Source organism: Mycolicibacterium nivoides (assembly GCF_003855255.1).
Taxonomy (GTDB): Bacteria; Actinomycetota; Actinomycetes; order Mycobacteriales; family Mycobacteriaceae; genus Mycobacterium; species Mycobacterium nivoides.
Genome location: NZ_CP034072.1, coordinates 5923285 through 5980955 on the forward strand (window position 1 = coordinate 5923285; position 57671 = coordinate 5980955).

The window sequence follows — 57671 nt, forward strand, 5'->3', positions numbered from 1 at the left end:
ACAGTCGACCCAGCCAAACTTGCAGGTCATACTGCGCGTCGACGGAAAGCAAGGCGCCGAGATTCGCGGTGCCGTCGGTGAACAGGAACACCCCGCCGAGAATGATGAATGCCGCCCCGGTGAGCAGTGAGGTGGTGTGCGTCTCCAGCGGGCCCAGACGTACCGGTCGCCCCCGCAGCCAGGTCCGCTTCGACAGGTTGAAGCGGTCCCACAACCAGGCGAGCAGGAACAACGGCGCGGCCATCCCGAGGGCGTAGACGGCCATCAGCAGTGCCCCGTAGGCCGGGTCGGCCCCCATCGCCGACATGGTCAGGACCGCGCCGAGCAGCGGACCCGCGCAGAAGCCGGCCAGTCCGTAGACAGCGCCCAACGCGAACACCGAGACGGTACCGGAGATGTTGATCCGCGCCGTCAGCCGTTGCATGAATGACAGGCCGAATCCCTTGCCCAACAACGTCATCAGACCGAAACCGATCAACACCAGCCCACCGATGGTGCTGACTTCACCGCGATAACGGGTGACGACGCTGCCCAGCAGGCCGACACCGGCACCCAACGGCACCAGCACCACACAGAGACCCGCCCAGAACGCGAACGTGCGTCGGATCAACAGGTGTGCCCGGTCGAAGGCGTAGGCGAAGAACGACGGCAGCAGCAGGGCCGAGCAGGGGCTGAGCAGGGAGGCCAACCCACCGAAGAAGGCTCCGAGCAGTCCGACGCCACTCACCGGCCGGCCAACGCGCCATCGATGGCGCGCACGAAGTCTTCGATGGGCTGGGCACCGAGCATCGGCACATCGTTGATCAGGAATGCCGGGGTGCTGGGGACGCCGATCCCCGTGCCCTGGGCCAGATCGGAGTTGATGGCGGCGTCGAAGGCGCTTCCGCGCATCCCAGCGGTGAACTTGTCGATATCGGGGACACCGGCCTGCCTGGCGAAGTCGATCAGGGCCTCATCTGTCAGGTCCGCCTTCGACCGCTCGGGCGCGGCCGCATAGACGGCGCTGTTGAACTCCCAGAACTTGCCCTGCTCGGCCGCCGCCCGTCCCGCACGTGCCGCCGACATCGACTGCGGGCCGAAGATCGGGAAGTCGCGCCACTCGATGCGGAGCCTGCCCGCGTCGACGTAGCGATTGACGAGTTCAGGCTCGATGTCGCGGCTGAACTTTGCGCAGAACGGGCATCGATAGTCGGAGAACACCACCAGTGCCACAGGCGCGTCGGGAGCGCCCAACGCGAGTGGGTCGCCCGCCTGGCGACGCTCCACCGGCGAGCGGCGCCCCTCGGCGCGGGCGCCGGCCGCTTCGGTATCGGACAGGGACGTCACCGACGGCCCGGCGGCGGGCGCGGCCGGGGCGTCATTGTCGGGACGCAACACCAGGTAGGCGATCAGGGCAGCCGCGATGACAACGAGTCCCCCGATGAAGATGAAGTCCCTGTTGACATTCTCTCGCCGTCCGTTCACTGCGCACCTCCATGCTAGCCTGACCTACGTAGCTACGCCGTAGCTACGTATCCCGTTCTAGCACACTGCGTCACCCGGACGCAGACACAGATTGGAGACGCCGCGATGTCGGTGGGTTCACCCCAGAAGCGGCCGGCACCAATCCTGTCCGCACTCGCACTGTTCCTCGTCGCCACCATCAGCGCGCTCTTCTGGCGCGCCGATGCTTCGTTCGCGTACGGCGCCACCTACACGCTGGCGACATCCAGCGAGAAGGCTCCCGTGAGTTTCACCACGACCTCGGGTGCCAAGCTCGTCGACGGTGGGACATACGGCGTCGGCACCGTCATCGTGGCCAAATTCGACGGACCGGTTGCCGACCGAGGGGCCGCGGAGAAGCAGCTGGCAGTCCAGACCGTGCCGCCCGTCGACGGTTCCTGGTACTGGATGAACGACCAGCGTGCCCACTGGCGGCCACAGAGCTACTACAGCCCGGGCACCGAGGTGTTCGTGACCGCGAACAGCCAAGGAGGAGATCGCGTTTCATTCCGTATCGGAGAGTCTCACGTATCCATCGCCGACGACGCCACCAAGCAGATCCGCGTATACCGCAACGACGAGCTGGTCCGCACGATTCCGACCTCCATGGGCATGGGAGGATCCGAAACCGTTGCGGGCAAGACAATTTCATTCTGGACCCAACCCGGCGTCTACACGGTGATGGACAAAGCCAACTCCGTGGTCATGGACTCCTCCACCTACGGGCTGCCTGTCGATTCACGACTGGGGTACAAGGTGACCGTCAACAACGCGGTACGACTCACCAACAGCGGGATCTACGTCCACCAACTCGACAGCACGGTCTGGGCGCAGGGCAAGAGCAACACGTCGCACGGATGCCTGAATGTCAACGCCGACAACGGGCGGTGGTTCTACGAATTCTCCCAGCCCGGAGATGTCTTCGAAGTGCGCAACACCGGCGGCGAACCCCTGCCCGTCTGGCAGAACGGCGACTGGGGTGTCCCGTGGGAGAAATGGCTCGGGGGCAGCGCTCTGCGGTGACGCGCAGGTGCGTCTATCCCGTCGGGGCCGCGGCCCACAATTGGATGCGGATGACAACGAACTCCGCGGGCTTCACCGGCGCGAACCCCACCATGACGGTGACGAGGCCCTGGTCGATGTCGTCCTGAGTCATGGTGGTCCGGTCGCACCGCACGAAGTAGGCATCTTTCGCCGTCTGCCCCTGAATAGCCCCTTGCTGGAACAGCACCCGCATGAACGCGCCGACACTCCGGCCAAGCCGGGTCCACAGTGGTTCCCCGTTGGGCTCGAACACCGCCCATTGCGTCCCGCGATACACGGACTCTTCGATGTAGAGCGCCAGCCGGCGCACCGAGACGTACTTGAATTCGTCGTGCAGGGCGTCGGTGCCCGCCAGCGTGCGGGCACCCCACACCACTGGGCCCCTGCCAGGGAACGTCCGCAAGCAGTTGACCCCCGACGCGTTGAGGGTGCCGTTCTGGCCGTCGGTGAGCACCACTGTCAACCCTGAGACCCCGGCCAGCCCCGCATTCGCGGGTGCCGTCCACACGCCACGGTCGGCATCGGTGCGGGCCATCACGCCGGCCACCGCGCCGCAGGCCGCGAAGTCGCCCACGGCCCCGTTGCGCAGCGGATCCGGCCGCCGAATCCGGGGAAAGTAGACCGCGCCGTTGCGGGCGGCGTCCCCCGTCAGACCGTGGTCGGCCGGCCAGCCTGTGACGGTGCTCGGCGTCACCGCCGCCGGCGGGTCGACGATCAGGAATGCGCGGCGTCGAGCGCAGTAGGCGAGCGCCGCCTTCCACACCGTCTGCGGTAGGTCGCCGTCCGGCACCGGCGGCGGTAGGCACAGCAGCGTGAACAGATCGGCCTTCGCCAGTGCGTAGATGCCCTTGTCGGCGTCCTCGAAGCCCGCGCCGACATAGTCGGTTTCCGTGAGAACGCCATCCTCGGTAACCAGGCGGAGGATGATCGCGGAGCCGCCGCCGTTGGCGAAGAAGTCCTGCACGGCGTATCCCAGACCACTGTCGGACGACAATCCCCCGAACATGCCCTCGAACTCGGGGTACGAGGTGACCCGTACCGGGTCTTCGACAGGGCCCTGAGCGCAGCTCCCCACGAAGGCGCAGATCGCGGTGGGCACGCCGGTGATGATGTGGCCCCCGACCTCCTCGATCTCGACGCCGGGAGGTTGCTCTGGGACTGGCATGACGACCCCTTTCGACCCCTCCGAACGCGATCATTCCACCTGTGACCTGCACCACTGCTTATCTCACCGCCCTACCGTGGCGTTTTGTGAGAAACGGCGATCGTTAACATCGAAGCGCTACTCATCCGAGGGGCCAGCCCACACGACCCACAGGACGCTTGATTTGAACTCGCCAGAACTCGCCCACTGGAATGCCCAAGAAGCACTCGCGGAGGCGATGATCCCGATCATCGGCACCCTGTACCGGGCGAAGGGCGTGACGGTCCTGCTGCACAGCCGGTCGCTGGTGAACAGGTCCGTCATCAAGATCCTGCGGACCCACCGGTTCGCGCGGCAGGTCGGCGGTGAGGAACTGTCGGTCGAGGAGACCTTCCCCTTCCTGCAGGCGCTGGCCGACCTGGACCTGGGCCCGTCGAAGATCGACCTCGGCCTGCTGATCATGGCGTACCGCGCCAGCGATGCGGGGCTGTCCGTACCCGAGTTCACCGCGCAGGTGCTCAGCGACGTGACCGGTGAGAACAAGAGCGAACCGCAGGGTCCTCGGGACGTGGTGCTCTATGGGTTCGGCCGGATCGGCCGGCTCGTCGCGCGCCTGCTCATCGAGAAGGCCGGGTCCGGCAACGGCCTGAACCTGCGCGCGGTGGTGATCCGCAGCAACGGGGAGGGCGACCTGGCCAAGCGGGCGTCGCTGCTGCGCCGCGACTCGGTGCACGGCCAGTTCGACGGCACGATCAAGGTCGACACCGAGACCAACAGCCTCATCGCCAACGGCAACGTCATCAAGTTCATCCACAGTGACGACCCGGCGAGCGTCGATTACACCGAATACGGCATCGACAACGCGATCCTGATCGACAACACCGGTAAATGGCGCGACCGCGAAGGCCTGTCCAAGCACCTGCGCCCCGGCATCGCGAAGGTCCTGCTGACCGCGCCGGGCAAGGGCGACGTGCCGAACATCGTGCACGGGGTCAACCACCGCACCCTCGATCTCGAGCAGCAGATCTTCTCGTGCGCGTCGTGCACGACCAACGCGATCGTCCCACCGCTGAAGGCGGTGGACGACGAGTACGGCATCGCGCGCTGTCACGTCGAGACCGTGCACTCGTTCACCAACGACCAGAACCTGCTGGACAACTACCACAACGCCGATCGCCGTGGCCGGTCCGCGCCGTTCAACCTGGTGCTCACCGAGACGGGGGCGGCCTCCGCGGTCGCCAAGGCAATGCCTGATCTGAAGGCCAAGATCAGCGGCAGCTCGATTCGCGTTCCCACGCCGGATGTTTCGGTGGCGATCCTCAACATGCAACTGCACCGCCCGACCACCAAGGAAGAGGTCCTGGAGTACCTGCGCCAGGCGTCGCTGTCGGGACCGTTGAGCCGCAACCTCGACTACACCGCCGCGACCGACGCCGTCTCCAGCGACTTCATCGGCTCACGCGCGGCGAGCATCATCGATGCCAACGCGACGATCGTCGACGAGGACAACGTCATCCTCTACGTCTGGTACGACAACGAATTCGGCTACTCATCTCAGGTCGTGCGCACAGTGCAGTACCTGTCGGGAATCGAATACCCGACGTATCCAGAGATGCGGGCCGGCGCGGATCAGACAGCCTTGGTGGCTCCGTAATAGGCGACGATATCTTGGGATCCCGGGGCTGCGCTGGTCAGCTTGGCGTATGACCGCAGAAAAGACTGGCCAACGCACCCATCGATCTTGATGTGTACGTCTTTGAGCGTGACCCGGGAATCCTTGCCTTTGAACTTCATCTCGGTGACCGAGACGTTGATGACCTCGCCAGGTTTGGGTCGCACTTCGACGTTGCCCTGGATCGGTGCGCTGATCCCGCCAAGGCCGGACCGGCTGACCGAGGAGGAAAGTCCGAGGCTCCCGGTCAAGCGAACCGAGCTCAGTGCGATCCCGCAGCCGATCTGGTAGCCCGCCTCGAGTGTGCCGCCGCGCAATGACGTACTGCCACTGCCGCTGACGCTGCCGGTGAAGGTTCCGCCCGCCAGGTACTCACGGGACGTGGTCGCGGTGGTGAGGGCAGGGATCGGCAATTGTGTTTCGTCCTTGGCAGCGAGCCTCAGAACCCAGCCGTCTGGCGTCGTGACCACGGCCGGTTCCGCGGAGGCGACGGTCCCGGTGTCCGGCGTCATTCCGGGTTCGCTTTCAACGGGCGGGACCGCATCTGGACCCGGCTCATGCGGCACGGCGGGTTCGGGACCGGCGATCGCGTGTGGTGCCGGCACCATCAGCGCGCCAACCGCCATCAGCGCAGCAAGAATCTTGGTCATGTGAATTGCAGATACCTCTCGGAACGTAAATGATTGAGCGCGTGTGAGTTTGGGATTCCGGATTCAGACGGCCTTGGTGACGCCCACGTAAGAGACGACATCCTGCGTGTCGGCGGTGGAGCTGGTAAACGTCGCGTAAGAGCGGATGAAAGACTGACCGACGCAGTTATCGATCTTGATCCGCAGGCCGGTGATCGTCACACGTGCCGAATCGCCCTCATATTGAATCTTCGTCACCGGGATGACGGATGCGCTGCCCGGCTTGAGAGTCGGGCGGATCTGCGCAAAGAGACCACCGCCGACGCTCGGCACACCAACAGAGCTCAGCGACGGCGTGATATTGCCGCCAAACCTCGCGTCGACGACATCAGCACTGATACCACAACCGATCTGGTATCCCGCCTCCAGCGTGCCGCCTGCCAGCGCGGCCCTACCGGATCCCCCCACCTCACCCAGAAACGTTCCGCCCACCAGGTATTCGCGCGAGGAGACGGCAGTGGTCAACGGCGCGACGTCGAGCTGCGTCTCGCCCACCGCCTTGACCGAGAGAATCCAGCCCTCAGGCGTTGGCAAGATCCCGGGCGCGGCCGACGGTACGTCGCCGTTGCCAACCCCTGGTCCGGTCGCGACATCGGGCGCCGGCGGAGCCGGAATCGGTTGGGCCCCAGACTGGATGGCGCCAGAAAGTGACGCAACACTGCCGAGCGAACATGCGGCAGCGAGTGTGACAAGAGTTTTCAGCATGGTGCGACGGAGCCTCTCAGTGTCCCGGGAATGGCCTTCCGGGGGAACCTAGCAGCGCGCGCAAAGCGATGTCATCACCCGTTGCCATACATCCCTAAACATTTGGGACACAGCGTTTCTCGAAGGTTAATGGCGGGAGAACTGCGCCCGCACATTAACCTTCGGTTACGTACTACGAGCTTCCCACCAACAGCGCCAGGTCATTTCAAACACACTCCACACGGCACACACAGATTTCGCCAATCAGCAGATGAATAAACACCTTGATGGAAAAGGGGTTTGACGGCCGGTCGATCTCAGCGAGCTCAACGCCCGGCGCGGATTGCGCATCAGGTAACGCAACAACTCGAACTCGGTCACCGTGAGATTGATCGGCTCACCAGCCCGGGTGACCTCACGGCTCGCACCGTCGAGCACCATGTCCCCGACCTCCAACGTTTCATCGGCCGGCGGCGTGGTGTGACTGGACCGGCGCAACAACCCACGCAGCCGGGCCACCAGCTCCTCAAGGCTGACGGTCAGTGAGCAGGGGCGACGTACACCGCAATGCGGCGGATGGCGGTACCCATGTGTACGGCGATGTGCTCGCGGGCCGACATCTCGGCATCGGCGCGGCTGACAACGGTGACGAACAGATCCAGATCGGGGACCCGAACCCGGTAACCGTGCCGCGTGGGGTGGATCTCGATGGCGAAACGGTGGTCCGGCAGCTCCTTCGGCCGGGGCCAGAAGAACCTCGCGCTCAAAGACTCCAGCAAACAGTCGATCTGATATTGCTCACGTCGCTTGAGCCTGATGGCCTCACGAAGACGAGGCATCCGGCGTCGGTTGCCATCGTCGGCCAGATGCCGGACGAGCAAGTCGCAGTCACGGGTCAGTTCATCTTCGACCACTGCCCGCTGCTCCTCCAGCATCCCGCGGTAGTACCGGGCCTGTTGCAGTTCCTGCTGGCGAGCCAGGCGAACGACGCCCACCTGCTCGGCAGCCTCGGCCCGGTCGCCGTCGGGTAGGGCGAGACGCTGGCCTGGGTCCTCCGGTGCGGGGTCCTCGGCACCACCCAACACTCGGATCAGTGCTCGTCCGGCACGATGCTTCGTCGGCAACTGCCCGTCGGCCGACTGCCGTTGTTGCGGGGCGCCGGAGGGAGCAGACATCGCCGTCACACCGTCATTCTGCGGACGATAAGGGCGTCCGCAGAAGACTTCATATCAACTTCATGCGTATCGGCGGACCGGCGACTCAGAACAAGGCGACGATTCGGTTGCTGTGAGGATCGACCCCGGCCGGTGAAGCTCTCAATGAGGAGCCGGGAACCACGGGGCTTGACGAGTTGCAGATCAAGCTTGTCTGTCGATCAAGGCCAAGAGCTTGAGCGGCGCGGCAGCGATGAGGACCGCGACGAGGGCCGAGAGTGTCAACCCCAAGAACGCCGCCGTGAGCGTTATATACATGGCAGTTTGCAGCCGCTCTAAAACACCACTCATGAAGCAACCTCTACAGACGAACTGACGCTCTTGCGGTGCGCTCCCGTCGCGCACAACGCAGACCTTAGGCCGCGCCCCGGCGGGGCCGGGGCTACGTTATGTAACGAACTCGGCGAAATCGTTGACACTCTGCCATCAGGTCACGCGAGCCGCTCAGCTGTCAGGGACGTGCTGATGCAGTTCTCCCAGATCGATCGGTCTTCCGAGGACGCGCTCAGCAGCCCGATGTCCCGACAGCAACGCCCCGTTCACCGTCGCCGGGTCGGTGCTCCAGGTTGCTTCCCCAGCAAGGTGCACCACCCCACCGACCGGAGTCGCCATCGCATCGTGATCCTCGTGGGAAGCTCCCACCGCCACATGGGAATACGAACCCAACGAATACGGATCTGCACCCCACCGGGTAACCCAATGGTTCACCGGGCCCGGAACGCTGTCGCCATAAATCTGTCTCAGGGAGGCCAACGTCGAGGCGACGACCTGCTCATCAGTCATCCCCTCGACCTCCCGGCCCCGCGGACCACCGGCGAACGCCAACAGCATCGGCTGTCCACTGCTGCCCGACACGTCGTACCACGAATGCCACACGTCCCCGGCTGCACCCTGCTGGCGGATCGCGTAAACATTGCCGGGCCAAAACCGTTGTGGGAACTGAAGAAAAACCTTGACGAACACACCCATCCCGAGCCGCTCGATCGGACCGGCAACCTCGGGCGGCAGTTCGGGAACGAACTGGATGGCCTCACTCTTGAGGACACCCAACGGCACGGTCACCACTACTTGGCGCGCTTCGAAGGAGGCTGTCGCGGTATCCACCCGCGCGCCCTCCGTCGACCAGGCCACCGACGTCACGACCTGGTTCAGCCGAATGTCCAGACCCCGAGCCAACGTCAGAACCAGCTGGTCATAGCCACCCGGGAAAACCACCTCGTCACCGAAGATCACATCTTCATCGAGGCCGTGTGCCGCGACCTCGCTGATATGCGCGCCGCACTGCTCCTCGGTGCGATGACGGTAGAACTCCCACACCCGCTGCATGCGCTCGGTATCCCAGTCCCGTGTCGCAAGGGCCTGCGCTGCGACCGCAGCATAGCTCTGCCCGTTGTCCGACGAGGCGATGACGCGCTCCAGTTCCTCGTCAACAACATGAACGTCATCAGCCCATCGTTGGGCGGCAACAGAATCCAGCAACTCAAACGACGGGCTGTAGTTCGCGATCGGACGACTGTCGGGTTGGAACGCACCCACCGTGAACTCCACAGTGTCGATGTCGAACGCCTCAACGAGGTCCGTCAACGGATTCCCGTCAACGCCATGAATCCAGGAGGCACCCAAATCCACGCAGAAGCCCGCCGACCGGTCAGTCCACAGCCGACCACCAACCCGGTCCCTCGCCTCAACAACGACCACTCGCTGCCCCGCCTGGCTCAACAAGTTCGCCGCGGTGACACCCGCGATTCCGGCACCCACAACCACCGTATCGAAGGCACTCATCGAATTTCCCTTTCAGCCGAGAGCACGGGGCTACCCCCGGCATTGAGTTCGGTCAGTGCGATATCCACAGCGTTGGCGAAGGCGTCCGCCTCGTCGACGGTGAGCGTGAGCGGTGGCTTCACTTTCAGCACGTTCTGCCGTTCGGAGGTTGCCTGCATGATGACGCCGAGATCAAGGAGTCGCTCACAGAGCCAGGCGGTTTCGGCTGTTGCCGGTTTCAGCGACTTGCGGTCGTGGACCAGCTCTATTCCCAGATACAGGCCCGCGCCATGAATCGCACCGATGATCGGGTGTTTCTCACTCAGTGTCGAGAGTCGCTGGTGCAGGTGAGCTCCCACCAGGGCCGCGTTGGCTTGCAGCCCTTCCTCCCTGATCACGTCCAGGACCACAGACCCGGCAACCGCCCCGGCGGGCGCGCCGGCAGCGGACGAAAAGAACGTCCCCTCCTCGCGCAGAGCGTCCACAATCGCACGACGGGTGATGACCGCGCCAATCGGATAGGCGTTGCCCGCCGCCTTGGCGACGGCAATGATGTCCGGCACGACTCCCTGCGTCTGGGAGCCCCAGAACGCGGTGCCCAGCCGCCCATACCCGACCTGTACCTCGTCGGCGATGGCGAGCCCGCCGTGTCGGCGCACGGCCGCATATGCTTCAGCGAGATACCCCTGTGGCGGGATCACCCCGCCCGCGTTGCCGAGCACGGGCTCGCAGATAAACGCCGCCGGGGCACGGTGTTCCGACACGAGCGCAGCGGTGAGGTCGGAAACTTGAGCCGCATACCGCGGTCCGGCGTCCGGCCCCCGGAAGGTGCCGCGGTAAGTGTTAGGGGCATCAACCAGATGCACCCACTCGGGCCGGGAGGACAGGGCGTTCGGGTTGTCGAACGCAGAGGTACTCACCGCGTCCGCCGCCATCGTCCATCCGTGGTAGCCCTCGCGGGTCGCGATCACATCGCGTCGACCGGTGGCCACCCGGGCGAGCCGAATCGCGAGATCGATCGCCTCAGAACCGCTGTTCACCGGGATCACGGTGTCCAGCGACGGATCCGGGCTGTAGGCGAGCAGTTTCTCGGTGAAGTCGGCATAGGCTCGATACAGGAATCGCGAGTTCGTGTTGAGCAGGTTCAGCTGTCGCCCCACCGCGTCAGCCAGCCGCGGATGCGAATGCCCGATCGCGGTCACGTTGTTGACCATGTCAAGGTATGCCCGACCCTGAGTATCAATCAGCCTTGTGCCCCAACCACGTTCAATCTGCGGCGGGTCGGCGTAGTAGCGCTCGGCGGCGCCGCCCATGGCGCGGTCACGAAGAGCGCGTACCGCGCGCAGTTCGGCAAGCGGGTCAGGCACCGACGGTACCCCGAGGATCTGCGACGGGTCCGCGGCACCGTCGGTCTCGTACTCGTCATCCGGACCGGCGAAAGCCGCGTCGCTGCAGGCATCGAGCACACGGCGGGTAACTACCAGTCTGCCAAGGCTTTCCGGGTCCGGAGCGACCTGACCGAGGTACCCACCTGCCTCTACGTCACCATTCAGGGCAGCAGGCGATAACCCTTCGAAGCGAAGGACCACGCCCCGGTCGGCCAGTTCGAGCCCCGCCCCATCCTGCACGACGGAACCTGAAAACGGCGACCGCACAACTGTTCCCGGTCGCGCCCAGAACTCAACACATCGCGAGCGGGTCGGCGCCTGCCGCCCCACGCCCAGCGATACCCGGGTGAGCCGGGCCTCGCCGAACCGCATCACCGCGACGGGGCCGTGTTCAAGCGCTTCGCGCGCAAGGTCACGCTCGGCGCCGGGCGCAATCCACCGACCGCGGTCGAGCGCTTCGCTGCGAATGCCGAGATCGATCACTCGCGCTTCGCCTCTCCCGGGCAGAATCTCGGAATAGCGAAGTCCAGCGAGATGGGCTCGCGCAGCGGCCAGACGCAGCTGCGAAGTAGCCTGAGCCGGTTCGCAATTCAGGGTCCGCTCGAACACCTGCCACTCATGCTCGAGCCGCTCCCGCGCGTACGCGTTGTCCGGGTCGATACGGAGCTGGCTCCACCCGCTGACCACCAAGACCGCGCCGCGGAGGACCATCAGGGGCCATAGAGCGGCGAGCTCCTCATCGGTCAGCTCAACCTCCGCGGCGAAACCTCGAACGGCTCGTCCGACCATGGTCATGCTGCCGGTACGCCCGAGAATGTCGGCCGCGAGCACCGCGAGTTCTGCGACGCGCCACGAGTACGACACGTCCCCGAGGTCGACGATCCACAGCTCGCCGTGCGCATCCATCAGCACGTTATCGGCGGTCAGGTCGCCGTGGACGATCTGCCGAGGCAGTGCCGGGCCCACGACCGCCAACTGCGCGGCCGCCTCCCGCGCTGCGACGAGACATCTCTCGCGAACATGCGCCGCCAGGTCGTCCTGCAGAGCCTCGACGACGTCGGGGGCTTGGCCGAGCTCCCATTGGATCTTTCGGTCTGCGGCCGGGTGCTCAAAGCCTGCCAGCGCCCGGGACGCGCGCCCGGCAAGAGCGCCCAGCTCCTGCGCCAGTACGCCGGTGAGCGGAGCGAGTTCGGCGACCGGGTGACCCGAAAGGAACTCGAAGGCGCAAGCCCGCGCGGTAGCCCCGTCAGGCGCGGCGATGGCGATCGACCGCTGCCCGCTGACCGTCGAAAGCGCCGCCGGCGTCGCGATGCCGGATGCGCGCAGGCGGTCCGAGACTCCGGCCTGCAATTCCACCACCTCAGGCGGAACCGACGGATGGTTCACCTTGAAGAGCAGGCCGGCACCAGATCCAGGGTCGACGCGAAAATTTCGGTCCTGCTGACTCCCGAGCTCCGAAATCCGACCTTCCACACCGAAGTGCTCGGCGACGAGCCGCGCAGCCTCCTCGGTTTCGATGGCCGGTCGGGCAAGGCGCCACCGCTGATCGGCGATGTTGTCCACTACGACCCCAATCAAGATTCACATCGTGATGAATTTCAGATAATTGGTCACGTTACATGACTAATCTATCTTAGTCGGTAACTATTGGTCACCAACAAGCTGCATTCAAGTCCCGATTCGAGAATCGATGATGCGGCCGAGCCAATGGGTGACGGTTCCGCCGCCGCTGCGCCTAGTCGCGCTTGGCCTGGAGAGAAGTTGATGGGGGCCACGCGCCCACTACGACGTTGGGTTCGCGCCTCCGCGCATCTCCACCGGGAAGCTAGCGGACGCCCCACTCGAACCGGTGGGTGCGAATTCCGTAGTAAGGGAACGTCTCAGCGCGAGCGACTCCCGGAATAGGGCGGATCTTCCGATTGATCACTTCGAGCATGGATGGTTGATCGGTCGCGATGACTTCGACCAGAAGGTCATAGCGTCCCGCCGCGAGGACTACGTAAATGACGTCGTCCACATCGTTGAGAGCCGCCGCAATGGCCTCGACATCACCATCAGCAACGATGCCCACCATCGCCATACTGCGATAACCGAGCCGGAGCGGATCGGTGACACCGACGATCTGCAGAATCCCACGGTCCTGCAGGCGCTTGAACCGCTTCCGCGCACCGCCCGCGGTGAGGCCGACCAGCTCACCCAACTCCGCGTAGCCGATGCGACCGTCCTTCTGTAGGGCGGTCAGCAAGATGCGATCGATATCGTCGAGGTCATCTTTAGCCTCAGAAGACGGTGAGGTCATACGCCTCTCCACGAGTGCGGAATATGGACTCTTTCGGTTCCATCAGTTACGCATCGTAACGGGTGTGCACGGCTGCCTCGGCGCCGAGGCAGGGCTTCGGCTCGTCGGTTTCGGCGTAATCGTCATGTCAGCTCAGCGGCATCGGCATGTCCGAGGTGATGCGGTCTCACTTAGCGTCCAATGCCATGTTCAACGACGGCAGCCACGGATTCTCGGCACAGGTTTCGACCAGCGGCTTCAACCGCCGGCGCTTCCTCGGCGGCGGTGCGGCCGCAGCCGCGGCAGCCGTAGTGGGTCCGGCACTGCTGGCAGCATGCGGGTCCAATGCGGCCCCAGGCTCCGCACCGGCCGCGGCGCCCGCAGATGACGGCGCCCCGGCTACCGGCATCCTGCGGGTATCCAACTGGCCGCTGTACATCGCCGACGGCTTCGTCGCCGAGTTTCAGAAGGCCTCGGGTCTGACGGTCGACTACCGCGAGGACTACAACGACGACGAGGAATGGTTCTCGAAAACCCGGGAACCGCTGTCTCGCCACCAGTCCATCGGCTGCGATTTGGTGATCCCCTCGGAAACCATCGCCGCACGCCTGCATCGGCTGGGATGGCTCAACGACATCCGGGAATCGCGCTGGCCCAACAAGAAGAACCTCCAACCCGGTCTGCTCAACGCGAACATCGACCCCGGCCGTAAGTTCACCGCACCGTACATGTCCGGCATGGTCGGAATCGCCTACAACCGGGCCGCGACCGGCCGGGATATCACCAAGATCGACGATCTGTGGGATCCGGCGTTCAAGGGCAAGGTCAGCATGCTGTCCGACGTTCAGGACAGTTTGGGCATGGTCATGTTGTCCCAGGGCAACTCTCCTGAGACTCCCACCAGTGAGACCGTTCAGAAGGCTGCCGATGTGGTCCGCGAGCAGCAGGAGGCAGGACAGATCCGGCGGTTCACCGGGAACGACTACGCCAGTGATCTTGCCGCGGGCAACATCGCTGTCGCACAGGCCTATTCCGGCGATATCGTGCAGCTGCAGAAAGACAACCCGGACTTGGAGTTCATCATCCCGGAGTCGGGTGGGACGCTGACGATGCAGAGCATGGTGATCCCGTATACCGCGGAGAACCAAAAGGCTGCCGAGGCGTGGATCGACTACGTGTACGACAGGCCTAACTACGCGAAACTGGTTGTGTTCACCCGCTATATCCCGGTACTCACGGATATGACCGACGACCTCAACAAACTCGACCCCAGCGCCGCCGCCAACCCGCTGATCAACCCGCCGCAATCGACGCTCGACCGCGTGAAGCAGTGGCCCGCGCTCAGCGACGAGCAGACCAAGGAGTTCGCGAGCACGTACGCGGCGATCACCGGGGGCTGAGATTCACGGGATGAAGATCGCCTGGATCTGCAGGCCGTGCACCGCGTCCGCGTGGGCAACGACCTCGTCGACGCTGCCCCGGTCATGGATGGCGCCGTACGTCAACCAGACGGGGACTTGCCCGGTGTCAGGCAGTCGCTGCGCCAACGCGTCGACGAGGGCGAGGGTGGCCGCCTTTGTCGAGAATCCCAAGACCAGGCATGCGGTGGCATGGATCTGTTCGAACGAGGGAAGACCGTTCACCAGATGGCCGTCTTCCAGATCCGACATTTCGACTCTGATCGGCACCAGGTGAGGCCGACCGCTCGGCGGGTCCGCGTGCAGCGGACGGCTGGGAATCAGGTCCTGCCGGTGTGAGCGGACTGCATCGAACAGATCCATCCGCGAGCCGATGTTCTTCAGCAGCAGCGGCGTGACGCTCAACCGCGGTTGTTCTGCCGGCGAGGCGACGTGCCGTCGGTGGTCACGCACGAGAGCTGCCGCCGAGGCGACCGGCACTTCGCCGATGTCGCTGTCCCGCAGGATGTCTGGCGCGCAGCGCTTCCGGTATTCCATCGGGGACCGGTGGAACCAATCCACAAACGTCCGGGTGAAGTACTTGACGTCGGAGAACCCGCAGGCCGCGGCGATGTCCAGCATGGTGTCATCGGTCGTCAGCAACAGCAACTCGGCTCGCGACACCCGCAGAAATCCGAGCAGATCACTGAAGCTGACCGCCGCGACATCCTTGACCAGATGCGACACATAGGATTTCGAGTAGTGCAGCGCCGCTGCTGTCAGTTCCAGGACATCGCGCCGATCCAGATGCTCGCGTACGAAACCGAGGATGGTGAGGAACTTTTCACGCTGTCCCGCCCGAGGAGCAGCCTCACGGTTGTAGTAGTTCTCCAATGAGTAGCCGGTGCACAACAGGCGCACCAATTCGTCGCCCACCGCACGGGCCCGCCCCGGGTCGATGTCCGCGGATTGCATTGCGCTGCCGACGAGGTCGAGCAGCATGCCCCGCATCAACGCCTCCTGATGGCAGTAGCGCGGAAGGTCGAACGACTCGCAGGCGAAGATGATCTGTTGGACAAATGGATCCACGGAATGGAACTGCGCGAGGTCGATGTGGACGAGTGCGGTGACATTGTCGGCCGATCCGCTGAGGAGATGCGGATCGCCCGCATTGATGACCGCAAAGTCGCCGGGTTCCAGTTCGAACGTCTCGCAGCTGACCTGGACGCGTAACCCGCCCCGCAGCGCATAGGCGATCTCGACGACACCGGGGTGTCTGTGCAGGCTGGTGCGCCGGATCGAATGCACGCCGGTGTGCACCGCTGTGCCCGCAGCGAAATTGACGACCGACTCGAACATCACCGTGCCGCCCGCGCGGGGCGCCTCCATTGCCCCGGCCAGGCGCCGGGCTTCTCCGATCGGGACGACCGGAGCGCCCAGCGTAACGCCCGGACAAGCCGCTACCAAACGAACTGACCGTTCTCCACCGTCAGCCTGCCGTCGCAGAAGGTCAGGTAGATGTTCGAGGCGTCGTAGATGACCATGGGGTCCTCAGTCGGGTCCCGCCGCAGCACCAGCAGGTCTGCGAGCTTGCCCGGTTCGAGGGTACCGAGCACGTGCGACATTCCAACGGCCTCCGAACCCGTCTGCGTTGCCGCGGTGATGGCCTCGCTGGTGGTCAGCCCGTGTTGGACCAGCGCACGGAATTCGAGCGCGCTGTATTCGCCGTACTTGGTAAGAGGCTCGTAGACGGTGTCGGAACCCAGCGCGATCTTGACTCCCGCGGCCTTAGCGGTCTGGAAACTCTCGACCGCGCGCTTGCTGTACTCCTCGCCGAACTCCTCGTCGTGGTGGTGGTAGTGGTCGCGGTAGAGAAACGCATCGGGACGAACCTTGGGTTGGGCGGCCTCGCCGACCGGGATGAAGTCCCGATACCAGTTGACGATCAGCTGCAGTGTGGGCACCAGAATCGTGCCCTGCCTCGCCATCTGGCGAGCGAGTTGTTCATCGATGTCCTCGCCGTGCTCGATGGTGTCGCAGCCGGCGTCGACCGCCATCTGGATCGCCTCGCGATTCTCGGCGTGACACAGCACGATCGTGCCCTTCTGCCGGTGTGCCTCCTCCACGGCAGCCCGCATCTCATCCAGGGAGTAGTGCACATCGGCATTGCGGTCGTGCGGCCAGTTGTCCCCACCACTCGCCCAGATCTTGATCGCATCAGCGCCTTCACGGAGCAGGAAGCGGACGGCCTTGACTATCTCGTCGTGGCCATCGGCCACCAGGCCCCACACGCCGTTCTCCCGTACATACTCGGGGGTGAACTGGAACAGGTCGGCGTGGCCACCGGTGCGGGTAAGGCCTGGGCCGCAAGCGATGACCTTGGGCCCGGGGATCTGCTGTTCGAAGAACAACCGCTTGAGGTACAGGCCGTTCCAGGAGATGTCGCGGACTGTTGTGAACCCGCGCTTGAGCAGTTGCTGTGCCTCATAAACCGAGCGCACCGCCCGCATCAACTTCGGCTCGGCGATCACCCCGAGTTCTTGATCGTCGATCTGCGCGCGGCCGCCGGACAGATGGACGTGAGCGTCGATGAGGCCCGGCATGACGTAGTGGCCGTCGAGGTCCAGTTCGGTGATCTCGTCGCAGCGCCGATACTGCGTCATCGCGACGATCGATTCGATCCGTCCACCCCGGACCACCACGGCTTGATCCGGGACAGGATCTCCGCCGCGGCCGTCGACCACTGTCACTGACAGCAGAGCGAAGTTTTTCTCGACATTCACGATGTAGTGGCCTCCTGTAGCGGTGTGCGGTTGTCTTCTGGGTCTTCACCGGTGGCGTCCTCCAGACGGAGCGCGACCGGAGGATTCCGAAACCCCTTGGTGGTGAAGCCGATATACACGACGCCCAGCGCTAGCCAGCTCAACCCGAGCAACTTGGCCGAGGAGTCGACGTTGAGCCAGAGCAGCAGGCTCACGACGACACCGATGCCCGGCAGGATCAGGAACCGCAGCAGGTCCGAACCATGCCGCCGTCGATTGCGGACGAAGTAGTGATTGATCACCGAGTAGTTGACGAGCACGAATCCGGTGAGGGCACCGAAGCTCATCAAAGATGCTGCACCAGTGAGGTTGTCTGCGTAGAACACGGCGCTCAGCGCTATCAGCGAGGTCAGCACGATGTTGTTCACGGGCGTACGGAAGCGCGGGTTGAGCGAGCCGAAGAAACGCCGCGGCAGCGCACCGTCACGGCCCATCCCGTAGAGGATGCGCGACGCAGCAGCCAATCCGGCCATGGCACAGATGAGGCTGGCGAGATTGTCGGTCACGAGGAAGACGGTGGACAACGCGTTTCCGCCGACCCTGGTCAGGAGTTCGAAGATCCCGGCGTCCGGGTTTGAGATCTCGGTATTGGCGCTCGGCCAGGCGATCTGGGTGAAGTACGAGATGATGGCGAACCCGATGCCCGCAGCGATCGGGACGATCATGATGGCTCTCGGCACCGTCTTGGCCGGCTCGACGGTCTCTTCTGCCATGGTGGACACGGCGTCGAATCCGAGGAACGACACCGCAAGGATGGATGCCGCCAGCAACACATTGCCGGAGTCGAAGGTTTGGGCGTTGAACAGCGCGGTGGGCGAGAACAACGTCCCGCTGCCGCCGCCGCGCGCCACGTAGAAGCCGATCAGGCCGATCAGCGCCACCGAGAACAGCACCTGGGCGGCGATGATCACGGTGTTGATCCGCCCGGTGACCTTGACCCCGACGATGTTCGTCCACGCTCCGAGCGTGGCGGCTGCGACAACCCAGACCGCGACCGGCACGGCGGGCACGAACTCGTTCAGATAGATGCCGACCAGCAGGTAGCAGACCATCGGCAGCAGCAGATAATCCACCAGCATGACCCAGCCGGTGAAGAACCCGAGCCACGGGTTGACCGCTTTCTGCACATAGGTGTACGCCGAGCCTGCCACCGGAAACGCCTTGACCATGTTGGCGTAGCTGTAGGCGGTGAAACACATGACGACAGTGGTGATCACGTACGCCAGCGCCATCATTCCACCAGTCAGGCTGGTGATGATGCCGTAGTAATTGAAGACGACCGTCGGTGCCAGATAGGCCAATCCGAAGACCACCAGATACCGCAGAGTGAGCACTCGCTTGAGCGTTACGTCGTGCCCCTGCTGGTCTTCGATCGCCATGTCACCTCCGCGTCGGCGTACCTGTTCCCCAAGTTCAGGCTGGAAATCTATGAGACGTCCCCACCGTCGGGACATGGCTACGACGCTGGATCGACATGACGATTGCGCTCGCTGCCCGTCGCGGGCGCGTCGCGTTCGGCATGCCAACGACGCCCCGGCGGTGGGCCGCCAGGGCGTCGTCGACCAGTTACCCAGTCCGGTTTACGGCTCCTGTTTCTCGGCCGCTTCGGCACCGACCCGTTCACCGACAGGCACGGTGATCCGGTCCCGGCACTTCGCATACACGGCGGCACCCAGGATGCCGAGGCTCACCAGTGAGATGACCATGCTCCAGTTGACGAACCACGGCTGCCCGGGCTGCGTGCGCGGCCACAGCACGTTGATGACCTCGAAGGCCAGCCAGGCCGCCGCCGCGTAGGTGACCGGTGCGCCCCAGCGGCCCAGGGTGAAGGCGCCGGGGACCCAGCGCCCGGCCAGCCGGGTAAGGGCGGCGGCGAAGACGGGCACCGCGAAGGCGATGTAGGGGCCCATCACCGAGAAATTGACCAGGACGTTGTACAGATCCGACCCGGCGAACAGCAGGAAGGCCCCGGCGACCACCGCCGTCAGGCCGATCGCACAGATCGGCATCCGCTCGGGGCCGGCGAGCTTCGACAGCACCGCGGCTCCCGGCAGCGCCCGGTCGCGGGCCATCCCGTAGACGGCACGGGAGACCGCCGACTGCACCGCCAGGCAGGCGGACATGAAGCCGATGACGAACATCAGCAGCAGCGGCTTGGCGATGGACGAACCGAGCTGCGCCGTCAGAGTCGCCGACACCGGGTCACCGCTCTGCTCCGTGAGCACCGCCGACATGTCCGGGATCGCGAGGATGACTGCGACCGCGGAGTACATCACGATGACGCCGACCAGCAGCAGCGCGAAGACAATCGCCTTCGGTACGTTGCGCTCCGGGTTCTCCACCTCCTCGGCGATCGACCCCGCGGACTCGAAGCCCAGGAACGCCCATCCCACGAAGGCGACCGCGACGAGCATCGTGCTCAACATGCTGCCGTGATCGCCCGGGAGGCCCTCGAAGAGAGTCGAGACCGGATTGACGCGGTGGAAGAGCAACAGCACGGTGCCCAGCACGACCGAGCCGACGATCTCGCAGATGATGCTCGCGACGATCATGACCTTGAGGACCTGGCGGCCGATCATGTTGGCTGCCGTGGTGAAGCCGATGACGCCGATCGCCACCGCGCTGAGCACCCACCGATCGGGCTCGCTGATGCCGAACACCTCGAGGATGAATCCCGCTGCGGCGTAAGCCATTGTGGACAAGGTCAGGGTCAGGCCCCAGATGTACGCCCACGCCGCCGTCCAGCCCCAGGTCGTACCTTTCGCGTGCCGTGCCCACTGGTAGACACTGCCCGCATAGGGGAACCGTGACGCCAACTCACCGAACACCAGCGCGACGAGCAACTGACCGCACAGCACGATCGGGAAGGCCCAGAAGAATCGGGGGCCGGCGGCGAACAGGCCGAGCGCGAAGATCGCGTACAGGGCCACGATCGGGGAGATGTCGGCGAACGCCAGTGACAGCGCAGCCCGGAAGCTGAAGCCGCGGTTGAGGACATCGTGTTCGCTCGCGCGGGACGGCGTCCCCGTACTGTCGGCAATACGCTCCGGGCTGCCAAGTACCACTGTTTCCTCCTTGAGGCTGAAGTGGACCAATCCTGACGAGGGTCAAGACTCCGCAACAGCCGCACTGAGGCACATCCTGAGTCGGTGATCTTGTGCGAATGTCTAACGTCGCGCGGGAGCTTGCACCCCAGCGCAGCATCGACGACGTGTCAGTACCGGTAGGGACACCACCGGCTCAGGCGGTTCGGACACCGGTACCGGCACCGACAGCGGGTCTGCCATCGGCACCGATGGCGGCAGTGGTTCGACCGATAGCGGCACCGATTCCGGAAGTGCCACCGCCTGCGACAACGCCACGCCTGCGCCCACGAAGCGGGACGGGCGCATGGCAAATCTGCACGGCACGAACAATGTGACCCACCGCTTCAAGCGTTGATCAACCCCCGGCGACAACGCATCGTTCCCCGGTGGGTTCCGGTCGACGGCTGTGGAACCCTTGGTCTGTGAACTCGGGGTTCTTGGCACAGATCCGGTGCGTCGTGTTCGACGTCGGCGAGACGTTGGTCGATGAAACTCCTATGTGGACTGCGCTGGCGCAGCGGTTGGGCCTGACGCCGTTCACCTTGTGCGGCGTGGTGGGGGCCTTGATCGCGACGGGCAAGGACCATAACGATCTGTGGGACGTGATTGGTGTCGATCGACCAGCAGCTGGTGTCGATGCCACTCAGATCGATTTGTATCCCGACGCATTGGAATGTGTCGCAGCTGCGCGTCGGGCGGGGTTGGCTGTCGGTGTCGCGGGCAACCAGCCTGCGGGGATCGAGCAAGTGCTGTCTGCCACCGGCCTCGAGGCTGACTTCGTTGCTTCGTCGGCCGCATGGGGCGTGGCCAAGCCAGATCCCGCGTTTTTCGTCCGTCTGATTTCCGAGACGAGCGTTCCCGCCGAGAGCATCCTGTACGTCGGGGATCGCCTCGATAATGACGTGCTGCCTGCCCGCGCGGCCGGTATGCGCACGGTGTTCGTCCGCCGCGGGCCGTGGGGCTATCTTCATGCTCTCAAAGATGAAGCGTCACTTGCTGATCTGCGCGTGGACTCGTTGCAGGAGTTATCCACGCTATTGGGCGCCGACCGCACGTGAGGACGCCAAGTCTGTCGCAGAGTCAGACACGTCGATGATGGCGCCGCTGAAGGTGAGACGGCTGACGAACGCGGCGCACAACCCCGCTGCGATATCGAGCTACGCGGAGCCGTTGAGGACTGACTCGATGAAATCGGCTTTAGCGTCTGAGTAGGCCTCGCGATCACCGGCGTATTCGGATGCGAGGGCCCGTTTGAGCGCGGCGTACTCCGCGACCAGGACTGGCTTTGCGCGCAACGTGTCCCGGAAGATGAGCTGCTGACGCCACCGCGGACTGTCGAGCGTCATGATGTGGAGGTGGGCAGTGCGCCTGCCCTCGGTGACTTTGACGAAGAATCGCCGCCAGGGGCGCTGATCTAGGTCCGAATCCACGTAGTGCCAGCCATGCGGTTGCAGAGCGGCGACGAGCGGCTGCGGATCAGCTAGATCAGTCACGGGCGCTTGCAAGTCGATGATTGGTTTGGCGGCAAGGCCGGGAATCGACGTGGAGCCGATGTGCTCGATGCGCTCGATCAGCCATGGTGCCAATAGCGCTTCCAGTTGGTCGCATTCTTGCTCTCCGCGCAGAGCCCACGCAGGATCGGCATCGGCGATATGGACGGGTTCGGCGGCCCAAGCCGGCAGGCCGTTCGCACTCACCGACAATTCCCTCTCCTTCAATCGACCGCACCGCTCGAAACCGGCACCGACTCCTCCCACCGCACCCACATTCGCAATGCTCACTCACTGTCTTCGCGGCTTCTTCGTGGTCTATTGATGCCACGATGAACAGCATGGATCGCGACCTGCTCGCCACCGATGTGAACCACGCCTGCCGCCTTCAGGGACAGTTTCAGCTTCGGTCAGGCCAACTCTCTCACGAGTACTTCGACAAGTACTTGTTCGAGTCAGACCCGCAATTACTCAGACGCGTGTGCGAAGAAATGGTTCCGCTCGTCCCCACTGACAGCGACCTGCTCGGCGGCCTGGAACTTGGTGGCGTCCCGCTGGCCACCGTCCTAAGCCAACTTACGGGGATACCAACACTATTCGTCCGCAAGACTGCCAAGACCTACGGCACCTGCAGGCTCGCCGAAGGCGCAGACATCACCGGAAAAACGGTCACGCTCATTGAGGACGTCATCACCACCGGCGGCGCTGTCCGGGACGCAGCTCAGGCCCTGCGCAGCGCGCATGGCAATGTCTCGACCGTCATCTGCGCGATCAACCGAAGTGCAGATCCCGCCAACGTTCTAAGCGACATCGCATTGACCGTTCGAGCTGTCTTGACGAAGGACGACCTCGACACCGCCCGACCAACCGCAATCGATTGACTCGACATCAACGCTGAGCCCGTCGGCCCCCAGCCGTGGCTGCGATGCCAAACGCGCACCGTCGCGGTGGAACGCGCCTCTACGAAGTAGCCGTCAGTCTTCTTCCGGAAGTGGCATGCATAGTGAACATAGGTCGAACTACCTGCTGGAGCACCGTCCGCATCGCAGCTGGAACTCACCAACCAAGCGGCAGCCGGCAGATCTTCGGCGGCTAAGACGCACCGCGCAGGCGCCGCTTCCACCCGCGGAGCGGGTGCGCAGGTGCCAGCCGGTGGCGATTGTCGCCACCGGCATGGCCGCTGAGCTCAGCATTTGGGCTGTCAGCCCGGCCTGCCAGTTCCCAGAGGCGGTAGCGCGGCGGTGAAGAAGTTGTGGCATGCCTCCACCGCGGGCTTCAGCTCGGGAATGCTGCTGGCGCTGACGTCGCCCCGCATTTTCGAAGTGTCGATCAGGGGGTCACGTGCGGCAGCCGGATCGGGGAAGTCCGGCACACCGTGCTCGCGCACGCATTGGGCGAATCTGAGTGCCGCGTCCTGCTGGGCAGGAGTGCGCCCGGTGTCGGCCAACCAGCCCGGCGGCTGCAGGTTCGCACATGTATCGACTGCGTTCTGCCACGTGGCCTTCGACACCGAGACTCCCCCGTAGGGAAACTCGCCGTCCGCGTTCGGGTTCGGAAAGTCCCCAACACCGTTGGCTCGCATGCACTCGGAATACTTCACCGCCTGCGCCTGGCTGGCGGGATCTGCGCCAGCCAGGGCAGCGAAGGCCAAACCGGCCGAGCCGATCACGGTCATCGCGAGAGTGGCCAGCTGTCGTCGGGTCTGTGCTGAATTGTTTTGTGTCATGGTTGCCCAGTCAAGGCCGCGCGGTGTTGTCAGCACGTATGCGATTCTCGATATGCCCACGATATGCAGCGGCTCGTAGCGTGAAGAGCATGCGAGTGTTGGTCGTCGAGGACGAGCCCTACATGGCCACGGCTATCCGCGACGGCCTGCGCCTGGAGGCGATCGCCGCCGACATTGCCGGCGACGGGGACACGGCGCTTGAGTTGTTGAGCATCAATGCCTACGACATCGCCGTCCTCGACCGCGACATTCCTGGTCCCTCAGGTGATGAAATTGCCGAACGCATCGTCGCCTCGGGCAGTGGCATGCCAATCCTGATGTTGACCGCTGCAGACCGGCTCGACGACAAGGCCTCGGGATTCGAACTCGGTGCCGACGATTATCTGACCAAGCCATTCGACCTGCGTGAGCTGGTGCTGCGACTCAGGGCGCTCGACCGCAGGCGCGCCCAGAACCGACCGCCGGTGCGGGAGATCGCGGGCGTGCGGCTGGATCCGTTCCGCCGTGAGGTCTACCGCGACGGCCGCTACGTCGCCCTCACCCGAAAACAGTTCGCGGTGCTCGAAGTCCTCGTCGCCGCCGAAGGTGGCGTTGTCAGCGCCGAAGAGCTTTTGGAGCGGGCGTGGGATGAGAACGCCGACCCGTTCACCAACGCCGTACGCATCACTGTCTCAGCATTGCGCAAACGCCTCGGCGAACCATCGATCATCACCACCGTGTCTGGTGTCGGCTACCGCATCGACACCGCAGCCAGCTCCGGACGTGAGGAACGAAACCATGGATAGATCCCCGGGATTGAGCCTTCGCCTCAAACTCACCCTCAGCTACGCCGGGTTCCTCATGATCGCCGGCGCCCTGCTGCTCGCCGCGGTGTGGTTGTTCCTCCTCCGCTACGTCCCAGACCGGATGATGATCATCCCGGGCAGCACCGATATCCCTTTCCCCAATAGCGTCTTTCCCATCCGGTCCAGACTCCTACATGTTTTCGCTCCGAGAGCCGCCGCCGTGATGGCGTTCCTGCTTGTGTTCGGTCTCGCCGGCGGATGGCTGCTGGCCGGCCGGATGCTCGCACCCTTGACGCGTATCACCGCCGCGACCCGCATGGCCTCGAAAGGATCGCTGTCGCACCGAATCCGGCTGCCGGGCCGGAAAGATGAGCTCCGCGAACTGGCCGACGCGTTCGACACCATGCTGGAACGGCTCGAAGCACACGTCGCCGAACAACAGAGATTCGCTGCCAACGCCTCCCACGAACTGCGCACGCCGCTGGCCATCACACAGACTCTCCTCGACGTGGCTCGCCAGGATCGCAGTACCGACACCGGTGAACTGATCGAACGCCTCCACGCCGTCAACACCCGAGCGATCGACCTCACCGAAGCACTGCTCCTACTCAGCCGTGCCGACCAAAAGTCCTTCACCCAGGAGCCTGTCGACCTGTCCCTCCTCGTCGAGGAAGCCACGGAAACCCTTCTGCCCCTGGCAGAAAGACATGGCGTAACCCTCGAAACCTCCGGCGACGTGAGGCCGACCACCGGGTCATCCGCACTTCTACTGCAGATGACGACGAACCTGGTGCACAACGCGATCGTCCACAACCTGCCGGAACACGGCACGGCATGGGTCACGAGCAAGGTCCGTGACGACAATGTGGTTCTCACTGTTGAGAACACTGGCGAAATGCTCACCCCGCAACTGGTCTCGACGCTTGTCGAGCCTTTTCAGCGCGGCAGTGAACGCATCCGCGCTCACCATGCGGGCGTCGGCCTCGGCCTGGCAATCGTCAACAGCATCGCCCGAGCACACGATGGAACCCTCACCCTCGCGCCCCGACCCACTGGCGGGCTTTGCGTCACCGTGCAACTCCCCGCGAAGTCAAAACAAGCGGTACTGATCAGTGCGCACCCGCGACTGGACTCGAACCAGCAACCTCCTGCTTCGTAAACAGGCGCTCTCTCCACTTGAGCTACGCGGGCATCGTGTGCCGCGCCCCTGGACGGACTCGAACCGCCAACCTTCGCCGTCGGAGGACGACGCTCTATCCGCTTGAGCTACAGGGGCATGGAATGGGTGGGGTGACGGGCGGGAATTGAACCCGCAACGACCAGGATCACAACCTGGTGCTCTACCGAATTGAGCTACCGCCACAGCGGAAGTGAAGGGATTCGAACCCCCAGCCGCGGGTCACCGCGGCGACGACTTAGCAAGTCGCTGCATTACCGTTCTGCCACACTTCCTGGGGCGGACGACTTCCATTGATCTTGTCGTCCGCCCCGCTGACTGAACTACCGCCGATCAGGCCATCTCCGGCACTCGGTAGCGATCCCGGTCGCGGGGTTCATAAGGCTCCCAGAGCAGCCGCATTCTGGCCTCTTCGGGTGTGCGGTTACCCTTGCGCCCGTTGCACGGTGCGCACGCGGCGACGAGATTCTGCCAAGTATTCTGGCCTCCACGTGACTCGGGCACCACGTGATCCAACGTGTCGCCGTACCCACCGCAGTAGGCGCAGGTATAGCCGTCACGTTCCAGTACCCCGACACGGGCTACCCGGCTACAGCCCCGGTACGGCACGTGGACGTACTCACGCAGCGCGACGGACACCGGCAGCTCGATAACCGTCGACGGGCTCTGTATGTGTACGGCCGGGCTGTGGCGCTCGATCACGTAGACCGAACCCCGCAGCAACAGCCGCACCGCCTCCTGCCAGGTCACCTGGGTCAGCACGCGGTAGTCGGCGTTGTACACCGTCACCGTGTGCTGACGGCTTGGGCATTGACGAAAGTGCCTCATTGCCGCGTGCCTCCTCTCTGGTTGTCGTCGCGGACTGGTCGTTGCGCGGCGTGGATTCGAACCACCGACGTCCGGGTCATCAGCCCGGTGGACTACCGAACTGTCCTACCGCGCAAGGTCTTCATTGCGTCATCTGGCACGGATGGAGGGACTCGAAACCGTTCTGCCAGTTTGGACGACTGACGTGCAATCCTGTTACACCTCAACCGCTTGAATATCGGTGCGCCGTGGGGGTTTCGATCCCCCGTCCCCAGATTAAGAGTCTGGTGCTATCCCAACTCAGCTAACGGCGCGCATGTGGCTCTTGAGTAGGCCGCCCGGGACTCGAACTCGGATTTCACGGGTAAAAAGCCCAGAGTGATAATCGATCTCACCAACGACGCGTTCAATGATGCTCACCGCTCACGGCACGGTACGAGTCCGTAATCCACAAGCCCGAGCATCGATGGTGCGCTCGGCAGGAGTTGAACCTGCATGCCCGCATCGGGCACCCGGGTCTGAGCCGGGGCGCGTCTTCCAGTTCCGCCACGAGCGCGGATGCCACATTGTTCAGTTTTCAAAGAGCCAGCGGTAAAAGATGTTTCACCTGTCACGCCGCTCCGCACACGGTCATTCGGGTGCGTTGCCATAAACAGCATGGGCTGCGGGCAACGCGATTGTCGAGAGGACTCTTCTTCGTAATCCGTTGCACACCAGCTAAATTAGGCGTGGCGGATTACAGCAACGTCAGGCGACGTTCCTGTCAGCGACAACAGCGAAGTTGAGAAGTTTGAGAGACTGTTCGTCGGTCTGGTGTTTCCGGCCGCGGCCCGCACCCATTGACAGGGCGGAAGGTCGTTGACGCATCGACCGGACGCACCTGAGATGCCCCAGGGCATCATGCTCGACCGACTGTCGGGTAAGGCCTCTGGCGTCGACGGTGCCCGCGCACCACAAACTCGCCGCGGATGCTTCATGCATCCCGGCGAGCGGCTCATAGCCGTGGCAGGACCTGGTCACGCCGTGACGATAACACCGCATTCCGCCAGTTCCCAGCGAATTTTCAAGGGGAGATCATCGCCATGTTCGAAGTACGCGCACGGGATGCGGTCTTCGCGCGCGGGCAGTTCGGTGGCGAAGAACACCGCTACATCGAGAGACCGAATGCGCCGCCTTCGACGAGGATGGTGGTCCCGATAGCGATGAGCGCGATCGGCAGGACGATGTGGCCCCAGCGCGAGAGTGCCTCGGCGATGATCGGGCGGGAGGCGAAGTATCGCCCGGCCGCGCACCACACCGCAACGCCGATGAGAAACACGACGACGTAGGCGGTGACAGTGGCGATGGATGCCGCAGCGAAGATCGGTACATAGACGCCGATGTTGTCTCCGCCGTTGGCGAAGGTTACGGCCGCAACCTCCCAGACCCGCGGGCCCGCGGGTGTCGACGCCAATTGGGCATCTGGTGTTTGGGTGTCGCGATTGCGGTGCCACGAAACCCATGCGGCACTGAGCCCCAACATGATTGGCAGCAGCCCGAAGTACGGAAGCACAACGGGGGGTAGCAGCGCGGCGCCGAGTAGGGCGCCGCTGATCGACACCGCCAGAATGGCGCCGAAGCCGAGGTACTGACCGACGATCACCCGCATCGCTGCCCCGCGATGGCCTGGCACCTGACCGAAGAAGACCGCAAGTACGACGATGTCATCGATGTTGGTCACAGCGAAGGCGCCGATCGCCTGGGCGATGGTAGCCAGGCTCATGTCGCGTTCCCAAGCTCGGCGCTCATCGGCGGGAACAATACGCGAATCCGCGTCCACCAGTGTCGTTTCCGGAACTGCGCCGGCAATGAGACGCCAGAATCCTGAACACAACTCCAGGTCAACGAGAATGGCAGCAACCTAACGGCAACCGGCAATTCTGCCTCTGGCCGGACCCGCTGAGCTGACCGCACACTCGTCGTATGACATTGCCGGAAGTTTCGCCATCCGAGAAGGAACAACCCCCCGCCGACACCGATTTGGTCACATTGCCGAGCACACCACTAGCACTGGCAGCGCTCGAATTGGTGCAAGGCGCAGAGTCGCCGGCGATCGCCAATCACAGCGTGCGGAGCTATTTGTTCGCTCGGCTGCTCGCCCCGCACATCGGGTTCGTACCTGGCCGAGATTTCGATGACGAGCTTCTCTATCTTGCGTGCGTCTTGCATGACGTCGGACTGTCACCGCTCGCCAAGAGAAACACTCGCTTCGAGGTCGACGGCGCGGACCGCGCGGCTGAATTTCTGAGCGGCCATGGTCTGGAGGCTCCCAAGGTCGATGCCGTCTGGGAAGCAATCGCACTACACAACACCGCGGTCATCCCCGAGCGGATGGGCGCCCTGACTTCGCTGACCTACCAAGGTGTCGCGATCGACTTCGGCGGTGTTCTTGGTCTGCCGGAGACACATCTGAAAGCGGTAACCGCACAAATCGGAGCCGTAATCCATTCCGCCTACCCTCGTTTCAACATGGCCACGTCAGTCATCGACGCAGTCGCCGACCACGCCGCAAGCGATCCGAACAACGCCCCCCGCTACAGCCCTCCGGGCGAGGTCCTGCGCGAGCGACGCGAATTCGGCGCCACCTATGGCGAGCAGCTCATCGCGGACGGTGGTTCGCGGTGGGGCAACTGAGACCGTGAGACGCCCATCGAAACAGAGACTCCGTGACGGCTGGCTTGCCGAAGTGGATACGAAATGACAACGAAAGGATGCACCCGCATGTCTAAGCCCGAGTTCTTCGACACCCCCGGATACGGAGAGATCTTTCGGACGCAATACAGCTACGGTCAGGCCGTTCGGATCGGCGATCGCGTGGAAATCTCCGGTCAGGGCGGGTGGGACGATGACCTGACCTTCTCGGTCGATTCTCTGGAAGCAGAGATCCAGAAGGCCTTTGACAACGTCGAAAAGACTCTTGTAGCGGCAGGCGCCACGTGGCACGACGTCGTGAAGGTTTACACGTATCACAAACCCATTGGCGAGGGTTCAATCGGCGAGGATCACCTGACAGCGGTCGTTGATCAGTTCCGCAAGCGGGCGGGAGAACACCTGCCACTGTGGACCGCGCTGGGCGTGAAAGCGCTGGGTCTGCCCGAGATGCATATCGAGGTCGAGGCTGTAGCTCTGATCGGATCTGGCAGCAAATAGCTCGCGCTACGCCAAGGCCGTCTCGACGCGAGGCGGCGTCGGGACGGCCTTGGCGCAATCGTCAAGGGAGGCTCCGGGTTCGTCGGCGAACACCTTGTCAGGCGGTTGGCTGGTGACGGGCACGCCGTGCTCGCTCTCGCTCGATCGGCCACTTCAGCCGACAAAGCCCGCGACCTGGGGGCAGCACCGCTACTCGCCGAACTTGGTTACTTCGACAGAACCTCACGTGCCGAGGGGCTCAAGCAAATGCAATGCACTGCAAAAGATCCGGTCGCCCCAGCAGGCACCCCTGCAGCCGGATCGCGACGCGCTTACTGAAAGGACATCATGATTCGCAGGACCTCCCCGCAGGTGGATAACTTCATCACCCCCGAGGTTTTCAAGGGCTTCGGGTTCAATCAGATCGTGAGCGCCGGGGACACCGTCCACCTCGCTGGCGTTGTCGCGAATGTCGGCGGTCTGGACGATCTACAGATCGTTCATCCAGATGACACGGCTAAGCAGCTGGAATTCATCCTTCGGGTGATCGAAGACCTCCTGAAAACTGAAGGTCTGGACCGCACGAATCTCGTGTCCCTGACAATCTATGCCTCGGACCTGCCCGCACTGGTGGAGGCCATCCCCCAGGTTTACGTTCCGTGGGTCGGCGACCACGCTCCCAACATGTCCATTGTCAAAGTCCCAGGCTTCTTGCTGCCGGGTCAAGTCCTCGAGATACCCGCGATCGCGTATCGCAAGTCGCAACCCAGTGACGGGTAAGCCCACTGCTGAACCCGATGACTGGAAGCAAAGGCCTTGTTCGAAAATCTGTCGTGCGCCGCGGTACCTATATGGGCATGGTCTCGACGACCAACTTGCCTGGTGCTCCCGAATCGAACGATCGGATGAAAGCATGCGGTAGCTCATGGAAACCGCGGACCACGGTGTCGATCTCCTTGAGAGTCCCCTCTCGTAGCAACCGTGAGAGTTCCAGCTGAGCCTCCGCCGCGCGGTCGAAGTAGTCAAGGACGATGAATCCCTGTACAAGGGTGCGCTTACTGAGCAGCAGTCCGAAGTTTCGGGGCCCCGCGGGCCTTTGATCCAAGTTGTATCCATCGATCAGGCCGCACAAGGCGATGCGGGCGTAGTTGTTGAGTCGATCGATAGTCGCTTCGAACATTGGGCCGCCGGAGTTCTCAAAGACTTGGTCGATCCCCTTCGGTGTTGCCTCAACTAATTGTTCTGCCCAGTTCTTCGCCTTACGGTCGACGACGCCATCCGCGCCGAGATCTTCGACGAGCATGCGGCACTTTTCCGGGCCGCCGGCGATACCCACAACGCGGGCGCCTGCATGCTTGGCGAGCTGCACTGCGACGCTGCCGACAGCACCTGAGGCGCCTGAGACCAGGACTGTCTGCCCCGCTTGCGGCTTGAGAATGTCGCGTATACCGGCCCATGCAGTGAGGCCTGTCATTCCAAGGATTCCAAGCCAACGCTGCAGCGGCACATCCGAATTCCCAGGGATGCGTTCCCAATCAGATCCTGGAGCGGCAACCACGAAACGTTCTTGCCATCCGACGAATCCGCGCACTAGATCTCCTGGTGAGAATCCGCTGTGGCGCGTAGAGACCACACGGGCGATACCCAGTGCTCGCACCGGAGCGCCGATCTGCACGGGCGGCAGGTAACTTGGCCGGTCATCGAGCCAGCCACGAATCGCTGGATCTATTGATACAAAAAGGGTTTCGAACTCTACGCCGCCTTCTTCGAGATCCGGAAGCACGCTCTCCACGAGGCGAAAGTCACCCTCGGTGACCGGTCCTTTCGGGCGGCGGGCCAGCACATATTGCAGGGTCTTCGTCATGAGGATCTTCCTTTCAATGGCCGGCTTGTCACTACCGTCTGAGGCACGTTAGAACCCGGCGAACCGGCGCGGCTTGGCTAGATGCGCACCGAGTTCGATCTCAGCGCTGCATCAAACATCGCCGCGGTTGACATCCCATTCACCTTGCGCGGGGTGAAAGTGGTTGTGCGCCTGAGGCCAAGACGTGCTCCCCATCACATTCGTAGTTTCAATGTCGCGTGGCGTTCAGTCGGAACGCCGCATGTTCAGAAGAGGGAACTTTTGCTATGGCGGGCCAGTCTTCGCTCAGTAACGTCCAAGTGGCCATCACTGTCGATGATTTCGTGTTGTGGGACGGTACGCCGCTTCCAGCGGGACATAGCTCACTCGACGTGACCCGCGCCCTCGCGGAGGCGCTTACCGGTGCGGGTCAGAACGGCATCTACGGGTTCGCACACACATATGGCATCGCTACGAACCCAGCCAGCTTGGCCTGCTGGGATGCGTGGCTGGAGGCCGGCCATCACCTGGGCAACCACACTCATCAACACGCTCCACTGCGCTGGATGAGCGCTGATGACTTCTGCCGTGATATTGACCAAGCCGAGAAGCTCATCGGCCGGCTTGTCGACCTAGCCCCAGAACGCTATTTCCGCTACCCGATGGACATGTCCTCAGAATCGGAGAGCAAACGCGGACGAGTCGAGGACTTTCTGCGCGACAACGGATATCGAAACGCGCCCATCACCTGCTGGTTCGGCGACTTCGTCTACATCGTGCCTTATCAGCGGTCCCTCATTACCGGCGACGTCGAGGCACAAGCCAGGCTGGAAGATCTCCACGTCCAGGGCGCTATCGAAGGCCTGGAGAAGCATGCCGCATCGGCCCGCACCATGTTCGGCACCAACGTTCCACACATCTGGATGGTGCACGGCACACCCCTGGCCGCACGCACCATCGGGCGCATCGTCGAGGCATATGAGCAGCGAGGGGTGCAATTCGTCAGTCTCGAGAAGGCAATGCAGCATCCGGTGAACTTCAGCATGCCGCCGGTGCAGGACACCTTCAGCAATCATCTTCAGCGCTATGCGATGGCTGCGGGCATCGCGAAACCAGACCTCTCTGAAGAGCTTTTCGGCGAGATCCTCTTCAAGTGCCCGGTCAACGGGATGGACACCCTTCAGTACTACGACGAGAAGGTCCTCAAGCCAATCGCTGAGCGAGTGGGATCGCCTTATCTATGGGACTGGTCGTAGCGCCGAAGCTGCATCGAGGCCATCAGAACATAAGAAAGAGAATGCAACTCGTGCTCAACCTCTCTGTCATGCTCACCGACACCGCCCGGGAGCAACCCTCGACGACAGCGGTGCTCGAAGGTAGCCGCCAGATGACTTACCGCGAGGTCAACACCGCGGCCAACCAGATCGCAACGTTCTTGATCCGCCGCGGCGTGAACGCTGGTGATCGAGTCGCCATGAGTGTCCCGAATGTTCTCGAATTCCCCATCATCTATTACGGGATCCTGAAGGCGGGTGCAGTGGTCGTTCCGATGAACACCATGCTGAAACGCGCCGAAGTCGCTTACCACCTTCGTGATTCGGGTGCGTGCGCCTACTTCTTTGCCGGTGACTACCTGCCTGAGGACGCCTGGCGCGGCTTCGACGACGTGGCCACGTGCGAGTTTTCCATCGACATCAGTGACCTGGCAGAACTCTTCGGCGAGCGCTCTCGCGAGGATGTGATGGTCCCGACCGAAGCGACCGATACTGCGGTCATCCTGTACACCAGCGGCACCACAGGTAAGCCCAAAGGTGCCGAGCTCACACACGCCAACCTTGTCATGAATGCGCTGACATGCCACCGCCTCTTCGACATACTCGATGAGTCGCAGTTGGTGACACTCCCGCTGTTTCACTCTTTCGCCCAAACCGTCCAGCTGAACGCCGGCTTCAGTAGAGGTGGAACGCTGGTGCTGTTACCCCGATTCGATCCCGGCACCGCATTGGACCTGATCCGTGATCATCAGGTCACTGTGTTCGCCGGCGTGCCCACCATGTATTGGGCACTTCTGGGCGCGGCCGCCAACCGCGATGACATCACCGAACTCGGCAGGCAGCTCAAGGTGGCCATGTCCGGCGGCGCAGCGCTGCCGGTCGAGCTTCTCAAGCGATTCGAGACGGTCTTCGGTGTAGGGATCCGCGAGGGATACGGCTTGTCCGAGACGAGCCCGGTGGTGGCCTTCAATCGACTCGACCGGCCGAGTCGGCCGGGCTCCATCGGAATGCCGGTCTGGGGAGTCGAACTCGCGTTGCTCGGCACCGACGGCCAGCACTGCGGTGCTGGCGAACGCGGTGAGCTCGTCGTCCGCGGGCACAACGTCATGAAGGGGTACATCGGCCGACCTGACGCGACCGACGAGGCCATTGATTCCGGCGGCTGGTTCCACACCGGTGATATCGCCACTCGTGACGAGGACAACTTTTTCTACATCGTCGATCGCGCCAAAGATCTCATCGTGCGCGGTGGATTCAACGTCTACCCGCGCGAGGTCGAGGAGACCCTGATGACTCATTCCGATATCAGCCTCGCTGCGGTGGTGGGAATTCCGGATGAGCGCGTCGGTGAAGAGATCAAAGCGTTCGTTATCACGCGACCAGGCACGACGCTGACCGAATCGGAGGTTCTCGCATGGTGCCGTGCTCGCTTGGCCGTATACAAATGCCCACGCGTAGTTCAGTTTTGCCGCGAGCTTCCACTCAACGCCACGGGGAAGGTCCTCAAGCAACAGCTCAAAGACGCGAGCAGCGCCGCCATCGCCTAGTGGGGCATCGGTTCAACAGCCCTGCACTACAGCGCCGAGCGCCGCATTACTCGATCATGTCTGTCATCGCAGCAGAAGCTTTGGCCCCAGGGCGAGCGATGCGACTGCAGGCTGTTTCTTCTTCTCGAATTTCGTGACCCAGATCTCAATCGTCGGAGCAGCCAACATGACTCGTCTTACGCCTGAACGCACGGCCGCACAGCTTTCCAGATCCCAGTCCTTCGTGGTGTCAGATTCCGAGCACACTGGCGTGAAGCGTTGTCTTGCAAGCATGCTCGGGTTGGCCGTCACGGTCATCGTGCTCGCCGTCGGCGGATCGGCAATGCCGCCGCTCGTGCGCGCCGACGAAACTGGTTTTCTGCCGTTCTACACCCCCCCTAGTCCGCTTCCCCCCGGCCGGCCGGGCGATCTCATCCGCACCGAGCCGTCACGACTGGTGCTCGAACCGTCCGGGCAGCTGGGAGCGTTTGTCGGCACCGGAACCCGGATCATGTACCGCAGCACCGACGCCCAAGGGCAGGCCGTCGCGGTGACTGGCACCTATATCGAACCCGACGTCCCCTGGCCGGGCAGCGGCCCTCGACCGCTTCTCGCGTATGCGGTTATGGGCTTTGGCATGGGCGAGCAGTGTGCACCGTCGCGCATGTTCAATCAGGGCATCCACGCCTCTTTGCAGACGGGTTTCGATGTCATGTTCAACTTGGAGGAAGGATGGGTCGCGACCCTGCTGGCGCGTGGCTTCGCCATCGTCATCACTGACGGTGTGGGGATGGGTATCCATGACTCCAGATCTCCGCAGTTCCTCAACCGCAACGCCGGCGGAGCTGCACTCATCGACGCCGCACGCGCTGCCATGAAGTTGCCCGGCACGTCCCTGGACCCGCACGGACCGGTCGCCTTTTGGGGGTGGCTCGCAGGTGCACACGCGGCGCTGTCAGCGGCGGAACTAGCCGCAAACTACGGTCCGGAGTTGCACGTCGTCGGCACCTACGCTGCCGCGGCACCAACGGATATCGCGGCAGTCCTGCCCGCGATGGACGGCAACTTCCTGGCCGGCGTCCTCGGCTATGTCCTGCGAGGAATCATGTCGTCCTATCCTGCAACCGAGCAGCCCATCTGGGACGCGCTCACCCCGCGCGGAGTGGAGATGCTGACCAACACCGGACGTCAATGCCTCCTGCAGACCGGTATCGACTACATGTTTCGCCATATCCAGTTTTGGTTCAAACAAGACATCTTCGCCACCGCCGCCACAGAACCCTTCAAATCCCTGCTTTGGGCTCAACGGATCGGCAACGTCAAACCCACCGGCCCTGTCTATCTGACGCACAGCCGGTGGGACCCATTTGATCCGTACTCTGCCGTAGAACAAACCGCCGCCGACTGGTGCGCGATGGGCGCCGACGTAACCCTGTGGGCCAATGAACAGCCACCGCTGTTCAATAAACTGGACATCAATTCCATGCTGCCAGTCTTTGTCGACGGTGAGCGAAGCATGAGCTGGATCGCCGACCGGTTCAATGGGGCGCCCAGCTCTCCCAACTGCGGACAGATTCTGGCCTGACATGTGACGTTTGCCGCCATCCCGTTCCAAGCTCACCCGAGCACGTGATGGCCGCAGCGCAACCGCGCGAAAACAGTTTGCTGCGACGTTGGCCATACGCACAGCGAAAGGTACGCTGCGCGTATAGCCAAGACGTGGTCTAGGTCACATTTCTACAGTGAGTGCGGTGCCGTCAACCTGCCCAGCGTAGCCCGCTTGATTACCAAGCCAAGGCCCCACAACGAGGAAGCGACGTTCCGACATGGGTTACATCGTGCATACTCTCAGCACCCAGGATCTGGGCGCTAAGGAACGCAGCGACTGGTGGCGAGACCGCGTATCAGAGATTCACTGTCCGATGTCGTTCGCGCTGGCCGACGACTACTGCGGGCGGATCGAATATCAGCAGTCAGGCCGCTATCGACTGGTCCGCTGGTGGGGTGACACTGAAGCACTCACCCGAGATTCCACCCAGATCCGGCGATCTCCGCATGAATCTTACGAGTTGCTCATCCCAGTCCATGGCCACCTTCAGCTTGCCCAAGGTGACTGCGACATCGTGGCCGTTCCACACACGATGACCCTGACCTCGCTCGATGCCGCCATGGATATGCGACACGGCGACAACGTTTCGGCGGTCGCTCTTGTCATTCCACGAGATCACCTCGACTCTCGACTGGCCCGGCCGACCAACGATCGCCCGGTCTCTCTTGATGCGAGGCGTGGGCTCGGCCGTATCGTCGTCGATCAGCTACGTACGGTCCGTGGCGAGCGCGATCAGCTGGACAGCTTCCAGTTCGACGCAGTCATGGACCGGATCGTCGACCTCATCGCCATCGCCTACAACGATCTCAGCGCACCGCTGGACAGCGTTCCCAGCGACGCATTAGTGGATTCAATCCGCCGCTACGTGCGTAGCAACGCCCACGATCAGGCACTGACCGGCACAGGCATTGCCGCGGGCCTGGGTTGGTCATTGCGCCACATTCAGAACCAGCTGCAACGCGTGGGCACGACACCCTCGGATCTGATCCGCGAGGAGCGGCTCGCGCTCGCTCGACTGCGTCTCCAAGATCCCGGTTGGCGGGCACAGAGCATCACCCAGATCGCCTTCTCTTCGGGATTCGGCGACCTGAGCACCTTCAGCAACGCCTATCACCGTAGCTTCGGCGAACGGCCATCAGACACGCGCGCATCTCGCTGAGATTCACCGCCAAAATCCGTTAACTGCCGCGCGCACAACAACTTCCGTGCGCAAGACTCCAAGCCGTACGCCCGATCGTCTCTTAGCGTCGAAGCATGGAACTTGAGACCCACCCCCTCGCCGGTCACGACACCCTGTTCTCTGTGAGCGGCCGCACGGCCGTAGTAACCGGAGGATCCCGAGGAATCGGCGCCATGATCGCCCGCGGGCTGGTTACCGATGGAGCGGACGTTATCGTCACGAGCCGAAAAGTCGAACAATGCCGCGCCACAGCCCACCAGATCAACAGCGAGGCAGAGACTCTCGGTAGCTCAGGTCGCTGCAGCTACATCAGTGCCGATCTAGCAACGCCGACCGGCGTCGAACATCTCGTCAAATCGGTCAACGATCGCCACGAGCACATCGACATCCTGGTCAACAATGCCGGCACCACGTGGGGAGCACCCCTGGAGGACTATCCAATCGCCGGTTGGAGCAAGGTCCTCAACACCAACCTTGTCTCCCCATTCGGCATCATCGTCGGACTACTCCCGCTGCTTCGCACTGGCGCCAGCCCACAGCGTCCCGCCCGAATCATCAACATCGGCAGCGTCGACGGGCTGGTCGCACCGCGGTGGGAAAACTATTCCTACAGCGCCAGCAAGGCGGGCTTGCATATGCTCACCCGCCATCTCGCCGGCCGCCTGGCACCCGACAGCATCACAGTCAACGCCATCGCCCCTGGCCCGTTCCTCACCGACATGCTCAGCCACGTCGCCGCCGACCCCGCGCAGGAAGACGAACTGCTCAACACTGTCCCCCTAGGACGCTACGGCCAAGCCGACGACATCGTCGGCGCAGTCAGATTCCTCTCCTCAACAGCCGGTGCGTTCGTCACCGCAGCCGTACTTCCGGTCGACGGGGGATTCAGCGGCGCCACGAACTGAATCTCTCATCCGACAACACCACCAACAACACCACAGGAGTACCCCCATGCCCGAAGCCGTCATCGTCTCCACTGCGCGAACCCCGATCGGCCGCGCAGTCAAAGGGTCTCTCAAAGACCTTCGCGCCGACGACCTCGCCGCACACGCCGTGCTCGCCGCACTGGCCAAAGTTCCCGAACTCGATCCGAACCAGATCGATGACCTGATGCTCGGTGTAGGCCAACCTGCGGGCGAATCCGGAAACAACCTGGGGCGAGCGGTAGCTGTCTTGGCGGGCCTCGACCACCTTCCTGGTGTCACCGTCAATCGGTACTGTTCAAGCAGCTTGCAGACAACTCGTATGGCGCTGCACGCCATCCGGTCTGGCGAAGGTGACGTGTTCGTCTCTGCTGGCGTGGAGACCGTCAGCCGATACTTCAACGGCGCCTCGGACAACCCCGAAGGGCAGAATCCCATCTTTGCCGAAGCGCAGTCCCGCACCGCCGCGCGGGCAAAAGACAACCACGGCTGGACTGATCCACGAGCCGAAGGGCGGCTACCAGATCTCTACATCGCGATGGGGCAAACCGCCGAGAACGTAGCCGACCTCAAAAGAGTCAGCCGTGCCGATCAGGACGCCTTCGCTGTGCGCAGCCAGAATCGCGCCGAAGCGGCCACCCAGTACGGTTTTTGGGGCCGCGACATCGCTCCCGTGCGTCTACCCGATGGGAGCTATGTGAGCACCGACGACTGTCCGCGGACCGATGTCACCATCGAAGCCGTCTCCGCGCTGCCACCCGTTTTCAGGACAAATGGAACCGTAACCGCCGGCAACAGCTGCCCACTCAACGACGGTGCGGCCGCACTCGTGGTGATGTCTGACTCCAGGGCAGCCGAACTCGGCATCACCCCACTCGCGCGCATCGTCAGCACGGGCGTCACCGGATTGTCACCAGAAATCATGGGGCTCGGGCCTGTCGAGGCGAGCAAGCAGGCATTGCAGCGAGCCAACCTTGACATCGGCGACATCGACCTGGTCGAGATCAACGAGGCTTTCGCAGCCCAAGTCATCCCTTCCATGCGAGAGCTAGGCGCGGACGAAGACAAGGTCAACATCAACGGCGGCGCCATCGCACTCGGCCATCCGTTCGGCATGACCGGGGCCCGGATCACCAGCACGCTGATCAACTCGATGATGTTCCATGACAAGCAATTCGGACTAGAAACCATGTGCGTCGGAGGTGGCCAAGGGATGGCGATGATTCTCGAACGCCTGTCGTAACAGGCGCCAGGTTGGTGGCGACACCAAACTCAGCGATCCATCCGACGTCACTCCTCGGATTGTGGCTCTCACACCCCGCGTTGCCCAGCGCAGTGTCGTCATCAAGCCACCTACCGAAAACCCGTACACCGCATCCAAGCACGACTCGCCGCACAACCCCGCTCAACTCATAAGTCGGGTGATGGCGTCCCAGTACGTCTGGCGCTCCTCAGCACGCACGCTCGGGGCGAATGCGACGACTACGGTCATCACCTGGCGCATGCTGTGATCTGCCGCGTATATCTGAGCCGCACCACTTGTGCGAAATGAGAGAACTTGCATGCGCTCGGTGGTGATCGACTGAACGCATCCGATCGTCGGACAGTCCACGGCACTGGTGTCCACTGGCCGTCCCGGCTGCAACCCGCTGCGCTTCAGTGCCTCAACAACATCACGTGCTATGTGAGAGCTACTAGCCGAACCAGACCATGGGGATTCAGTGCGCGGAGCAATGGGCGCCCCACAGGCGGAGCCAAGTACCGCGCAAACTGCTCCCAAGCTCACGTAAAGAGCGACACACGAAACTCGGGAGCGCATCAACTCGATCAAACGAATCTGGCGAGGATACGCCTGACCCATAACGATCCTCCCCCGCCGAGGCACCATCGATTCTGGTTCACGTGTCAGCGTTGCCCTAGGCGAGACTCGACGAGCTTGACGAGGGCACCGAGCCGATATCGGCAAGGCACGATTACGGGAATTCTCCAGGGTGCCAACGCATCTGCTGCCACAGGTCCCACGCACGCGACCACAATGTCGCCCTGTAGCGCATCAACGACGACAGATTCGCGATGGGTGACTGCGGCGGCGCGCATCAGCGATGCCGCAGCAGGCGCGGAGGTGAAGGTGAGCGCATCGAGGGCATGAGCGACGACCAGATCGAGAAGCTCATCAAGCCGGGCCGGCGATTCAGGTCCATCGACGCGGTAGATCGAGGCGACAACCACCTCAGCACCCCGCTCGCGCAGGACCTGGGCTGCGTGATCCAGCGACTGGCCATGCTCCTGCAAGACGATTCGCTTACCTGACAGGTCTCGGCGGCTAAGGTAGGCCAAGACATCCGCAAAGCACTCGCTCTGCGGCGACCAGTCGACGTGCACTCCACGCCCAACCAGTGCACCGGCCGACTTTGGTCCCCGAGCCAGCACCTCGGCGCCGGAGGCGATTCGGACCAAGTCGCGACCCAGTCCCCACGAGTCGGCGGAGTCGAACCAGGAGTTGATGCCGGTGCCGGTTGTCGCCAGAAACAGATCCACAGGTCGGCACACAACGGCCTGAGTGGTGCGGCGGAGCTCCCGCTGGTCGATCATCGATGGGACAAGTGAAAGTGCGGGCGCCCACATGGTATCCGCGCCGCGTCGCTGGAACATCTCGATCTGTTCTCGGGCCTTCCGTGCCGCAGTCACCCCGATCCGGCGACCTTCAAGGGGGAGCCCAGCGCGGGGCGAATTGTCTTGTCGCAGCTGTGGCGCCGTCACGTTCCTGCCGACCGCGTGGACATTCATGAACGAGCCATCTGGCGATTGGTCGATGGCGATCAAGAGCTTTGACCTTTCCTGCGCTTGCGAAGAAACGTGCCACTTCATAGTCGTCGGCGCTTTCGTACGTTGCCAGCGGTGATCGTGCCAATCTGCATCAGGTTGCTGCCATCGCGTTATCCGCTGCGCGGCATAGCTTTTGGCACAGAAAGCATGGAAAGTCACAAAGCTCAGGAGTTGAACCTTCAGTAATATTGATTGTTGTCGGTGAACAGCATTAGACCGGGTGCGGTCGCTCACCGAAGATCGGTGGCTCTGCTCAGTGACCGCCACTAACAAGTGATGACACAAGGAGATTGATGTCTGTAGTCAAGATCAATGCCCTGCACGTTCCGGCAGGCCAGGGTGCTGAATTAGAAGAGCGCTTTGCTGCACGGGCGCGCATGGTCGACGGCGAACCCGGGTTCGAAGGTTTCACCTTGTTGCGCCCGGTCAAAGGTGACGATCGGTACTTCGTGATGACGATCTGGGAGAGTCAGGAGTCCTTTGATGCCTGGCGGGCGAAGACAGCTGACCACGGTCCGGTCGCCGACGGACGCAAACCGGTGGCCACCGGGGCCGACCTGCTCGAGTTCGAGGTAGTCGACCTGCCCTGAAGGCCGTCAGGACGAAGAGCCTCCACGGAGGTACTGCATCGGTGGAGGCTCTTCGGCGCTATCGGCCGGCCCCCGTGTCCTCGGTTCCGATTCGAGGCGACCGGTTGCGGTGAGATCGACTTGGAACAGATCCCTGCCGCGGCGCTCGCAATGCCGTTCGACCTGGTACGCCACGACCTGCTCATGGACCTCAAACCTGTCGAACCCGAGCGCATCCACTCGATCGTCGACGAACTGTTCCTACCCCTCGTTCGCCCAGACACGAGGAACCGTCGGCGCGGCAGAGAATCTGGCAAATCACTTGAAAATTAACCAGTTTCAATCTTCCCGTAAAGGACCAGACATCAGCGACAGTGCGAACCCGACAACGCAACGTCTTCAGTCGACCGGGAGCCCCTACGTTCGAGGCGACCCCCGTTCCAGTGGTGTCGGCCTGGGCGGTTGAGGATGTCGGGGTGATGTCCCGGGGCCGTTCGAGCAGCTTGCCCTTGTGGAACAACGCGCCGGCGCGGACCGGCGCGACAAGTTACCGCATTCGCAGGTTTATGCGAACCAGCAGCGCTGTTCGCGGGCCATGCGAGGCCAGTGGTCGCCCGAGGCGCCTCGCTCCTGCGGCAAGGCACCCTGGATCACGGCTCCACGTGTGACAGGTGGCCCCGCGCGTTCAGGCGTTCATGCCGCCGTCAACGGTAATGCCCGTGCCGGTGATATTCCGGGCAGCTGGGCTCGCCAGAAATCCAACTGCCGATGCGATGTCGACCACATTTGAAAAACGTCCGAGCGCCATGAGTTCCTTCAACCCGTCGGCACCCACACCGTCTGCAGGATTCATATCGGTATCCGTCGGTCCCGGATGGACGAGGTTGACGGTGATATCGCGCGGTCCGAGTTCGCGTGCCAGGCCGCGAGTGAAGGAGAGCAACGCAGATTTCGACATCGAATAGACCGTTGCGTAGTCTATCGCGACCCGCTCAGCCAGGCAGGAGCCCAGTGAGACGATTCGGCCTCCATCGGGTAGATAGGTAATCGCAGCCTGTGAAGCTAGCACGACAGAGCGAATGTTCACTGCGATCATGCGATCGATCTGCTCAAGTGTCGTCTCGGCCAGCGGCGCCGAATGCAACACACCAGCGTTGTTGACCAAGATGTCCAATCCGCCTAATTGCGAGACAGTTTCACCGATCGACCAGGTGACCGCGGCTGCGTCTGCACTATCAGCTTGGATCGCCGCGGCCCGTCTCCCGAGCGACCGGATCTTGTCAGTGACAGTCGCCGCAGAATCAGCCGACCGCTGGTACGTGATGGCCACATCGGCGCCACGCGTGGCCAGCTCCACGGCGATGGCTGCCCCGATGCCTCGCGCGGCGCCGGTTACCAGAGCCCGCTTTCCAGTCAGATCCGACATCGTTTCCTCTCGAACGATTGATGTTTGTCTGACCAGAGTCCCCTCCCACCAAACAACACACGAGTGGCGTAATTGACAGTTTCCAAGAGGATTTGGCCACCTTTCCGATCCTGGATCATCTTGCGTAAGAACCAGGTGCGCTCAGGATCCGTCGGGATACGCTGCGGTAGCCCGAATTTCGACAAGCAGGCCGGGGCTCGCGAGCCCGCTGACGCCGATCAGTGACCAAGTCGGGTAAGGAGGCTTGATCAGGCGGGACTTCGCCTTGGTAAAGCCGGACAGGTATTGGTGGATGTCGACGTGGTAGCTGGTGACATCGACGAGCGCAGACAGATCGAGCCCTTCCAGGCGGAGAATCTCCTGCAGCTTCCGAATGGCAATCTCGGTCTGTTCCTCAATGTCGTCAGGGATGGTGCTGTCGGGGCGCCGACCGATGGTGCCAGCAATGAATAGGTGCCCGCGTGAGCGCACCGCCGCGGAGTAGCCAAAGCTCGCGAAAGCGCTCACGGTCTTGCCGAAGATCTCGGAGTCTTCGGGGATCTCAACAGTGTGGATGGTCATTGCGGTTTTCCTTTCGGTGAAAAGAATTGCCTCCCAACCCTGGTCGGCGTCGGATATGGACAGCAGCCTGCGGGTGTCGACAGTGGTTCCAATGCACACCGCAGCTGCGAAACGCTATATGCAGATGAAGAGCCGCTGCCCTTCCGCGCCCGTTTGGAGTGTCCGCTAAGCCGATAGCGGCGGAATCAGCCGGCAACGAACACAGCACACATCATGTTTGTCGTGTTGTGCTCCCAGTCGGATCAACTTCTGGGTCGCTAGGTTCGACCGTTCAGACTGCAGTCGCTGTGGCGTAGTCACACGAGAAGGCTTGACGGTATGCGGTTGGAGTTGTAGCCAGGCTGCGACGAAAGTGGAGGCGAAGATTGGCTGCCGACCCCAACCCGGAATCCTGAGCGACACGGTCGATCGAATAGTCTGTGGTCTCAAGCAATTCGCGTGCAGCTGTAACGCGTGCGTTGACTAGCCACTGCAACGGAGTCGTCCCTGTTTCGTCGGTGAAGCGACGCATGAAGGTCCGCACCGACATCCGGGCGTGCTGCGCCATCTCTGCGACGGTGATTGTCTCGGCGAGATGGTCCAATATCCACGCACGCGTGGCGGCCAACGAAGTATCCCCGACAATCGCTACCGCCGCGGGAACATACTGTGCCTGTCCCCCGTCGCGATGAGGTGGGGCAACCAACGCGCGAGCTATCCGATTCGCGGTCGCGGCACCAAGATCCCGCATCACCATGTACAAGCACATGTCGATCCCGCAGCACATTCCGGCAGAAGTCAGGACATCACCGTTGTCGACATAGAGGACATCCCGATCGATTTGCACCGATGGAAACAGCGCCTCGAACTCCCCAAGATGCTGCCAATGCGTGGTGGCTCGTCGACCATCGAGGACGCCAGCGGCCGCCAACGCGAACGCCCCAGTGCAAATTGACGCCACCCGGGCACCTCGCGCCGCACTCTCTGCTAGAGCGTCGAGCACTGGGGCAGGAACAGGCCGATCCACCGGCTGATATCCCGGGACGATCACGGTATCGGCCTCACCCACTGCATCAAGACCGTGGCCGACCGCCAGGGCCAGGCCCGACGCAGTATTGACGCAATCCGACATCCCGCAGACTCTCAAGTCATACGGGACATCACGGTCGATCGTGAAAACATCGACTGGAATCGCAATGTCCAATGCCGTGACACCGTCAAGGGCCACAACTGCAATACGGTGCGTTTTCTCCATCACTGACTGACACTGACCTACCAGCACCCGCATGAACAGTGGCCATTCTGCCCAATATCGTGAGGATCCGGCCATTCTGTTGGCGGAGGCGAGGCTGCTTGCTTGCTCAAGGCCCCTCACGTGTGTGTGGAGCGCATCGGCCCTTGCTCATGCGCAGGATCAAGGCGACCGCATCCTCCGAATGGGCCCCTGGAGTCAGAACTGCCTCCAAGAGCAGGCCACGAATCGCGGCAACGGCGACGGTGGCCATGCTCAGCGCTTCCTTGGAGTCGTGTCCTTCGCGTTCGGCGAGCGAGGCCAACATCGCGGTCAGGTCGTCAAGTGAGTCGATGAACTCACGAAAGTCCCCCGGGCTGTACGCGGCGAGTCCTACGACGTGGAAGAAGCCGCGTACACGCGACAGCTGCTCCGGATGGGTGTAGGCGCGCCAGATCGCCACGACGAGGTCGGCAAAGGTGCCCTGCTGGGCCGTCTTGAAAAACACCTCGTTGTCACGAGATCGCTGCACCTTGAGCATGGCCGCCAAGACGCCCGAGAGCGACCCGAAGTGGTATCGCAGGAGGGCGTGGCTGGTCTCGGCCCGGGCGGCGACCTCACGCAGCGACATCTCCGGCGAGGGAAGTGCCTCATCGAAGGCGTCGAGAAGCCGAGCCAGGAGACGCTCGCGTGCGTCGCCTTTGCGTTCCGCGGTTGACAGGATCACTCACACAGTTTATCCATTGGATAACAGTTATCCAATGGATAAGATTCGCCGATGGCGTCGTGCTGCGAAGCCGGCCGAGTTGTGAAGGACCGTTGATGAGCTCCATGTGGCAAGGCTGTCTCGCCGACACCGACTATTTCGAGATTCGTTCCAGCGGTGGGCATGACTACGGCGTCTGGGTCACCACGCCACCCGGCTACGACCCCGCCACGGCGCCGGCGCCTGTCGTGTATGTGCTCGACGGCAACTTTGCCGTGGGCCTGACGGCTCCGCTCATCGTGACCCAGATGGACCCCATGCAACGGATCAAGCCCTACATCCAAGTCAGCGTCGGGTATGCGGGCGAGGAAGCACAGGACTGGGATCGGCTGCGCAACAGAGACTTCGTGCCACCCGGCGAGCCCATCGCCAAGGAGCTCATCGATGCCGTGGAGATGGGATTGCAAGCGGGCATGAGGACACGCGAGGAAGCCGACGCCTACCTCGCCGAATTGCGCGACACCCACGCCGATGTGTTCCTGAGTTTCCTTACCGCGGAACTGCACCCGCGGATCGAACGCGACTATGGCACAGCCGCGAGCGGTCACGGCCTTTTCGGCTACTCCTACGGCGGACTCTTCAGCCTCTACGCCTGGCTCACCGGCAGCACGCTCTTTGAGAGCGTCGGAGCGGGCAGCCCCGGCGTCATCGCTGAAGACAGTCAGGTCTTCGCCCAGCTCCACGAGCTGGGCGACAGCCGGCGTGCCGCCAAGCTTCACGTAACGTTCAACGACCGAGAGCTTCTCGGAGACCTGGCCGTCTACCAAAGCCTCGCGAAGAACACGGCCACCGTCCTTCACCGCCTCACTTCACACAGCGGAGCGGTCACCAGCGAGATCCTGCACGAAACGCACGTTACGGGCCTGCAGGCATCGTTCCTCAGTTACCTCAGGACCTGCCGCCCCATGTGAGCGCAAGCCGCCTCCCCTCTTCGCCGGACGCAAAAACCGCTGCCACAGACAGCAACTGAGCAACCACCGAATCGAGGCAACGCGATCATTTCGTTTCCTCAACCAGCTTTTCCAGAAGCGGTGTCAGCCTGAAGTCGACGAGCTTGCGCATGACCAGCGAGGTGTTGGTCTGCTCGACACCGTCGATATCGAGTATCCGGCCGGCCACCCGGTAAAGATCGTCCGCCTCACGGGCGACCACGTGAATCAACAGATCGGTAGCACCGCCGAGTCCCTGCACTTCGACGACTTCGGGAACCTGCTCCAGCGCTCGGGCGATGGCAGCGAGCTTGCGCTGCGTGACGCGCGTCAGGATGAACGCCGTCAACGGGTAACCCAGTGTGGCGGGATCGATGCGTCTCTCGAACGAGCGTAGGACGCCTAATCGTTCCAACTTGTTGATGCGTGCCTGGACAGTGTTGCGCGAGAGCCGGGTCTTGTCGGCCAATGCGAGCACGGTGGCCCGAGGGTCATCGTTGAGAGCCTTGAGGATCCGAGCATCCAAAGCGTCGACTCTGGTTTGCGTAGTCAAAATGACAACCTCCAACTGAATGCCCGAACATCGACATCAGCAAAATGCTCAGTCGATCCACTTGAACTTGTCCAAAGTGTAGTTCGATGCTCGACTAGACAGCGAGTTCTGCACCCCGACGGAGCTCTGAAGACCGCGTCACCCCGGTCGGCAGCGCCTGCGCTCTCACTCGAGCCCGCTTGCTGCGACGCGCCTTCGCCGTGTTCACGACCTGAGCACGGCGAAGGCCAGTCACCCCACAATCTGGAACTCGCATGCAAGGAAACCACTGATGGATCGCTCGCAATCAGTCGAAGCACGGCCTCGTGTCGCCGACACGTCAGCAGACGTCACCCTCCGCGAGATCGAGGACCGCGTGTTGTGGCTATCGACGTCGATCATCCACCACGCCAACCGTGTTCGGCCCAACCCGACCGGCCTGAAGGTGGGAGGCCATCAGGCGTCGTGCGCCTCCATGACCTCGATCATGACGTCGCTGTGGTTCGAACAGCTTCAACCAGGCGATCGGGTGTCGGTGAAGCCGCATGCCTCGCCCGTGCTGCACAGCATCAATTACCTGTTGGGCGAACTCGATCAGAAGTACATGACCACTTTGCGTGAGTTCGGTGGTCTGCAGTCCTACCCGAGCCGATCGAAAGACCCTGATCCCGTTGATTATTCGACAGGATCTGTGGGGATTGGGGCAACTGCGCCAATATGGGGCACGATCGCGCGCCGCTACGTCGACACACAGATCGGCGCCGCGGGCAAAGGTCGCCAGTACTCGCTGGTGGGCGACGCCGAACTCGACGAGGGAGCGGTCTGGGAAGCCATTTTGGACAACTCCGTCGCCGAACTCGGAGAGATCGTCTGGATCGTCGACCTCAACCGCCAGTCCCTCGACCGGGTCGTGCCGAACATCGCCGCCGGACGGCTGGAGGCGATGTTCTCGGCCGCCGGATGGCAAGTGATCAACGTGAAGTTCGGCGCCCAGCTTGAGACATTGTTTGGCCACAGCGGCGGGGCCGCGCTGCGCACCCGCATCCTCGAGATGCCCAACCCCGAGTACCAGCGCCTACTACGCTGCTCAGCCGAAGAGCTGCGGGAGAGGCTGCCCGGCAACGGAATAGGGGCCGACCAGATCTCGACGCTGATCCGCGACCTGGATGAGAACACGTTGCTGGCCGCGATCCGCAATCTGGGCGGCCACGACCTCGGCGCACTGCGCGCCGCCTACGCCCAAATCGATGACACCCGTCCGACAGTGATCATCGCCTACACCATCAAAGGTCACCGGCTGCCCACCCAGGGCCATCCCCAGAACCATTCGTCACTGCTCACCATCGAGCAGTACGAGCAGTTCGCCACGGAACTCGGTATGGACCCGACCAGTCCTTGGCAGCGTTTCGACACCGATAGTGCGCCCGGAGCGCTCTGCGCCACGACTGCCGAGAGACTGCGGCGCGAGCCGGTGACACTGTCGCCTCCGCCAGCAGTGCCCGTTGACACTGGTCGCACTCCCTCGGGTACATCGTCTACCCAGGCGGCCCTGGGCCGGGTGCTGCTCGACCTCAGCCGGCAAGCTCCGGACGCGGCCAAGCGTGTGGTGACAGTGAGCCCCGACGTCAGCTCAACGACCAACTTGGCCGGTTGGCTCAACAAGGTTGGCGTGTGGTCACCCAATGAACGTCGGAACTGGTTCGACGACGACCCCGAGACGATCATGCACTGGCGGGAGAGACCAACCGGACAGCACATGGAACTCGGTATCGCCGAGACCAATCTTGTCGGCCTGATCGGTGAGCTCGGCGCGACGTGGAGCCGGTGGGGCGAACCCCTCTTCCCGATCGGCGTGGTCTACGACCCATTCGTGGAACGTGCCTTGGAACCGTGGTCCTACGGCATTTACGCAGGCGGACAGTCGATTCTGGTCGGGACACCCTCGGGTGTGTCGCTCGCGGCCGAGGGCGGCGCACATCAGTCCATCAAGACACCGTCGATCGGCCTTGAGCAACCTGGTTGCATCAGTTACGAGCCGGCATTTGCCATCGATGTCGAGTGGACGTTGCTGTCATGCATCGGTCTGTTGGGTCGGCCGGATGGCTCGTCGTCGTATGTGCGACTTTCCACGCGCCCCGTGGACCAGACTTTGGCATCGGTTCCCGACGACGCCGCAGCCCGAGAACGCCGGAGAAAACAAGTGGTCGCCGGTGCGTACATCCTGCGACGAGCCGGTGGCACACCGCAGGTCACTGTGGTCGCAATGGGAGCGATGATCACCGAATCCCTGCGGGCGGCCGACCGGCTCGCCGAGGAAGGCATCGATACCGACGTCATCTGCGTGACCAGCCCCGGCCTGCTGTTCGACGGGCTACGAGCTCGCCGCGGGCTTTCCGAGAGCCCCAGCTGGATCCTCGACCAGGTCTTCCCGGCCGAACGAGCGGCCCCTATGGTCACCGTGCTCGATGGACACCCACATACGTTGGCGTTTCTCACCGGTATCAACAATGTGGCGGGAGCCGCTCTAGGAGTGAGCCGATTCGGACAGGTCGGCTCGCTCGACGATGTCTACCGGTATCACGGCATCGACACCGACAGCATCGTCAGCGCAGCACTCGACCTGGCCGAACGGAGCGTGAAATGAACTCCGCCACAAGCATTACCAACGTGAAACTGCCCGCCCTTGGCGAAGCGGTCACCGAGGCCACCATCACCCGATGGCTCAAAGCAGTAGGCGATGAAGTCCAGCATGACGAACCCCTGCTCGAGGTCGCCACCGACAAGGTCGATACCGAAGTCTGCTCCCCCGCAGCCGGGATCCTGGCTCAGATCATCGAACCGGAGGACGCCGTGGTCGAGATCGGCTCGGTCATCGCGGTGATCAGCGCTGCCGACGCTGCGCCCGCCGAGGAAACGGCCAGTGAGCCAGAGAGCGTTCCAGAGTTCGCCGAGCCGGAACCGGAACCTCAACCTGAACCGGTTGAATCAGCAACGGAGCGAGTCGAGAAGCTCTCGCGGATCCGGCGCACAATTGCTCAGCGCATGCTGGCATCGCTGCAGACATCGGCGCAGTTGACGACGGTAGTCGAAGTCGACCTGACCAATGTCGCGCTGGTGCGCAACCGCAACAAAGCCGAATTCGAGGCCCGCACCGGCCAGAAGCTGTCCTACCTGCCGTTTGTCGTCGGCGCTGCCGTGGAAGGCCTTGCGGCACACCCGGTGATCAACTCTTCATTGAACGCCGACTGCACCGAGGTCACCTATCACAGTGCCGTCCATCTAGGTGTTGCGGTAGATAGTGATAAGGGTCTGATGGTGCCGGTGATCCGCGACGCCGAGTCAATGACGTTGGCCGGCTTGGCAGCAGCCATCGCGACATCAGCCCTGGCGGTGAGATCGGGGACGGTACGGCCTGACAATCTGGCGGGAGGAACTTTCACGATCACCAACACCGGAAGCCGCGGCGCGCTGTTCGACACCCCGATCATCAATCAACCCCAATCAGCCATCCTTGGTGTCGGGACGGTGGTCGAACGACTGGTTCCTGGGCGCGACGAGCTTGGCAACCTTGTGGTGAAGACCAGTTCGATGGCCTATCTGTCGCTGTCCTACGACCATCGGATCATCGACGGCGCCGACGCCGCACGCTATCTCGGCACAGTGCGCCATCGCTTGGAGCGCGGCTTCGACGATGCGGACCTTCGATGATCAAGGAACCGCCAAAAACGGGACGGCCTATAAATGTCAACTCGCACACGCCTACTGAATACACTCGCATGCTCTCGTTTGTGGCTCGATGGGCACCGTTCGATCACGGCGACGAGTACATCCTGCCGGAGTTCGGCATCGCACCGTCGACCTTCTATCATCGAGTGCTGGCGCTCATTCGGGAAGCACCGCCACGGGCGATGCGCGAATCCGATCGAGAGCGTGTGATCGGTATCTGTTTGGCGAAACTCGCCGCTCTCGGCCTTTCCGACCAAACTCGTGCGACCAATAACCCGCAGAGCTCTTGACCACCGAGACCGAATTCCCTCTCCTACGCAGGGCCGCATGGTGCTGAACACGATCGACCGCACCGGGAAGGTGCTCGATCTCTTCACGGCTGAGACACCAGAGTGGGGTGTGACGGCGGTGGCCGCGAGGCTGCAGCTGGCGAAGTCGACGACCTTCGACATCATGTCCAGTCTTGCAGCGATTGGTCTGCTGCAACAGACTTCAGGCGACCGCTATCGACTCGGCTGGCGTGTTCTGCTCTTCAGTGGCCGGCTCATGAGTTCCAGCTGTTTCAATGCCGATACAAATCGGCGTGTGGCAGCGCTCTCCCACCAGCTCTCAGCTGTGGTGACCGTCGGCGCGTGGGATGGTCGAGGCGTCGTCTGCATCACCAATGCATCCGCGGATCGGACGGATCCGATAGTCACTCGCGGAGTTCATATTTCCGGTCACACTTCGGCACTCGGGAAGCTGCTCATGGCGCAGCTACCTTGGCCCACGGTTGAAGAACTCATCGACCGCAACGGATTGCCGAGGCTCACGGAGAACTCAGTGGTTGACGTGAATATCCTTCATGCACAGCTCATCTCCGCCCGACGCGACGACGTCGCGATAGAGCACGGTGAAACCATCCCGGACCGGTCATGTATTGCCGTAGGCATCCATCAGCGTGACCACCGGGCGATAGCGGCGTTATCCATCAGCGCGCCAACGGAACGCCTTCTGGGCCGAAGAGAAGAGTACTCTCGCATCGCCCGGCGGACAGCGCGTAGCCTCGTCCAGAACGCGGTTCCGCCGCACTGAACCCGCAAAGCCGGCTGACCAATCCCGTTGTGCGCGAGTGAGCCGCGAGCCTGCTTGTCAGCAAGGCAAGGTGGCTCTCGCCGCACACGGTGTAGCGGTGTGGGTCGGCCGGGCGAAGGAGGTTGCCAGCTCCTTCGGTGCCGTTGACCGAGTCACCGTGGCCGACGGCAGATCGTCGGTACGCGCCAAGCTGATTCCCGTGACGTCACTTCCATGGGTGAAACACGTCGCACCCATCGTTACCGCCGCCGCTACGCCCATCACCGCTGACAGCGCCTTGACGCGTCCAATAGTGCTGGCTCCCATAATGTTCTCCCATCGAACGTGACGGCCGGCCGACATGCCAGAAGGCCGACAACAGTGATAGGGACCACACTGCCAACGGAACGTGATGTACGTCATTGGCTGTCCGACTATTTCGGATGAGCTTCTTCTTCGCGTATACGGGCAACGGCTAGCCGGATTCCTCTGCACCCCAATATGTCTGACCAACAGCGTCGACCCGGTCCGATGCCCGCGCAACAGCGAGATCCCCGTTTGGCCTGCTGGATTGACTGGTGTAGAGCCCTTCGCTGTAGCTAGCCGTCACTCGGTGCTGAGGCACCGTCGCTCAGGGACCGCTGCAGGCGACGCATTCTCGCAATCCACCCGTCATAGTCCGCGCCCTTGCCGCGGAACATACCCAGAACCTCCGGGTGGGGTAGAACCATGAATCGCTCCGCGCGTACGGCGCCGATCGTCTCCGCCGCGACCTCCGCTGCGCTGATGACGCTGCCGGACTTGATGATCGACTGTGCGCCGATCCGACGCGACAGGCCTGAGGAGGAGCGCACTGCGGCGAGGAGGGGCGTGTCGACTCCGAGTGGACACACACAGCTCACGCCTATTCCCTCCTCGCCGTGGGTGATTGCAAGCCATTCAGCGAATCCGATCGCGGCGTGTTTGGTGACCGCGTACCCCGCCGCGCCCAGTTGCGTCAGCAGGCCGGCCGCGGATGCTACCGACACGAAGTAGCCGCTGCCGCGGCTGCGCCATGCCGGTAACAGCAGGCCGGCGGCATTGACATGAGCGCGCAGGTTGATCGCAAGGACCTTGTCCCAGTCGGCGGATTCACCGAGGCCTGCAGCTCCCACGATGCCAGCATTGGCGACGAAGATGTCCACGGGCCCGAAGTGCCGTTCGGCCTCAGCGATCAAGCTTGTCACGCCGTCAACGGTGGATGCATCCGCCCGGATGCTCGTCGCCGCGTCACCGATGCTCCTGGCCGCTTCGGCAGCGTCACGCCCGTCGAGGTCGCCGATGACGACCTGTGCTCCATTCCTGGCGAGTTCGACGGCCAGTGCCCGGCCGATTCCTGATCCACCGCCGGTGACGACAGCAACCTTGTTCTCGATCTGCATTCTGATCCCATCCCCGTCGGTTTGATGTGACCGCAGTGGCGATGTCGATCTAGCGGGGCAGCACGGTGACGGGAATCTCGCCGGCGTGGTATCGCTGCCGCATCAGCTTCTTGTCGTACTTGCCGACGCCGGTGCGCGCGATAGAGCCGACCACGGCCCACCGCTCAGGCAGCCACCATCGCTGCACGCGCTCCTCAAGCCAAGCCTTCAGATCTTCGACCCGCGCGGCAGAGCCGGGGCGCAAGGTCACCAATGCGAGTGGTCGTTCGTCCCAACGGGTGTCAGGTACGCCGATCACAGCAGCTTCGACCACATCGGGATGACCGATCAGAGTGGTTTCGAGGTGCACGGAGCTGATCCATTCGCCACCGGATTTGATGACGTCTTTGGCTCGGTCGGTGAGCGTCAGGTATCCGTCTGCGCTGATGTGTCCGATGTCGCCGGTGTGGAGCCAGAGTTGTCCGTCCGAGTCGGTGGAGAAGCTCTCGGCGTCGATGCCGCCGTGGTAGCCGCCAGTGATCCAGGGGCCACGCACCTGTACTTCGCCAACCGATCGGCCGTCGCGGGGCTGAACAGTGCCCGTCTCGTCGACGATGCGTCCTTTGGCACCGAACAGGAATCGGCCCGTGCTGTTGAGCTTTCGCTGCTGATCGGTCGTCGCCGCGTTGCCTGGGACGTCGGCGATCGTCACGATGGGGCTGGTTTCGGTCATGCCCCACGCTTGGACCAGCGGAACCGCGAATTCATCGCGATACGCGGCGACAAGGGACGCCGGGACCGCTGCGCCGCCACACAGCACTCGCCGCAACGAGTCGATTCGATGGCCAGGATTGTCGCGCAGCCACAGCAACATGTCGTTGAAAACCGTAGGGACGCCGCCAGACAACGTGGCGCCGTGTTTGGCGATCATATCGACGAGCGTGTCGGGCTTGAGGTGGCGGTCCGGCAGTATCAGTGTTGCGCCGGCCATCAGCGACGCATACGGAATGCCCCACGCGTTGACGTGAAACATCGGGACTATGGGAAGCACCCGGTCACGGGAGGAGATTCCCGCCACGTTGGCCGTGCAGACGGCAAGGGCGTGCAGATAGACCGACCGATGACTGTAGACCACGCCTTTGGGATCCCCGGTGGTTCCGCTGGTGTAACACATCGCGGCTGCGCTGTGTTCGTCGAGCACTGGCCACGCGAACGTGGTCGGTTGGCTGTTCACGAGTTGCTCATAGGCGATCACGTTGGGCACCAGACGTGATACCTCGGCCAGCTGTGCGTCGGTCGGGTCACCGGCGATTACCAGCGCCGCCAGCTCCGGCATCAGCGGTAACGCTGGGAGCAACGTGTCGAGCAAACTGGCATCAACGATGATGATCTTGTCCCCGGCATGGGAGGCGATATAGCCGAGTTGCTCAGGCGTGAGCCGAATGTTGAGTGTGTGCAGGACCGCGCCAGAACAGGGCACGGCGAGGTATGCCTCGAGGTGCCGCTGGTTGTTCCACATGAAGGTCGCAACCCGGTCACCGGCTTCGATTCCGAAGCCAGCCAATCCGTTGGCCAGTTGAGCTGCGCGCGTGGCAATCTCAGAGAATGTGGCGGCTTGTACGACGGCGTTGGCACCTGCATAGGTGAGGACCTCTGAATCACCGAAGGTGCCGTCGATTCCGTCTAGGATCGCGGTGAGCGTCAGCGGTACGTTCTGCATGGTGGCATGGATGTCCATGGATACGGTCTCTCCGATTGTCTATCGCGCTCAAGAAGCGTGAGGTGTCAGGGGGCAGCGGCGGAGAGCGTGCACGGCTCCGAGGTCGCGGCAGGCCCAGAGACGACCAGCTCGCACACGGACTTCAGCTGTGCATGTTGCACGTAGTCGGCCAAAGTCACTGTCGTGAAACCGAGCTCGATCAGCATCGCGGTGATGCAACCTGCGACCAACTCTGGCTGCGGCACCGAGAACCTCGGCGCTGAGGTGATAGGTGGCCGCACGTACACGATGACTCCGCCGTGTGCGGCGATGCGTTCGTGACACCTCTCAAACTCGACTCTGCATTCGCAGCCAGAGGCTAGAAGTGGGTCACCATGGACACATTCCGTGATGACATACACGGGTGGATCGATATCAGGTACGGAGGTGCCGATGAAAACCGTATGCCGAGCGCCCGTCAGCTGGTCTTCAAAGTCGACTGCTCTGAGCGCCCGGCCTGCCAGCTGGTCCAGTCGGTTCTGAACCAGCGTGACCCGTTTGCGACGTCCATCACCGTGGAAAAGGCGGTGGTGCACGACGCTGTCGATGTGCACCACCGGCAAGCGATGGTTCTGAGCGAACAGACTGACTGCGGGTTCCCGCAGTAGTTCGCCGTCCTCCCCTAGGAGGGCAGCGGTCAGTCCTACCGGTGGCAGCCCCGCTATGTCGCAAAGATCCACCGTCGCCTCTGCGCTCCCCCGGCGCTTGAGCACCCCGCAGCCTGCAACCTTCACTGGGAGAACGTGACCGGGCCGCACCAGATCAGTTGGCCGGGAGCTGTCGCTTGCCAGAACGCGCGCAGTGCGGGCGCGGTCGGTCGCGCTGATGCCGGTACCGATACCGGATGCGGCGTCTACCGCGACCGCAAACGTGGGAGCTTCCACATTTGAGTCATCGTCACGGGCCATGGTCGGCAGATCCAGTTCCTCTGCTCGACGTGCGGGCAGCGCCGCACAAATCAGCCCCGAGGTGAACCTCACCAGCCATGCCGTCCAATGCGGTGTGGCATGAGCGGCCGCGATCACTACGTCGGCGACGACCTGGTCATCGGTGCCGTTGACAACCAGAACCGGAGACCCGGCGCGCAGAGCCGTAACGGCGCGCTCGATCGCTAGCCGAGATTCACAGCTGCGCGCCGTCATGAGTCGTGTCCGACCGCGAACGTTCGAAATCGGCTGTCGTGAAAGAGAAGCGGAGATGCGTCGATGTCCGTCGCAGCGGCCTTGACTTCGAGAATGACCACATCATGGTCACCGGCGGAAACGGTCGTGGAAATCTCGCAGTCGAGTTGGGCCACCGCGTCTGACAGCAGCACCGCGTCGGATTCGGTCACGAACCATGGCACTCCGGCAAATCGATCCACATTCTTCGCCGCAATCTGCCGACACGTGGCTTCTTGCCGCGATTCCAGGACCGAGACGCCTAGATGGCGTCCGTTTGCCAGATGCGGCCAGGTAGTCGACGTGTGCTGCACGCAGATCGACACCAACGCCGGATCGATGGATACCGGGGTGAACGAGGTGGCAACAATCCCGACCGGTTGTCCATCACGCAGTGCGCACACCGCCGCGACGCCAGTTGGATAACGACCGTAAAGCCTGCGCAGTTGCGCCATATCCCGGTCGGAGTTCCCAGTAGAAACGGGATCGAGGGTAGTCATCGCTTGCACTCCGTTCTCGTGGATGTCACGCGCCCCGGGCGCGGGCGTAGTCGGCAATCAGGGAGGTGACCGCGTCGAGGCACGCCTTCCCGATCCGCTCCGAGGCGCCTTCTGGGTCACCCAGAATGCCGTTGGCGGAGACTGCTCCGATTCCGTCTTGAAATGCCCGATCGAGTAGCTGCTGGTCCACCTTGCCGGTGTAGCCTCGGGCGAACCGGTCGATGCGGACCTTCTGTGGGTGAAGGGCCAGCATCACCGATGTCTCTGCGATGTCAGCGTGCCCTCCCACGTTGGCGCCCAAAGATGCCACGCTGTCCGCCGCCCGTTGCCACGCGTTCAAGATGGCCTCGGTATCGGAGAAGATGATGACGGTCAGCGGCGCGAGTGCCGCCGTGAGTCGCTCCTCGAAGTCACGCATCACGGGATGGTTCCCGATATGCCCGGAGAACATGACGATTCGTTCGAAGCCATCCTTGTCGAGGTGTCGACAGTAGTCTTCGCACAGCGATTCCAGCGTGGACGCGCGAAGCGACAGGGTGCCGGTGAATCCGAGGTGGTGCGGTGAGTACCCCACCCGTACGGTCGGCAGAACCAGCGCGCCCCCGAGATGGCGCGCGACCCGCACCGCGAGCTCGTCAGCATGATCGGCATCCATCGACAGCGGCAAGTGCCCACCGTGCTGTTCGATCGCTCCCAGCGGGAGAACTGCTGTGCGTGCTCCCTCCGAGATCGCCGCGCTGATCTCGGCGCTTGTCATGAACTCGACCCGAACCTCGTTCATCCATTCACCTACTTCAGATCGCCGCCGGCGAACCGCGCCTGGCGGGCGATCTCCCCCTGCTCACCGGCGTCGTACATCTCATCGACAAGGTCGCGGAAAGACGCGAGGATTGCCGAGCGCCGTATGGTGCCCTTGAGAGTCAACTCGCCGTCCGCGGCCGAGAGCGGCCGCGGTAGGACGCGGAACTTCTTCAATTGCAGCGGCCTTGAGAGCTCAGAATTGACTTCGTCGATCCATGTGGCAAGCGCGGCATCTCGGTCAGTCGTGAGCAGCGTCCGCGTCTCCGCACTCACGCCGACCAGTA

At 63.0% G+C, this 57671-nt stretch carries 53 protein-coding genes, 7 tRNA genes and 3 pseudogenes (2 of these 63 only partly in view); 24 read left to right on the top strand and 39 right to left on the bottom strand.

Features of this window, described 5'->3' with window-relative positions; all coding sequences use genetic code 11:
* Positions 1-727: the 5' portion of a cytochrome c biogenesis CcdA family protein gene (locus EH231_RS28930; protein ID WP_124713834.1), read on the bottom strand. It extends 170 nt beyond the left edge of the window; 727 of the gene's 897 nt are visible here — the first part of the coding sequence; it begins with the start codon at positions 725-727; its stop codon lies beyond the left edge, outside the window.
* The gene (locus EH231_RS28935; RefSeq protein WP_124713835.1) at positions 724-1464 is read right to left on the bottom strand and encodes a DsbA family protein; all 741 of its coding nucleotides are present in this window, start codon (positions 1462-1464) and stop codon (positions 724-726) included. Before EH231_RS28935 ends, EH231_RS28930 begins: the two co-directional genes overlap by 4 nt.
* Positions 1465-1569: 105 nt before the next feature.
* Here EH231_RS28935 and EH231_RS28940 point away from each other — a divergent pair, with 105 nt between their 5' ends.
* Positions 1570-2505, top strand: coding sequence for a L,D-transpeptidase (locus tag EH231_RS28940; protein WP_124713836.1), 936 nt, complete (start codon positions 1570-1572; stop codon positions 2503-2505).
* Between the two features lie 13 nt (positions 2506-2518).
* On the opposite strand, the gene EH231_RS28945 is transcribed toward EH231_RS28940, so the two are convergent.
* The gene (locus tag EH231_RS28945; RefSeq protein WP_090423907.1) at positions 2519-3691 is read right to left on the bottom strand and encodes a phage tail sheath family protein; all 1173 of its coding nucleotides are present in this window, start codon (positions 3689-3691) and stop codon (positions 2519-2521) included.
* A gap of 217 nt (positions 3692-3908) precedes the next feature.
* Between EH231_RS28945 and EH231_RS28950 the strand changes: the two genes are divergently transcribed.
* The gene (locus EH231_RS28950) at positions 3909-5324 is read left to right on the top strand and encodes a glyceraldehyde-3-phosphate dehydrogenase (RefSeq protein ID WP_420891980.1); all 1416 of its coding nucleotides are present in this window, start codon (positions 3909-3911) and stop codon (positions 5322-5324) included.
* Here the strand turns inward: EH231_RS28950 and EH231_RS28955 are convergent.
* The 7 genes and pseudogenes from EH231_RS28955 to EH231_RS28985 form a co-directional block, all read right to left on the bottom strand.
* Positions 5300-5992, bottom strand: a complete 693-nt coding sequence (locus EH231_RS28955; RefSeq protein ID WP_124713837.1) for an MspA family porin — start codon at positions 5990-5992, stop codon at positions 5300-5302. The two genes, EH231_RS28950 and EH231_RS28955, sit on opposite strands and share 25 nt — an antisense overlap.
* 63 nt (positions 5993-6055) lie before the next feature.
* Entirely contained in the window at positions 6056-6736 is a 681-nt protein-coding gene (locus EH231_RS28960; RefSeq protein ID WP_164481057.1) for an MspA family porin, read from the bottom strand.
* A 303-nt stretch (positions 6737-7039) separates the two neighbouring features.
* Positions 7040-7249: pseudogene (locus tag EH231_RS28965) on the bottom strand (response regulator transcription factor); the annotation flags it as partial.
* 5 nt (positions 7250-7254) lie between these two features.
* On the bottom strand, positions 7255-7890 hold the full coding sequence (locus tag EH231_RS28970) for a hypothetical protein (protein ID WP_124713838.1): 636 nt from the start codon (positions 7888-7890) through the stop codon (positions 7255-7257).
* 483 nt (positions 7891-8373) lie between these two features.
* The gene (locus EH231_RS28975) at positions 8374-9711 is read right to left on the bottom strand and encodes a flavin monoamine oxidase family protein (protein ID WP_090423903.1); all 1338 of its coding nucleotides are present in this window, start codon (positions 9709-9711) and stop codon (positions 8374-8376) included.
* Complete coding sequence (locus EH231_RS28980) at positions 9708-12641, bottom strand: aminotransferase (RefSeq protein ID WP_206429620.1); 2934 nt, start codon at positions 12639-12641, stop codon at positions 9708-9710. Before EH231_RS28980 ends, EH231_RS28975 begins: the two co-directional genes overlap by 4 nt.
* A 262-nt stretch (positions 12642-12903) precedes the next feature.
* Positions 12904-13377 (bottom strand): Lrp/AsnC family transcriptional regulator, encoded by a 474-nt coding sequence (locus EH231_RS28985; RefSeq protein WP_090423902.1) that lies wholly within the window; start codon positions 13375-13377, stop codon positions 12904-12906.
* A gap of 185 nt (positions 13378-13562) precedes the next feature.
* Between EH231_RS28985 and EH231_RS28990 the strand changes: the two genes are divergently transcribed.
* Positions 13563-14756: a polyamine ABC transporter substrate-binding protein gene (locus EH231_RS28990; protein WP_124713839.1), complete on the top strand. Its 1194-nt coding sequence runs from the start codon at positions 13563-13565 to the stop codon at positions 14754-14756.
* 3 nt (positions 14757-14759) lie between these two features.
* Here EH231_RS28990 and EH231_RS28995 read toward each other — a convergent pair whose 3' ends face one another.
* The 4 genes from EH231_RS28995 to EH231_RS29010 all read right to left on the bottom strand — a co-directional run bounded on the left by EH231_RS28995 (position 14760) and on the right by EH231_RS29010 (position 20640).
* Complete coding sequence (locus EH231_RS28995) at positions 14760-16142, bottom strand: helix-turn-helix domain-containing protein (protein WP_090423901.1); 1383 nt, start codon at positions 16140-16142, stop codon at positions 14760-14762.
* A gap of 71 nt (positions 16143-16213) precedes the next feature.
* Positions 16214-17536, bottom strand: a complete 1323-nt coding sequence (locus EH231_RS29000) for a metal-dependent hydrolase family protein (protein ID WP_090423900.1) — start codon at positions 17534-17536, stop codon at positions 16214-16216.
* Positions 17533-18954 carry an APC family permease gene (locus EH231_RS29005; protein ID WP_164481058.1) on the bottom strand — a complete coding sequence of 474 codons (1422 nt, stop codon included), beginning with the start codon at positions 18952-18954 and terminating at the stop codon, positions 17533-17535. The genes EH231_RS29000 and EH231_RS29005 overlap by 4 nt, the downstream gene beginning before the upstream one ends.
* 201 nt (positions 18955-19155) lie before the next feature.
* Positions 19156-20640 carry an amino acid permease gene (locus tag EH231_RS29010; protein ID WP_241177824.1) on the bottom strand — a complete coding sequence of 495 codons (1485 nt, stop codon included), beginning with the start codon at positions 20638-20640 and terminating at the stop codon, positions 19156-19158.
* 443 nt (positions 20641-21083) lie between these two features.
* On the opposite strand from EH231_RS29010, the gene EH231_RS29015 reads away from it, so the two are divergent.
* A complete protein-coding gene (locus EH231_RS29015; RefSeq protein ID WP_241177825.1) occupies positions 21084-21719 on the top strand; it encodes an HAD family hydrolase in 636 nt (211 codons plus the stop codon).
* A 99-nt stretch (positions 21720-21818) separates the two neighbouring features.
* Here EH231_RS29015 and EH231_RS29020 read toward each other — a convergent pair whose 3' ends face one another.
* Positions 21819-22358 carry a GrpB family protein gene (locus EH231_RS29020; RefSeq protein ID WP_241177826.1) on the bottom strand — a complete coding sequence of 180 codons (540 nt, stop codon included), beginning with the start codon at positions 22356-22358 and terminating at the stop codon, positions 21819-21821.
* Between the two features lie 134 nt (positions 22359-22492).
* Here EH231_RS29020 and pyrE point away from each other — a divergent pair, with 134 nt between their 5' ends.
* Positions 22493-23032: an orotate phosphoribosyltransferase gene (gene pyrE / locus EH231_RS29025; RefSeq protein ID WP_124713841.1), complete on the top strand. Its 540-nt coding sequence runs from the start codon at positions 22493-22495 to the stop codon at positions 23030-23032.
* Between the two features lie 320 nt (positions 23033-23352).
* Here pyrE and EH231_RS29030 read toward each other — a convergent pair whose 3' ends face one another.
* Positions 23353-23877 carry a hypothetical protein gene (locus EH231_RS29030; RefSeq protein ID WP_124713842.1) on the bottom strand — a complete coding sequence of 175 codons (525 nt, stop codon included), beginning with the start codon at positions 23875-23877 and terminating at the stop codon, positions 23353-23355.
* An 89-nt stretch (positions 23878-23966) separates the two neighbouring features.
* On the opposite strand from EH231_RS29030, the gene EH231_RS29035 reads away from it, so the two are divergent.
* From EH231_RS29035 to EH231_RS34920, 3 genes and pseudogenes are all read left to right on the top strand, one after another.
* Positions 23967-24662 (top strand): response regulator transcription factor, encoded by a 696-nt coding sequence (locus tag EH231_RS29035; RefSeq protein ID WP_124713843.1) that lies wholly within the window; start codon positions 23967-23969, stop codon positions 24660-24662.
* A gap of 316 nt (positions 24663-24978) precedes the next feature.
* A pseudogene (locus tag EH231_RS34915) lies at positions 24979-25227 on the top strand (HAMP domain-containing protein); the annotation flags it as partial.
* A gap of 255 nt (positions 25228-25482) precedes the next feature.
* Positions 25483-25821: pseudogene (locus EH231_RS34920) on the top strand (ATP-binding protein); the annotation flags it as partial.
* Here the strand turns inward: EH231_RS34920 and EH231_RS29045 are convergent.
* The 10 genes from EH231_RS29045 to EH231_RS29085 all read right to left on the bottom strand — a co-directional run bounded on the left by EH231_RS29045 (position 25780) and on the right by EH231_RS29085 (position 28408).
* Positions 25780-25853, bottom strand: a tRNA-Arg gene (locus EH231_RS29045). The pseudogene EH231_RS34920 and the gene EH231_RS29045 overlap by 42 nt on opposite strands.
* Positions 25854-25864: 11 nt before the next feature.
* A tRNA-Arg gene (locus tag EH231_RS29050) sits at positions 25865-25938 on the bottom strand.
* Positions 25939-25948: 10 nt separating this feature from the next.
* Positions 25949-26025, bottom strand: a tRNA-His gene (locus EH231_RS29055).
* Between the two features lie 2 nt (positions 26026-26027).
* A tRNA-Ser gene (locus tag EH231_RS29060) sits at positions 26028-26114 on the bottom strand.
* A gap of 58 nt (positions 26115-26172) precedes the next feature.
* Positions 26173-26667 carry an HNH endonuclease gene (locus EH231_RS29065; RefSeq protein WP_090423896.1) on the bottom strand — a complete coding sequence of 165 codons (495 nt, stop codon included), beginning with the start codon at positions 26665-26667 and terminating at the stop codon, positions 26173-26175.
* Positions 26668-26708: 41 nt separating this feature from the next.
* Positions 26709-26782: transfer RNA gene (locus tag EH231_RS29070), tRNA-Ile, on the bottom strand.
* Between the two features lie 106 nt (positions 26783-26888).
* Positions 26889-26960 (bottom strand) — tRNA-Lys (locus EH231_RS29075).
* 153 nt (positions 26961-27113) lie between these two features.
* A tRNA-Leu gene (locus EH231_RS29080) sits at positions 27114-27202 on the bottom strand.
* Between the two features lie 460 nt (positions 27203-27662).
* On the bottom strand, positions 27663-27791 hold the full coding sequence (locus EH231_RS34665; RefSeq protein ID WP_273545729.1) for a hypothetical protein: 129 nt from the start codon (positions 27789-27791) through the stop codon (positions 27663-27665).
* A 2-nt stretch (positions 27792-27793) separates the two neighbouring features.
* Positions 27794-28408: a cadmium resistance transporter gene (locus tag EH231_RS29085; protein WP_090423895.1), complete on the bottom strand. Its 615-nt coding sequence runs from the start codon at positions 28406-28408 to the stop codon at positions 27794-27796.
* Between the two features lie 200 nt (positions 28409-28608).
* On the opposite strand from EH231_RS29085, the gene EH231_RS29090 reads away from it, so the two are divergent.
* From EH231_RS29090 to EH231_RS29105, 4 genes are all read left to right on the top strand, one after another.
* On the top strand, positions 28609-29319 hold the full coding sequence (locus EH231_RS29090; protein ID WP_124713844.1) for an HD domain-containing protein: 711 nt from the start codon (positions 28609-28611) through the stop codon (positions 29317-29319).
* 87 nt (positions 29320-29406) lie between these two features.
* Positions 29407-29835, top strand: a complete 429-nt coding sequence (locus EH231_RS29095; protein WP_090423893.1) for a Rid family hydrolase — start codon at positions 29407-29409, stop codon at positions 29833-29835.
* 105 nt (positions 29836-29940) lie between these two features.
* The gene (locus EH231_RS34870; RefSeq protein ID WP_420891937.1) at positions 29941-30153 is read left to right on the top strand and encodes a hypothetical protein; all 213 of its coding nucleotides are present in this window, start codon (positions 29941-29943) and stop codon (positions 30151-30153) included.
* 33 nt (positions 30154-30186) lie between these two features.
* The gene (locus EH231_RS29105; protein WP_164481059.1) at positions 30187-30594 is read left to right on the top strand and encodes a RidA family protein; all 408 of its coding nucleotides are present in this window, start codon (positions 30187-30189) and stop codon (positions 30592-30594) included.
* A 67-nt stretch (positions 30595-30661) separates the two neighbouring features.
* On the opposite strand, the gene EH231_RS29110 is transcribed toward EH231_RS29105, so the two are convergent.
* Complete coding sequence (locus EH231_RS29110; protein ID WP_124713845.1) at positions 30662-31678, bottom strand: NADP-dependent oxidoreductase; 1017 nt, start codon at positions 31676-31678, stop codon at positions 30662-30664.
* 299 nt (positions 31679-31977) lie between these two features.
* Between EH231_RS29110 and EH231_RS29115 the strand changes: the two genes are divergently transcribed.
* The 6 genes from EH231_RS29115 (at position 31978) to EH231_RS29140 (ending at position 39412) form a co-directional block, all read left to right on the top strand.
* Positions 31978-32913 (top strand): polysaccharide deacetylase family protein, encoded by a 936-nt coding sequence (locus EH231_RS29115; RefSeq protein WP_241177827.1) that lies wholly within the window; start codon positions 31978-31980, stop codon positions 32911-32913.
* A 50-nt stretch (positions 32914-32963) separates the two neighbouring features.
* On the top strand, positions 32964-34478 hold the full coding sequence (locus EH231_RS29120; RefSeq protein ID WP_124714414.1) for a long-chain-fatty-acid--CoA ligase: 1515 nt from the start codon (positions 32964-32966) through the stop codon (positions 34476-34478).
* A gap of 271 nt (positions 34479-34749) precedes the next feature.
* Entirely contained in the window at positions 34750-36042 is a 1293-nt protein-coding gene (locus tag EH231_RS29125) for a lipase family protein (RefSeq protein ID WP_124714415.1), read from the top strand.
* Between the two features lie 241 nt (positions 36043-36283).
* A complete protein-coding gene (locus EH231_RS29130; protein ID WP_090423886.1) occupies positions 36284-37225 on the top strand; it encodes an AraC family transcriptional regulator in 942 nt (313 codons plus the stop codon).
* Positions 37226-37320: 95 nt separating this feature from the next.
* The gene (locus EH231_RS29135) at positions 37321-38151 is read left to right on the top strand and encodes an SDR family oxidoreductase (RefSeq protein WP_124713846.1); all 831 of its coding nucleotides are present in this window, start codon (positions 37321-37323) and stop codon (positions 38149-38151) included.
* Between the two features lie 46 nt (positions 38152-38197).
* Positions 38198-39412: an acetyl-CoA C-acetyltransferase gene (locus EH231_RS29140; protein WP_090423884.1), complete on the top strand. Its 1215-nt coding sequence runs from the start codon at positions 38198-38200 to the stop codon at positions 39410-39412.
* Positions 39413-40074: 662 nt separating this feature from the next.
* Here the strand turns inward: EH231_RS29140 and EH231_RS29145 are convergent.
* Positions 40075-41229 (bottom strand): uroporphyrinogen-III synthase, encoded by a 1155-nt coding sequence (locus tag EH231_RS29145; protein WP_124713847.1) that lies wholly within the window; start codon positions 41227-41229, stop codon positions 40075-40077.
* Between the two features lie 59 nt (positions 41230-41288).
* On the opposite strand from EH231_RS29145, the gene EH231_RS29150 reads away from it, so the two are divergent.
* The gene (locus EH231_RS29150; RefSeq protein WP_124713848.1) at positions 41289-41585 is read left to right on the top strand and encodes an antibiotic biosynthesis monooxygenase family protein; all 297 of its coding nucleotides are present in this window, start codon (positions 41289-41291) and stop codon (positions 41583-41585) included.
* Positions 41586-42249: 664 nt separating this feature from the next.
* Here EH231_RS29150 and EH231_RS29160 read toward each other — a convergent pair.
* The 4 genes from EH231_RS29160 to EH231_RS29175 form a co-directional block, all read right to left on the bottom strand.
* Positions 42250-42990, bottom strand: a complete 741-nt coding sequence (locus EH231_RS29160; protein WP_124713849.1) for an SDR family NAD(P)-dependent oxidoreductase — start codon at positions 42988-42990, stop codon at positions 42250-42252.
* Between the two features lie 141 nt (positions 42991-43131).
* Positions 43132-43551: a Rid family hydrolase gene (locus EH231_RS29165; protein ID WP_124713850.1), complete on the bottom strand. Its 420-nt coding sequence runs from the start codon at positions 43549-43551 to the stop codon at positions 43132-43134.
* A 271-nt stretch (positions 43552-43822) separates the two neighbouring features.
* Positions 43823-44785 (bottom strand): GlxA family transcriptional regulator, encoded by a 963-nt coding sequence (locus EH231_RS29170; protein WP_124714416.1) that lies wholly within the window; start codon positions 44783-44785, stop codon positions 43823-43825.
* Positions 44786-44891: 106 nt separating this feature from the next.
* Positions 44892-45488 (bottom strand): TetR/AcrR family transcriptional regulator, encoded by a 597-nt coding sequence (locus EH231_RS29175; protein ID WP_124713851.1) that lies wholly within the window; start codon positions 45486-45488, stop codon positions 44892-44894.
* Positions 45489-45583: 95 nt separating this feature from the next.
* Here EH231_RS29175 and EH231_RS29180 point away from each other — a divergent pair, with 95 nt between their 5' ends.
* Positions 45584-46438, top strand: a complete 855-nt coding sequence (locus tag EH231_RS29180; protein WP_124713852.1) for an alpha/beta hydrolase — start codon at positions 45584-45586, stop codon at positions 46436-46438.
* Positions 46439-46523: 85 nt separating this feature from the next.
* Here EH231_RS29180 and EH231_RS29185 read toward each other — a convergent pair whose 3' ends face one another.
* On the bottom strand, positions 46524-47009 hold the full coding sequence (locus EH231_RS29185) for an Lrp/AsnC family transcriptional regulator (RefSeq protein ID WP_205868271.1): 486 nt from the start codon (positions 47007-47009) through the stop codon (positions 46524-46526).
* A 271-nt stretch (positions 47010-47280) separates the two neighbouring features.
* On the opposite strand from EH231_RS29185, the gene EH231_RS29190 reads away from it, so the two are divergent.
* From EH231_RS29190 to EH231_RS29205, 4 genes are read left to right on the top strand one after another with little or no spacing between them, the layout of a single operon-like run.
* Positions 47281-49632: a thiamine pyrophosphate-binding protein gene (locus EH231_RS29190; protein WP_124713853.1), complete on the top strand. Its 2352-nt coding sequence runs from the start codon at positions 47281-47283 to the stop codon at positions 49630-49632.
* A complete protein-coding gene (locus EH231_RS29195; RefSeq protein ID WP_124713854.1) occupies positions 49629-50696 on the top strand; it encodes a 2-oxo acid dehydrogenase subunit E2 in 1068 nt (355 codons plus the stop codon). Before EH231_RS29190 ends, EH231_RS29195 begins: the two co-directional genes overlap by 4 nt.
* Positions 50693-51004, top strand: coding sequence for a hypothetical protein (locus EH231_RS29200; RefSeq protein WP_124713855.1), 312 nt, complete (start codon positions 50693-50695; stop codon positions 51002-51004). Before EH231_RS29195 ends, EH231_RS29200 begins: the two co-directional genes overlap by 4 nt.
* A gap of 37 nt (positions 51005-51041) precedes the next feature.
* Complete coding sequence (locus tag EH231_RS29205) at positions 51042-51788, top strand: IclR family transcriptional regulator (RefSeq protein WP_124713856.1); 747 nt, start codon at positions 51042-51044, stop codon at positions 51786-51788.
* A gap of 578 nt (positions 51789-52366) precedes the next feature.
* Here EH231_RS29205 and EH231_RS29210 read toward each other — a convergent pair.
* The 6 genes from EH231_RS29210 to EH231_RS29235 form a co-directional block, all read right to left on the bottom strand.
* On the bottom strand, positions 52367-53188 hold the full coding sequence (locus EH231_RS29210) for an SDR family oxidoreductase (RefSeq protein ID WP_090423870.1): 822 nt from the start codon (positions 53186-53188) through the stop codon (positions 52367-52369).
* A gap of 49 nt (positions 53189-53237) precedes the next feature.
* Entirely contained in the window at positions 53238-54887 is a 1650-nt protein-coding gene (locus EH231_RS29215) for a long-chain fatty acid--CoA ligase (protein ID WP_205868269.1), read from the bottom strand.
* 65 nt (positions 54888-54952) lie between these two features.
* Positions 54953-56068, bottom strand: coding sequence for a 3,4-dihydroxy-2-butanone-4-phosphate synthase (locus EH231_RS29220; protein WP_124713857.1), 1116 nt, complete (start codon positions 56066-56068; stop codon positions 54953-54955).
* Positions 56065-56586 (bottom strand): flavin reductase family protein, encoded by a 522-nt coding sequence (locus EH231_RS29225; RefSeq protein WP_124713858.1) that lies wholly within the window; start codon positions 56584-56586, stop codon positions 56065-56067. Before EH231_RS29225 ends, EH231_RS29220 begins: the two co-directional genes overlap by 4 nt.
* Before the next feature lie 25 nt (positions 56587-56611).
* A complete protein-coding gene (locus EH231_RS29230) occupies positions 56612-57367 on the bottom strand; it encodes a creatininase family protein (RefSeq protein ID WP_090423867.1) in 756 nt (251 codons plus the stop codon).
* A gap of 8 nt (positions 57368-57375) precedes the next feature.
* Positions 57376-57671, bottom strand: partial view of an AMP-dependent synthetase/ligase gene (locus tag EH231_RS29235; protein WP_241177828.1) — the 3' end only. The gene runs 1552 nt beyond the window's last position; only the last 296 of its 1848 coding nucleotides appear in the window; its start codon lies off the right edge, out of view; its stop codon occupies positions 57376-57378.

Coding starts and splice junctions, on each gene's coding strand:
- EH231_RS28940 (WP_124713836.1), top strand. CDS start 1,570: ATGTCGGTGGGTTCACCCCAGAAGCGGCCGGCACCAATCCTGTCCGCA.
- EH231_RS28945 (WP_090423907.1), bottom strand. CDS start 3,691: ATGCCAGTCCCAGAGCAACCTCCCGGCGTCGAGATCGAGGAGGTCGGG.
- EH231_RS28950 (WP_420891980.1), top strand. CDS start 3,909: ATGATCCCGATCATCGGCACCCTGTACCGGGCGAAGGGCGTGACGGTC.
- EH231_RS28955 (WP_124713837.1), bottom strand. CDS start 5,992: ATGACCAAGATTCTTGCTGCGCTGATGGCGGTTGGCGCGCTGATGGTG.
- EH231_RS28960 (WP_164481057.1), bottom strand. CDS start 6,736: ATGCTGAAAACTCTTGTCACACTCGCTGCCGCATGTTCGCTCGGCAGT.
- EH231_RS28970 (WP_124713838.1), bottom strand. CDS start 7,890: ATGTCTGCTCCCTCCGGCGCCCCGCAACAACGGCAGTCGGCCGACGGG.
- EH231_RS28975 (WP_090423903.1), bottom strand. CDS start 9,711: ATGAGTGCCTTCGATACGGTGGTTGTGGGTGCCGGAATCGCGGGTGTC.
- EH231_RS28985 (WP_090423902.1), bottom strand. CDS start 13,377: ATGACCTCACCGTCTTCTGAGGCTAAAGATGACCTCGACGATATCGAT.
- EH231_RS28990 (WP_124713839.1), top strand. CDS start 13,563: ATGTTCAACGACGGCAGCCACGGATTCTCGGCACAGGTTTCGACCAGC.
- EH231_RS28995 (WP_090423901.1), bottom strand. CDS start 16,142: ATGGAGGCGCCCCGCGCGGGCGGCACGGTGATGTTCGAGTCGGTCGTC.
- EH231_RS29005 (WP_164481058.1), bottom strand. CDS start 18,954: ATGGCGATCGAAGACCAGCAGGGGCACGACGTAACGCTCAAGCGAGTG.
- pyrE (WP_124713841.1), top strand. CDS start 22,493: ATGGATCGCGACCTGCTCGCCACCGATGTGAACCACGCCTGCCGCCTT.
- EH231_RS29030 (WP_124713842.1), bottom strand. CDS start 23,877: ATGACACAAAACAATTCAGCACAGACCCGACGACAGCTGGCCACTCTC.
- EH231_RS29035 (WP_124713843.1), top strand. CDS start 23,967: ATGCGAGTGTTGGTCGTCGAGGACGAGCCCTACATGGCCACGGCTATC.
- EH231_RS29065 (WP_090423896.1), bottom strand. CDS start 26,667: ATGAGGCACTTTCGTCAATGCCCAAGCCGTCAGCACACGGTGACGGTG.
- EH231_RS29085 (WP_090423895.1), bottom strand. CDS start 28,408: ATGAGCCTGGCTACCATCGCCCAGGCGATCGGCGCCTTCGCTGTGACC.
- EH231_RS29090 (WP_124713844.1), top strand. CDS start 28,609: ATGACATTGCCGGAAGTTTCGCCATCCGAGAAGGAACAACCCCCCGCC.
- EH231_RS29095 (WP_090423893.1), top strand. CDS start 29,407: ATGTCTAAGCCCGAGTTCTTCGACACCCCCGGATACGGAGAGATCTTT.
- EH231_RS29110 (WP_124713845.1), bottom strand. CDS start 31,678: ATGACGAAGACCCTGCAATATGTGCTGGCCCGCCGCCCGAAAGGACCG.
- EH231_RS29125 (WP_124714415.1), top strand. CDS start 34,750: ATGCTCGGGTTGGCCGTCACGGTCATCGTGCTCGCCGTCGGCGGATCG.
- EH231_RS29130 (WP_090423886.1), top strand. CDS start 36,284: ATGGGTTACATCGTGCATACTCTCAGCACCCAGGATCTGGGCGCTAAG.
- EH231_RS29135 (WP_124713846.1), top strand. CDS start 37,321: ATGGAACTTGAGACCCACCCCCTCGCCGGTCACGACACCCTGTTCTCT.
- EH231_RS29140 (WP_090423884.1), top strand. CDS start 38,198: ATGCCCGAAGCCGTCATCGTCTCCACTGCGCGAACCCCGATCGGCCGC.
- EH231_RS29150 (WP_124713848.1), top strand. CDS start 41,289: ATGTCTGTAGTCAAGATCAATGCCCTGCACGTTCCGGCAGGCCAGGGT.
- EH231_RS29160 (WP_124713849.1), bottom strand. CDS start 42,990: ATGTCGGATCTGACTGGAAAGCGGGCTCTGGTAACCGGCGCCGCGCGA.
- EH231_RS29165 (WP_124713850.1), bottom strand. CDS start 43,551: ATGACCATCCACACTGTTGAGATCCCCGAAGACTCCGAGATCTTCGGC.
- EH231_RS29170 (WP_124714416.1), bottom strand. CDS start 44,785: ATGGAGAAAACGCACCGTATTGCAGTTGTGGCCCTTGACGGTGTCACG.
- EH231_RS29180 (WP_124713852.1), top strand. CDS start 45,584: ATGAGCTCCATGTGGCAAGGCTGTCTCGCCGACACCGACTATTTCGAG.
- EH231_RS29190 (WP_124713853.1), top strand. CDS start 47,281: ATGGATCGCTCGCAATCAGTCGAAGCACGGCCTCGTGTCGCCGACACG.
- EH231_RS29195 (WP_124713854.1), top strand. CDS start 49,629: ATGAACTCCGCCACAAGCATTACCAACGTGAAACTGCCCGCCCTTGGC.
- EH231_RS29200 (WP_124713855.1), top strand. CDS start 50,693: ATGATCAAGGAACCGCCAAAAACGGGACGGCCTATAAATGTCAACTCG.
- EH231_RS29205 (WP_124713856.1), top strand. CDS start 51,042: ATGGTGCTGAACACGATCGACCGCACCGGGAAGGTGCTCGATCTCTTC.
- EH231_RS29210 (WP_090423870.1), bottom strand. CDS start 53,188: ATGCAGATCGAGAACAAGGTTGCTGTCGTCACCGGCGGTGGATCAGGA.
- EH231_RS29215 (WP_205868269.1), bottom strand. CDS start 54,887: ATGCAGAACGTACCGCTGACGCTCACCGCGATCCTAGACGGAATCGAC.
- EH231_RS29220 (WP_124713857.1), bottom strand. CDS start 56,068: ATGACGGCGCGCAGCTGTGAATCTCGGCTAGCGATCGAGCGCGCCGTT.
- EH231_RS29225 (WP_124713858.1), bottom strand. CDS start 56,586: ATGACTACCCTCGATCCCGTTTCTACTGGGAACTCCGACCGGGATATG.
- EH231_RS29230 (WP_090423867.1), bottom strand. CDS start 57,367: ATGAACGAGGTTCGGGTCGAGTTCATGACAAGCGCCGAGATCAGCGCG.